Raw genomic sequence first — 57,671 nt, 5'->3', positions numbered from 1 at the left:
CTGCCGGCGCTGCGGGGCCTTCGCCGTCTGCGAACTGCAGCTCGCGGATCTCGAGCTCGTCGCCGGCCACGAACTCGAGGCTGCCGATGCGGCCGACAGCCGCGAGGTCACCCGAGGCCTGCTCGATGCGCGAGAGCACCTCGCCGGGGCCAGCGATCGTCACCGACTGCACCTGCGTCTTCTGCGACACCTTGGCGTCGGTCTTCGCGCGGCGCACCATGATGAGCGCCTGGCCAACAGCCGAGAGGATGCCGCGCGACTCAGCCGACGAGGGCAGGTTGTGCACGGTGGGCCACTTGGCCAGGTGCACCGAGTCGTCGTGCGTCCAGCTCCAGACCTCTTCTGTCGCGAAGGGCAGGTACGGCGCGAGCAGGCGCAGCAGCACTTCCATGGCGCTGCGCAGCGCGCGGATCGCCGAGCCCTGGCCGACGGGGTCGCCCGAGTAGGCGCGCTCCTTCACCAGCTCGAGGTAGTCGTCGCAGAACGTCCAGAAGAACGTTTCGATCGTGTCGAGCGCCTTCGCGTGGTCGTATGCCTTCAGCGATGCCGTCGACTTCTCGATCACGTTGCGAAGCTCGCCGATCATGTCGATGTCGATGGGGTTGGCGATGTCGCCCGCCTCGCCCTCCATCTGGTAGACGAACTTCGCGGCGTTCAGCACCTTCATCGCGAGGCGGCGGCCGATCTTGATCATCTTGGGGTTCTGCGGATCGAGCGTTGCGTCCATGCCGAGCTTGCTCGACGCGGCCCAGTAGCGCACGCCGTCTGAGCCGTGGGCTTCGAGCATCCCCTGCGGGGTGACCACGTTGCCCTTCGACTTCGACATCTTCTTGCGGTCGGGGTCGAGGATCCAGCCCGAGAGCGCCGCGTTCTTCCAGGGCGCCTTGCCGTTCTCGAAGTTCGAGCGCACGACGGTCGAGAACAGCCAGGTGCGGATGATGTCCTGGCCCTGAGGGCGCAGGTCGAACGGGAACAGCAGGTCCCAGAGCTCCTGATCGCGGCCGCCCCAGCCGCCGACGAGCTGCGGTGTGAGCGACGAGGTCGCCCAAGTGTCCATGACGTCGACCTCGCCGACGAAGCCGCCGGGCACGCCGCGCTGGTCTGCCGTGTAGCCGGAGGGCAGGTCGGTCGACGGGTCGAGCGGCAGCTGGTCGGGCGTGGGCAGCAGCACCTTGTCGTAGTCGGTGTTGCCGTCGGCGTCGAGCGCGTACCAGACGGGCACCGGAACACCGAAGAAGCGCTGGCGCGAGATGAGCCAGTCGCCGGTGAGGCCGTTCACCCAGTTCTCGTAGCGCACGCGCATGTGGTCGGGGTGCCAGTCGATCGAGCGGCCGAGCTCGATGAGGCGCTCGCGCAGGTCGGCGTCACGACCGCCGTTCTTGATGTACCACTGGCGGGTCGAGACGATCTCGAGCGGCTTGTCGCCCTTCTCGAAGAACTTGACCGGGTGGGTGATGTTCTTGGGCTCGCCGATCATGCGACCTGCGGCCTGCAGCGCGTCGACGAGCGCCTTGCGGCCCGAGAACACCGTCTTGCCGGCCATCTCTGCGTACACAGCGCGACCGGACTCGCTGGTGATCGCCTCCGGGGCTTCGCTCACGAAGCGACCGTCGAAGCCGAGCACCGAGCGGTTCGGCAGCTGCAGGTCGCGCCACCAGGTGACGTCAGTCGTGTCGCCGAAGGTGCAGATCATGGCGACGCCGGTGCCCTTGTCGGGCTGTGCGAGCTCGTGCGCGACGAACGGAACCTTGACGCCGAACACGGGGGTCTCGACCTCGGTGCCGAAGAGGTGCTTGTAGCGTTCGTCAGTCGGATGCGCGACAACAGCCACACAGGCCGGCAGCAGTTCGGGCCGGGTCGTGTCGATGCGGAGGTCGCCGTCCTGTGACGTGAAGAGCAGCGTGTGGTACGCGCCAGGCTGGTCTCGGTCTTCAAGCTCTGCCTGGGCCACTGCGGTGCGGAACGTGACGTCCCACAGGGTCGGCGCATCCGACTGGTATGCCTCGCCGCGCTCGAGGTTGCGCAGGAACGCGAGCTGGCTCGTGCGACGGGTGTCGTCGCTGATGGTGCGGTAGGTCTGCTTCCAGTCGACCGAGATGCCGAGGGTGCGCCACAGCTCTTCGAACTTCTGCTCGTCTTCTTCAGTCAGGCGCTCGCAGAGCTCGATGAAGTTGCGGCGTGAGATCGGCTGCTGGTCGGCGGCCTTGATGCTCTTGCCGTCGCCGCCCTCGTGCGGGGGAGTGAAGTCGGGGTCGTACGGCAGCGTCGGGTCGACGCGCACGCCGTAGTAGTTCTGCACGCGGCGCTCGGTGGGCAGACCGTTGTCGTCCCAGCCCATGGGGTAGAAGACCTGCTTGCCGAGCATGCGCTGGAAGCGGGCGACGATGTCGGTGTGCGTGTAGCTGAACACGTGGCCGATGTGCAGTGATCCCGACGCCGTGGGCGGGGGAGTGTCGATCGAGTAGACGGTCTCGCGCGTCGCCTCATCGCGACGGAAGGCGTAGACGCCAGCCTGTTCCCACTGTGCGTCCCATTTGGTCTCGAGTCCTTCGAGTGCGGGCTTGTCGGGCATGCTCATGGCTGTCACCTCTGCTGATCGATCTGCACGGCATCGCGTCTTATGCCAGCTTCATGGGCCGACAGTGATGCCTGGTTGTCGCATCGAGTGTACCTGCAAGTCGCAGGAGTGCGCCGGGTCAGCGGTCGTTCGAGTCGCGCTCCCGCTGTTCGCGGCTGCGAAGCACCCACTGCAGCAGCGCATTGATGAGGAAGAGCACGCCGGCGATGATCATGACCGTGGAGATCCAGCCCTCGTCGGGCCGGAGTGCGCCGGCAGCGATCATGCCGAGGCCTGCAATGAGAAACAGGATGGGCGTGATGGCTTTCTGGGGCGTCTTCCACATGGGTGCCAGTCTACGGGCGGGCGGAGGGTCGATGGGGGCCGAGCGCCGGTCTGAACTCCCTTTGGAGTGAAGCCTCGGTGCCAGGGCAGCCGCACGCCTCAGCACCGCGGCGAGACGACCTCGCGGAAGCCGCGCTCGCCGAACTGGTGCTCGACGCCGAGCGATGCCAGCTGATCGCGCACCGACGCGAGCCGGTCAGCGTCGACGTCGACCACGAGCGAGGCGTCGAGGCCGTACGTGACCTCGGGCTCGAGCCCCTGCACGCGCAGCGCGTGCTCGATCCTGCCCGCGTCTGCAATCGGCAGCGTCAGCAGCAGCTGCCGCGTCGCGACCCGGTGTCTGCGGCCTGCGGCGGCCAGCGCATCCGTCGCCGCCCCCGCGTATGCGCGGATCAGGCCGCCCGCACCCAGCTTGGTGCCGCCGAAGTAGCGCACCACGATCACGCCGACGTCGGTGAGCCGCTGCTGGAGGATGGCCTGCAGCATGGGGGCTCCGGCCGTGCCTGACGGTTCGCCGTCGTCGTTCGACCTGCTCGCCTCGCCGCCTGCTCCCACGACCGCTGCCGTGCAGACGTGTCGCGCATCCGGATGCGCCCTGCGCTGCAGTCGCACGTGCTCGGTGAACTGCTCGAGCGACGAGACGCGAACCGCGACTCCGATGAAGCGCGATCGCTGGATCTCGTTCTCGATCGACGCGTCGCGGGCGATCGACGCATAGTCGGTGATCGCGGGGTCGGGCATGGGACGAGTCTACGGACTGGCTCGAACCGGGCGAGGGCATCTCGACACGACGCGGTCGCACAGTAGGATTCGATAGCAGGCCACCGGCGGACAGCGAGTCTCGCCGGAACAAGAAGGAGTGTGCGGCACATGGAGAAACGCGGACGCGGACGCCCGAAGGTCTCTTCTGTCGGAACCATGTCAGAGGCAGCCGTCGAGCTGTTTCTCGAAGTCGGATTCGAAGAGGCATCCATCGATGACATCGCTGCGCGCGCAGGAGTGTCTCGCGGGTCGTTCTTCACCTACCTTCCTGGCGGCAAGGCCGATGCGCTGTGGCACTACCTCGAGCCCACGATTGAAGCGGTTGAGCCGAAGGCGGCAGAGTCCGGTGCTCGCAAGCCCGTGCGCGAATGCATCGAGGCTGTCGTGCAGGCCGTCGAGCCCTGGGGCGACAGCGTGCCGCAGATTCTGCGCGACGCCGAGCTCATGCACGTCGAAGAGGTGCTGCAGAACACAGGAGGCAAGCGCTTCGAAGAAGCCGCCGAGCGTCTCGCAGTGCACATCGCCCTCGCTGAGGACTCGCTGCCCGAATCGCCGCGTCCCGCAACGATCTCGAGGGCGATCGTCGGTGCCGCGCTCGGTTCGATTCGCGCCTGGATGCAGCACGCATCAGAGCCGGCTGCGGACGCAGTGCGCCGCGGACTCGAGCCGCTCGTCGCCTACGAGGCGAAGTAGCGCACAGGCAAACTGCAGCCGCCCCTACGACGTGCAGTAGGCGGTGACCGCTTCGATCTGCTGCTGCAGCGCAGCCAGCTCGGTCTGCATGTCCTGCAGCGACGCCAGCGGGTCTTCGGTGTCGATGTTCGAGAGCTTGCCGGTCAGCGCCTCTGCTGTCGCGCGCAGGTCTTCGAAGTGCGCCTGCAGCTCGGCGTCGCCCTCGATGCCCTGGCCGAGATCGCTCAGCTGCGTCTTCGCCTGGTCGATGAGCCCGATCAGCTGAAAGACGTCGCCCTTGTCGAGGCTCTCCTTGAGCTGTGCCATCGTCTTCGAGAGGCCGTTGAGCTGGTCGACCGCTGCGCGGCACTGCTCGGAGGTGACCTCGTCAGAGCTGATGGTCGGGTATGACTCACTCGGCTCGGGGGCTGACGGCGTGGGCAGCGAGAGGCCAGCGCACCCGACGAGCGAGAGCGCAAGCAGGGCGGCCGTCGGCAGAGCAAGTCTTCTCATGAGCGACAGAGTAGCGGCCGGTGGAATGCGCCGCCTGTGAGCGCCGTCGCCGCGGGTCGTGTCGCGCGCGATGCGTTGGTACCATTGGCAGCAAGGCATTGATCCGGCCATCACCGGGGAGCATTCGGAAGAACAGCCTGCGAGTGATCGCGGGCCCAGTAGAACCGAACGGGGCAGGCCCGTCACAGCCGCAGTGAGAGCGGCGCATCGAGCAGATGCGCAATTCGGGTGGTACCGCGCGAAAGCGTCCCGAGACACGCACTGCGAGCAAAGGAAGCCAGTTGTACCCCAAGAACCGCGACGAGCAGACGCCGGCATCGCCCTCGTTCCCCCAGATCGAAGAGGGCATCCTCGCGTTCTGGAAGGGCGACGACACCTTCCGCGCATCGATTGCACAGCGTGACGAGGCACCCGAGTGGGTCTTCTACGACGGCCCGCCGTTCGCAAACGGCCTGCCGCACTTCGGCCACCTGCTGACCGGCTACGTCAAAGACGTCTTCCCGCGATTCCAGACCATGCGCGGCAAGAAGGTCGAGCGCCGCTTCGGCTGGGACACCCACGGCCTGCCGGCTGAGCTCGAGACCATGAAGCAGCTCGGCATCACGACCACGCGCGAGATCGAGCAGATGGGCATCGACACCTTCAACGCGAAGGCCAAGGAGTCCGTGCTGCAGTACACGCGCGAGTGGGAAGAGTACGTCACCCGCCAGGCGCGCTGGGTCGACTTCGAGAACGACTACAAGACCCTGAACCCCGAGTTCATGGAGTCGGCGATCTGGGCGTTCAAGACGCTGCACGACAAGGGCCTCGCATTCGAGGGCTACCGCGTGCTGCCGTACTGCTGGCGCGACGAGACGCCGCTGTCGAACCACGAGCTGCGCATGGACGACGACGTCTACAAGGACCGCCAGGATCAGACCCTCACGGTCACCTTCCCGCTGCGCGGCGAGAGGGCGGATGCGCTGGCACTGTCGGGCGTCGCAGCGCTCGCCTGGACGACGACTCCATGGACGCTGCCGACCAACCTCTCGATCGCCGTCGGGCCCGCCATCGAGTACGCCGTGCTTCCCGTCGGCCCGAACGGAACCGAAGCCGGCGCGACCGCCGTGCTGCTCGCATCCGACACCATCGGCGCCTACGCGAAGGACCTCGGCTACGAGTCGGAGGAGGACGCCCGCGCAGCAGTAACGAAGACCGTCATGGGCTCTGAGCTGGCAGACGTCGAGTACGAGCCGCTGTTCGACTACTACACAGACGCCGAGCAGTTCGGCACCGGCAGCGCCTTCAGGATCCTCGTCGACGACTACGTCGCAACGGGGGAGGGCACCGGCCTCGTGCACCAGGCGCCCGCATTCGGTGAAGACGACCAGCGCGTCTCGAACGCGGCGGGCATCCCGACGATCGTGTCGCTCGACTCGGCCGGGCTGTTCCTGCCCGAGGTGAGCGATGTCGCCGGGCAGCTCTGGCAGGACGCCAACAAGCCCCTCACGCGCCTGCTGAAGGACGCAGGCCGCGTCGTGCGCCAGGCTTCGTACGTGCACTCGTACCCGCACTGCTGGCGCTGTGGCAACCCGCTGATCTACAAGGCGGTCTCGAGCTGGTTCGTGCGCGTCACCGACTTCAAAGACGACCTGCTGCAGGCCAACGAGCAGATCAACTGGGTGCCCGAGAACGTCAAGCACGGCCAGTTCGGCAAGTGGCTCGAGGGCGCTCGCGACTGGTCGATCTCGCGCAACCGCTACTTCGGCACGCCGATCCCGGTCTGGAAGAGCGACAGCGACGAGTACCCGCGCGTCGACGTCTACGGATCATTCGAAGAGCTCGAGCGCGACTTCGGCCGCCTGCCGCTTGACGAGGAGGGCAAGCCGAACCTGCACCGCCCGTACATCGACGACCTGACGCGTCCGAACCCCGACGACCCCACCGGCCAGTCGACCATGCGCCGCATCGAAGACGTGCTCGACGTCTGGTTCGACTCGGGCTCGATGCCGTTCGCGCAGGTGCACTACCCGTTCGAGAACGCCGAGTGGTTCGACACGCACAGCCCCGCTGACTTCATCGTCGAGTACATCGGCCAGACGCGCGGCTGGTTCTACGTCATGCATGTGCTCTCGGTCGCGCTGTTCGGGCGCCCCGCATTCACGAACGTGATCGCGCACGGCATCGTGCTGGGCTCCGACGGCCAGAAGGCGTCGAAGAAGCTGCGCAACTACCCAGACGTCAACGAGTCGTTCGACAAGTACGGCTCAGACGCCATCCGCTGGATGCTCGTCTCGAGCAGCATCCTGCGCGGCGGCAACCTGTCGGTCTCAGAGGCAGGCATCAGAGAGGCGCTGCGGCAGTTCCACCTGCCGCTGTGGTCGACCTGGTACTTCTTCTCGACCTACGCCAACAGGGCGGTCGACGGCAAGCCCTATGAGGCCAAGCGCCGCACCGACTCGAAGAACGTGCTCGACCGGTACATCCTGGCGAAGCTGCGCGAGACGGTCGAGACCGTGCGCGCGTCGCTCGACGCCCTCGAGATGACTGGTGCGACCGGTGCCCTCCGCGACTTCGTCGACGTGCTGACGAACTGGTACGTGCGCCGCTCGCGCGACCGGTTCTGGACTGGCGTGAACGAAGACCCCGCATCGACCGAGGCCTTCGACACGCTGTACACCGTGCTCGAGACGCTCACACAGATCGCGGCCCCCATCGCACCGCTGACGACCGAAGAGATCTGGCAGGGGCTCACCGGCGGCCGATCGGTGCATCTGACCGACTGGCCGGAGGCCGCAGAGCTGCCCGACAACCCGGCGCTCGTGCAGACCATGGACCACGTGCGCCAGGTCGCCAGCGCCGGCAACGCGCTGCGCAAGACCACGCAGAAGCGCGTGCGCCTGCCGCTGCCGTCGCTCACGGTCGTCAGTGACATCGACGCGGCAGACTTCGCCTCGGTGATCCGCGACGAGCTGAACGTGCGCGAGGTCGTGCTCGAGCAGCAGCACGAGGACTCGCTGGCGCAGTTCGGCATCGGCCGCACGCTGCAGGTCAACGCCCGAGCAGCCGGCCCGCGCATCGGCAAGGACGTGCAGCAGGCGATCAAGGGATCGAAGACCGGCGACTGGTCGATCGACGGCGACACCGTCGTGTCAGGCGGGATCGAGCTCGTCGAGGGCGAGTACGAGCTGAAGCTCGAGGTGCAGGACGACCAGGCCGCTGTCGGATTCATCCCCTCCGGCGGATTCGTCGTGCTCGACACGACGACCACCGCCGAGCTCGAGGCAGAGGGCGCGGCCCGCGATGTGATCCGCGCCGTGCAGGACGCGCGCAAGCAGGCGGGCCTCGACGTCTCAGACCGCATCTCGCTGCGCCTGGCCGCACCCAACGCAGAAGAGCTGCAGGCAAACGAGTCGCTCATCGCAGAAGAGACCCTGGCGACCAGCATCTCCATCGTCTCCGGTGGCGAGCTCACGATCGAAGTGGAGAAGGCATGACCGACGTGACCCCGGGCGATCAGCCCGTCGACGAGGCCATCCTCGACACGCTCGAGGACCGCGAGGCCGCAGAGGCCGCGTACCAGCAGCTGTTGGAGCGCGCAGGAGAGCAGGCGGTCGAGCCGAGGCTTGCCGCCACAGCACGAGCAGTCGAGCTGCTGGGCGATCCGCAGCACGCGGCGCGCGTCATCCACGTGACTGGCACCAACGGCAAGGGGTCGACCGCACGCCTGATCGAGACGCTGCTGCGCTCGCACGGCCTGCGCACGGGCCTGCTCACGAGCCCCCACGTCGACCGCGTCAACGAGCGCATCATGATCGACGGCGAGCCCGTCAGCGACGAGGCGTTCGCGCGCAACTGGGCCGACGTCAGCCCGTTCCTCGAGCTGGTCGACGCCGAGCTCGAGGCCGACGGGCAGCGACGGCTCACGTTCTTCGAGGCGATCACCGTGCTCGCATTCGCGATCTTCGCCGACGCGCCCGTCGACGTGCAGGTGCTCGAAGTCGGCATGGGCGGCCGCTGGGACTCGACGAACGTCGCCGACGCCGACGTCGCCGTGTTCACGCCGATCGCGCTCGACCACACGAACAGGCTCGGCGCCACGATCGAGGCGATCGCAGGCGAGAAGGCCGGCATCATCAAGACAGGCTCGCGCGTCGTGAGCGCCGAGCAGTCCGACGAGGCCAGACACGTCATCCAGTCGGCGGCAGTCGAACTCGGATGCCCGGTGCAGTGGGAGGGCGAATCCTTCAGAGTCGACGACGCAATGGTCGCTGTCGGCGGCCTCATGGTCACCCTCAGCACTGCCGCAGGCCACAAGGATCCGACACCGCTGCCGCTCATGGGCAGACACCAGGCGAACAACGCCGCGCTCGCGGTCGCCGCGGTCGAAGCGCTGCTGGGCTCCGACGACCAGGGGATCGCGGCTGACGTGCTCGCCGACGGCTTTGCACTGGCGACCTCCCCCGGAAGACTCGAAGTCATCGGCAACGACCCCGTCGTCATCGTCGATGCCGCGCACAACCCGCATGCAGCGCATGCGCTTGCCGAGGGCATCCGCGAATGGTTCCAGCCCGAGGGCGTGCAGATCGTGCTCGGCCTGCTGCAGGGCAAGGACGCACGCGGCGTGATCGAGCAGCTGCAGGGGCTCGTCGACACGGTGGTTGTCACAGAGTCAGACACCGAGCGCGCCATGCCCGCCGATGAGCTCGCAGCGATCGCCACAGACGTGCTGGGCGACGAGGCGGTCATCGTCGAGCCGCACCTGCTTGAGGCTGTCGAGATCGCACGCGAGCGCGCATCCGACAAGGACCAGCCCGTGCTCGTCACCGGGTCGATCACGCTGCTGGGCTCCGTGATCCGCCACGCAAAGGAAGAGATGTGGATTCGCCGATGAGTGCCGACGAGAAGAATGCCGCAGCCGCGAAGGCGCCGCGTCGCAAGCGGGGCGTGCTCGAGCAGCTGCTGACGATCGTGCACTGGCTCGAAGTGCTCGCGCTGGTGTTCGCCGCCATGGCGATGTGGGGTGTGTCGCGCGACTGGCCGCAGCCGCTCACGGTCTTCGGAGTGATGATGGTCCTGGTCGTCGTCACGCGACTGCTTCGATTCTCGTGGGGCTGGGCGGCATCGCTCGTCTCGCAGGCGCTGGTGCTGTCGCTCGGCTTCATGGACTTCATGCTGATCGTCGTGGGGCTCATCTTCTTCGCCATGTGGGTGTTCTGCTTCATCAAGGGGCGACAGATCGAACGACAGCAGAGAGCCGGGTAGGATTCTGCACATGGAGAACACCCTCGTACTGCTCAAGCCCGACGCCGTGAAGCGACAGCTCATCGGCGAGATCATCGCCCGCATCGAGGCGAAGGGCTACGTCATCGAAGACATCGACATGCTCGTGCCCGAGCGTGACACGCTCGCCGCCCACTACGAAGAGCACGAAGGCAAGCCCTTCTACGAGCCGCTCCTCGAGTTCATGTCGTCTGGCCCCGTCGTCGCGCTGAAGGTCTCGGGCCACCGCGTCATCGAGGGCTTCCGTTCGCTGGCCGGCACCACCGACCCCACGGTCGCTGCTCCCGGAACCATCCGCGGTGACCTCGGTCGCGACTGGGGCAAGAAGGTCGTCGAGAACCTCGTGCACGGCTCAGACTCGTCGCTGTCGGCAGAGCGAGAGCTCGGCATCTGGTTCAGCTGATTCTGCTTTGAGCAGGGCCCGCGTCGCTTGTGCGATGCGGGCCCTTCACTGTTGCATCAGATGAACACTGTTGCGTCAGATGAACATCAGCCTGATCAGGTTGGGCAGGCGCACGGCCACCGTCAGCACCACGGCGATCAGCAGCGCGAGCGACAGCAGCCACGAGAGGGCGCGGTTCTTCTTCGCGAAGGCCGACACGCGGCTGCCGAGCGGAATCGCGCCTTCTGCGACCGAGTGGGTCAGCAGCGGGAAGACCATCGTGTAGACGACGACCCACACGAGGAAGCACCAGGGGCACACGACGCCGAGGAAGAAGATCGAGTTCCAGGCGAGCCAGAGCACGAAGCCGAGAGCGCCGATGACGCCGACCGTGAACGCGGCCCAGAACCACCGGGCGAACTTCGCGCCGGCCAGCAGCGAGACGCCGACCGCGATGGGGGCGACGAATCCCATCAGGCCGATGAGCGAGTTCGGAAATCCGAAGACCTCGCCCTGCCACGCATTCATCGTCGTCGAACACGTCAGGAACGGGCTGATGTCGCAGGCGAGTTCGTGATCGGGATTCTTGAGCACCTCGAACCCCTCGGCGGCGAGCTGGAACGAGCCCAGAAGCCCGAGAGCGCCCGTCACGATCAGCAACCACGCGAGCCAGTTGGGGGCGCCGATGAGCGCGCGTTCTTCAGAAGCGGGTTTGGTCATGGCTCCTCCTACACATCCATTCAACCAGCCTGCGGTAGTGTGGACTGGTCGGACTGCGAAGAGTCCCCCAGAAGTTTTAGCACCCGCAGCGAACCTGCGCGGGTCACCAGACAGCAGCCGCGAGACGCGGCCCTTGAGGAGTACGCCAGGAATGGTGAAAAACAGGATCACAAAGAAGTCGAACAAAGCAGCAGCCGAGCTGGCAGACCAGCAGGCTGAGATCGCTGAAGAGCAGGCCCCCGAGGCCGCCGAAGCCGAGTCTCAGACTGTCGAGCCAATCGTCGCTGAAGATGTTCCGACCGTGCCCGGCAGCGACGAGCAGCCTGCGGCTGAAGCGGCATCGACCGATGCAGCAGGGCCCTCAGAGGCAGCCGAGTCGGCAGAGTCTTCAGAGTCTTCAGACGAGACGGATGCGGCGGCTGTGGTCGCCGAGTCGGCGCCAGAAGAGCCCGCCGCACCGGTGAGCCCGTTCGCGCTCGTGTTCAAGGCCCCGGATCTCGCTTCGCTTCCGCCGCTGCCTGCGGTCGACAGCTACAGCGATGACGATGACGATGACGATGATGACGACCGCGACCACCGGGGTGGCCGCAAGTCGCGTCGAGGACGCTCGCGCACCCGCCGCGGGCGCGGCCAGTCAGATGACGATCGCGAGCCGATCATCGAGCCCCAGAAGGTCCAGGGCTCGACTCGCCTCGAGGCAAAGCGCCAGCGCCGTCGCGACGGCCGTGACGCAGGACGCCGCCGCACCGTCGTGACCGAGAGCGAGTTCCTCGCACGCCGCGAGTCGGTCGAGCGCAGCATGATCGTTCGCAGCATGCACGACCGCGTGCAGCTCGGCGTGCTCGAAGACGGCGTGCTCGTCGAGCACTACGTCGCGAAGTCGAGCGAGTCGAGCATGATCGGCGACGTGTTCCTCGGTCGTGTGCAGAACGTGCTTCCGAGCATGGAGGCCGCGTTCGTCGACATCGGCCGCGGCCGCAACGCCGTGCTCTACTCGGGCGAGGTCGACTGGGCAGCCGCCGAGCTCGACGGCCAGCCGCGTCGCATCGAGAACGCGCTGAAGCCCGGCGACACCGTGCTCGTGCAGGTCACGAAAGACCCGGTGGGCCACAAGGGCGCCCGACTGACGAGCCAGGTCTCGCTTCCCGGCCGCTACCTCGTGTCGGTTCCCGGCGGTGCCATGAACGGCATCTCGCGCAAGCTGCCCGACACCGAGCGCGCACGCCTCAAGAAGATCCTCAAGCAGGTGCTCCCGCAGGATGTGGGCGTCATCGTGCGCACCGCCGCCGAGGGCGCAACAGAAGACCAGCTGCGTCGCGACGTCGAGCGCCTCACCAAGCAGTGGACGCGCATCCAGGAGCAGGCCAAGTCGGGCAAGTCGCCGCAGCGCCTGCACGGAGAGCCCGATCTGCTCGTGAAGATCATCCGCGACGTCTTCAATGAAGACTTCACGAAGCTCGTGATTCAGGGCGCTCACGCGCACACGACGATCACCGAGTACCTCGAGGCGATCGCGCCCGAGCTGCTCGAGCGTGTCGAGGCCTACGAGGGCACCGACGACCCGTTCGACCACTTCCGCATCAAGGAGCAGATCCAGAAGGCGCTCGACCGCAAGGTCTGGCTGCCGTCGGGCGGCTCGCTCGTCATCGACCGCACCGAGGCGATGACCGTCGTCGACGTCAACACCGGTCGATTCGTCGGCCAGGGCGGAAACCTCGAAGAGACCGTCACGAAGAACAACCTCGAGGCTGCAGAAGAGATCGTGCGCCAGCTGCGCCTGCGCGACATCGGCGGCATCATCGTGATCGACTTCATCGACATGGTGCTCGAGTCGAACCGCGACCTCGTGCTGCGTCGTCTCGTCGAGTGCCTCGGCCGCGACCGCACGAAGCACCAGGTCGCAGAGGTCACCTCGCTCGGCCTCGTGCAGATGACTCGCAAGAAGCTCGGCCTCGGCCTGCTCGAAGCGTACTCAGAGCCCTGTGAGGCCTGTGCCACACGCGGCATCATCGTGCACGCAGAGCCGATCGGCAAGGGCTCGAAGTCTGACGGCGGTCGCAGCAAGCGCGGTCGCGGCGGTCGTCGAGACCAGCAGGAGCAGAAGCAGAGCGCGCCGACGCCCAAGCACGAGATCACCGATGACGCTCGCAAGGGCCTCTCGCAGATCGCCAGCGCGGGCCGCAAGCCCGAAGACGGCGACGGCTCCGAGAGCGACGCCTCAGCAGACGAGGCCCCGAAGCAGCCCGCCAAGAGCGAGCAGTCGAACGGTCGTGAGCGTCAGCAGAAAGAGCAGCCCGCAGCACGCGAGTCCCGCGGCCGCCGCAGCTCGTCGCGTCGCGCATCCACGTCGGGTGTTGTCGCCGCACCGGCCGCAGACAGCGAACCGAATGCTCAGCAGTCAGAGCCGGCTGCAAAGAGCGGCTCTGAAAGTGCAGACGACGTGCGCATTCTCGACATTCCCGTTGCCTCGGCTCAGAAGCCCGAGCGCGAGCCGCAGAAGAGCCTCGAAGACATCGACGGACTCCTGTCGGGCGCTCTCGACAAGCTGCAGCAGCCCGAGCCCGGAACCGGTCGTGTCGCACGTCGTTCGCGCCGTGCTTCGAGCGGTGTCATTCGCACGAACGACGCTGAGTAGACGAGCATGACAGAGGCTCGCGACGGTCATCACGCGGGTCCGCAGTGGGAGTCGCTGGTGCGAACCGGCGCTCTCATTACTGTCGCGCTGGTCATGCTGTGGCTTGCCTTCAACGTTCGGCTGCCGTCGATCTCGACGCTGCAGGAGTGGATTCTCGACCTCGGCTGGGCTGGCGGACTCGCGTTCATCGGCCTGTACGCGGTCGTCGCGATGACGCCGATTCCGGTCACGATCATGGCTGTCGCCGGCGGCCTGCTCTTCGGGGCAGGCAATGGCAGCATCCTGTCGGTCATCGGCGCGCTGCTCGGCAGCTGGGCGGCGTACTGGCTGGCTCGGATGCTCGGCCGCGACACCGTGATGAAGATCCTCGGCAGCCATGCCTCCAAGGTGCAGCATCACCTGCAGGACGCCGGCTTCCAGGCCGTGTGCGTGCTGCGGCTGATGCCAGGCTTTCCGTACTGGCCCGTCAACTACGGCAGCGGAGCATTCGGCGTCTCGCAGCGAGACTTCCTGGCGGCCAGTGCGCTTGCGACGATCCCGGGCCAGGTCTCGCTCGTGGCAATCGGCGCCTTCGTGGCGAATGCCACGGTCGCGAACGGCGTCGTCATCGGGGTCGCATGGGCGGTCGTCATAGCGATGACCATCTGGGCGTACCGAGAGTGGCGCAAGGCGCGCAAGCAGGCTGACGACCCCAGCTGATCCCTGTCAGCGGCGGTGGCGGTCTTTCGGCCGCACGCGCAGGCCGCTGGCGAGCAGCCGTCGCACCAGATCGCGCGACGACACACGTTCGGCTCCGAGGCTCACGAGCGCGTCGATGCGGTCGATGGGCACGTCGTAGTGGTCGGCGTCGAATGCACGGCGGGGGATGCCCGCCTGAGCCGCGAACGCGTGCAGCTCGTCGAGGTCGGTGTCACTGACCAGGTGCGCCCAGAGCGTGCCGTGATTGGCCCAGAGCGGGTCGTCGACGAGGATGGCCATGGGGGCAATCCTAGTTCGCCGCCTCGTCTGCATGTCGCAGAGAGGATGCGGCGCCTGTAGAGTGGATGCGGTGCAGGCAGTGACACGCCCGGCTGTCGGCTTGACCGGCAATAGGGGCTGGCTGTAGTGTTGATCCCTGGCGCGGAATGTCGTAGGCATGCGCCCATCAGCTTTCATCTCAATTTCAGTAGTGAGGATTCACGTGGTTTACGCAGTTGTGCGCGCCGGAGGGCGTCAGGAAAAGGTCGAGGTCGGCACTGTCCTCATCGTCGACCGCGTTGCCGCAGACGACAAGGGCACGGTTGAGCTTGCTCCCGTCATGCTCGTCGACGGCGACACCATCACCACCGAGGCCGACAAGCTCTCGAAGGTCAAGGTCACGGCTGAGTTCGTCGAAGACCTTCGCGGTCCCAAGATCGTGATCCAGAAGTACAAGAACAAGACCGGATACCGCAAGCGCATCGGACACCGCCAGGAGCTCACGCGCCTCAAGGTCACCGAGATCAAGTAGGAGGCGACAAGAACAATGGCATCAAAGAAGGGTGCATCCAGCACCAAGAACGGTCGCGACTCGAACGCCCAGTACCTCGGCGTCAAGCGTTTCGGCGGCCAGGTAGTCAAGGCTGGCGAGATCCTCGTCCGCCAGCGTGGCACGAAGTTCCACCCCGGCGCAGGCGTCGGTCGTGGCAAAGACGACACACTGTTCGCGCTTCAGGCCGGCTCGGTCGAGTTCGGTGCGAAGAGCGGTCGCAAGGTTGTCAACATCGTTGCAGCCGCTGCTGAATAATTGAGCATGCGAGAGGGGCGGGCTTCGGCTCGCCCCTTTTCGCCTATCTGAGACAGAAACCGGGAGACACCATGGCAACGTTCGTTGATCAGGTCACGCTGCACCTGCAGGCGGGCGACGGCGGCGACGGGTGCGTCTCGGTTCGTCGCGAGAAGTTCAAGCCGCTGGCGGGGCCAGACGGCGGCGACGGCGGCGACGGCGGCGACATCATCCTGGTCGCCTCGACGCAGGCGACCACGCTGCTGAACTACCACCGCTCACCGCACCGCAGCTCCGACAAGGGTCGCGCAGGCATGGGCGACCACCGCAACGGAGCCCGCGGAGAAGACCTCGAGCTGCTGGTGCCGGTCGGAACCGTCGTGTCGTCAGCCGACGGCGAGGTCATCGTCGACTTCGAGCACGAGGGCATGCGCTACGTGATCGCGGAGGGCGGCATGGGTGGCTTCGGCAACGCACGCCTCGCCAGCACCAAGCGCAAGGCTCCCGGCTTCGCGCTGCTCGGAACCGAAGGCTGGTCCGGCGATGTGCGGCTCGAGCTCAAGACAGTGGCCGACGTCGCACTCGTGGGGTACCCGAGCGCCGGCAAGTCGAGTCTGATCGCCGCGATGTCGGCTGCTCGCCCGAAGATCGCCGACTACCCGTTCACGACCCTGCACCCGAATCTCGGTGTCGTCGCGTCCGGCCAGTCGCGCTACACGATCGCCGACGTTCCCGGGCTCATCGAAGGCGCATCCGAAGGCCGTGGCCTCGGCCTCGAGTTCCTGCGCCACATCGAGCGCAGCAGCGCTCTGCTGCATGTGATCGACTGCGCGACCCTCGAGACGGCTCGCGACCCGCTGACCGACCTCGAGCGGCTCAAGTCCGAGCTTGCGGCGTATCCCGTTCCCGCAGGCCAGACACCGCTGCTCGAGCGCCAGCAGATCGTCGCGCTCAACAAGATCGACGTGCCAGAGGCCCGCGAGCTGGCTGAGTTCGTGAAGCCAGACCTCGAAGAGATGGGCTACCGCGTCTTCCTGATCTCGACAGTCAGTCACGAGGGGCTCCGACAGCTGAACTTCGCGCTGGCCGAGGTGGTCGAGCGCGACCGCGCGGCCCGCGAGTCCGAACCGGCCCCCGAGCGCATCGTCATCAAGCCGCGCTCGGTCGACCGTCGTGAGTTCGAGGTCAAGGTCGAGGGCGGCAGCTACGGCGACACCTATCGCATCCTCGGAGCAAAGCCCGAGCGGTGGCTGCAGCAGACCGACTTCAGCAACGACGAAGCCGTCGGCTACTTCGCCGACCGCCTGCAGAAGCTGGGCATCGACGAGGCGCTCATCGCCAAGGGCGCGAAGGCAGGCGCCTCGGTCACGATCGGGCAGAGCGGTCGCGTGTTCGACTGGGAGCCCACCATGACGAGCGCCGCTGAGGTGCAGGTCGGCAACCGCGGAACAGATCCGCGCTTCGATGAGGCCGACCGCGCCACTCGCGCCGAGCGCAAGCGCCAGTACCACGCGCGTATGGACGCCAAGGCCGCAGCACGCGACGAGCTGCTCGAAGAGCGAGAGCTCGGCAAATGGACCGATGACGAAGGGTTCGAGATTCGCAATGGTGAAGAGTGACGGGCAGCGCGCACGACGCGTCGTAGTCAAGGTCGGCTCGAGCTCGATCTCGGGCGACAACAGCAAGCAGATCAAGCCGCTTGTCGACGTGCTGTCACAGCTTCACCGCGATGTGCAGGTCGTGCTCGTCACCTCGGGTGCGATCGCGACTGGTCTTCCGTTTCTCGGTCTCGGCGAGCGTCCGTCAGACCTCGCGCTGCAGCAGGCGGTGGCGGCGGTGGGCCAGCACGCGCTCATCGTGCGCTATCAGCAGGCGCTCGATGCCCACGGCATCACCGCCGGCCAGGTGCTCCTGACGTCGTACGACATGGATGACCCCGTGAGTCGCAAGAACGCGCAGCGGGCGCTCGACATGCTCATGGACCTCGACGTGCTGCCGATCGTAAACGAGAACGACACGGTCGCGACACAGGAGATCCACTTCGGCGACAACGACCACCTCGCTGCACTCGTCGCGCGTCTCATCAATGCCGAGCAGCTCATCCTGCTGAGCGACATCGAGTCGCTGCGCACGGCACCGCCGGACCAGCCGGGCAGCGAGCCCATCTCGTTCGTCGGATTCGGCGAGTCGCTGTCGGGCGTCGAGTTCGGCGCATCGTCGTCGAAGATCGGCTCGGGCGGGGCGCGCACGAAGGTCGAGGCGGCGAGACTCGCTGCCGAAGCCGGTGTCGAGGTCGTCGTGACGGCGACCCCGAAGTTCGCCGCGCTCATGGCGGGGGAGCAGGTCGGCACGCGCTTCGCACCCAACCCGTCGCCGCACATCCGCTAGTCCCGCGCATCCGCTGGCTCCCGACTGCTGGTGAGCCTAGGATTGGGGAATGGCTGACGCATTCCTCGATCTCCTCTCGGCAAGCCGCGATGCCGCGGCAGACCTCGGGTCTGCGCCGTCCGAACTGCGCAAGCAGGGCATCCGCGCCATCGCCGACGCGATCGAATCGGCGAGCGATGAGATTGTCGCTGCGAATGCCGACGACGTGCGCCGCGGCCGCGACTCGGGCATGGCGGCCGGGCTGCTCGACCGGCTGCATCTCGACGCAGAGCGAGTGCAGGCTCTGGCCGATGCGGCTCGTGCGCTGGCCGAGCTTCCGGATCCCGTGGGCGAAGTGCTCAGGGAGCGCACGCTCGACAACGGCCTGCTGCTGACCCAGGTTCGTGTTCCGTTCGGTGTGATCGGTGCCATCTACGAGGCCCGGCCCAACGTCACCGTTGACATCGCCTGCATCTGCATCGGCACGGGCAACGCCATCGTGACGCGCGGAGGCAGCGCAGCAGAGTCGACGAACCGGGTGCTGGTGCGCGTGATGCAGTCGGCGCTCGTCGGTGTCGGCCTTCCTGAGAAGTCGGTGCAGACCATCGACGAGTTCGGGCGCGAAGGGGCCGGAAGGCTCATGACGGCTCGCGGCTATGTCGACCTGCTTGTTCCCCGCGGCTCCGCTGCGCTGATCGAGCGTGTGGTGACGGAGTCGACGGTTCCTGTCATCGAGACGGGTGCGGGAATCGTGCATGTCTATGTCGACGGCAGCGCCGATCTCGAGATGGCGCGCGACATCGTCGTGAACTCCAAGGTGCACCGGCCGAGCGTGTGCAATGCGCTCGAGACCGTGCTGGTCGACCGCGCCATCGCCGACGAAGCGGTGCCGCTGCTGGTGCAGGCGCTGCGCGACGCGTCTGTCACCGTGCACTCGGAGGGCGGGGGCATCGCCGACACCGTCGAGCTCGCCGACACGGGCTGGGCGACCGAGCACCTCGCGCTCGATGCGGCGATTCGCATCGTCGACGGCGTCGATGCGGCGATCGAGCACGTCAACGCCTACGGAACGCATCACACCGACAGCATTGTCGCGACGGATGCGGCGGCAGTCTCGAGGTTTCTGCAGCGAGTCGACAGCGCAGTGGTGATGCACAACGCGTCCACGCGCTTCACCGACGGAGGCGAGTTCGGCTTCGGGGCCGAAGTCGGCATCTCGACGCAGAAGTCGCACGCGCGCGGCCCCATGGGCCTGCCCGAGCTGACGAGCACCAAATGGATCGTCAGGGGAGAGGGCCAGACCCGCAGCTAGCGCTGGTTCGGCCGTGACAGCGGTCAGCAGGTAGGATTGACGAGGTTAGGAGCAGCATGCACATTCTTCTTGAGGGGGCCGCAGAGGCCTCACACACGATTCCCCCGTACGCCTGGGTCGCAGCCGGCGTTGCCGCCGCGGTCTTCCTTGGCTCATTCGCCGTCACCCGTGCTTTCCGCGATGTTGCCAACAGGCACGCGGTCGTCCCTGAAGGCGCAGAGGAACAGCAGCACTAGAAGTGCCGCACACGCGCCGCCGCCTCGGCATCATGGGCGGCACCTTCGACCCCATTCACCACGGCCACCTGGTCGCGGCGAGTGAGGTCGCGAAGCATTTCGACCTCGACGAGGTCGTCTTCGTGCCGACTGGAGAGCCGTACCAGAAGCGCAATGTGACTCCGGCCGAGCACCGCTATCTGATGAGTGTCGTCGCGACCGCATCGAACCCGAGGTTCTGGGTCTCACGAGTCGACATCGACCGTGACGGGCCGACGTACACGATCGACACCCTGCGCGACATCAAGGCGCGCGAACCCGACGCCGACCTCTTCTTCATCACAGGAGCCGACGCATTCACCGACATCGTCGGCTGGAAAGACGTCGATCAGCTCTGGGAGCTCGCACACTTCATCTCGGTGACGAGGCCAGGGCACAAGCTCGAAGTTTCGGGATATCCTGAGGAACGCGTATCCTTGCTTGAGATTCCCGCGCTTGCCATATCCTCAACTGACTGTCGAGCGCGAGTAAAAGCGGGATACCCGGTGTGGTACCTGGTTCCCGACGGTGTTGTGCAATACATTTCAAAACACCACCTATACCGAGAGATACCGAAGCAATGACTGACACTGGCAACGAAGAGCGTCCGCTCACACGGCGTGAGCTTCGCGCGCGTGAGCGAGCTGCTGCCGCTGCCGCGGTGGCTTCCACTCCCGAGGCTGACGAGACTGCTCAGTCTGCATCTGAGCCCGCAGCCGAACAGCCGGCGGCAGCTGAAGAAGCGCCTCGCGTCGAAGAGCCCGCCCAGGCCGAAGACTCTGCCCAGGCCGAAGACCCTGCCCAAGGCGCTGCTGTCATCGAAGAGCAGCCCGACTACACGGCCCTGCAGCCTGACCAGCCCGAAGAGGCTCCTGTCGACGAGGCAGTCGAAGCCGAAGCGCAGGAGACACAGGCCTACACGATCGACGATCTCCGCGAGACGGGGCTCGTCGCAGAAGAAGAGGTCGCAGCAGAGCCGGTTGAGGCAGATGTTGCTCCTGAGCCCGCAGTCGAGGCTCCAGAAGAGACACCCGCTGCTCCCGCTGCAGAAGCAGCAGAGGCCACGAGCGGCAAGCGCGGAATCGGCCGTTTCTTCGGTCGCCGCAGCCGCCCCGAGACCGCTGAAGAGCCCGCAGCCGACTTTGACTCGCTGATCGCCGCAGACTCGGCGCCTTCGAGCGACGACGCTGCCGAAGAGCCTGCTGAAGGCGGCATCGAAGACCTCGAGTTCGCCGATGCCGACCAGGCTGCAGACGACGCCGCAGCCGATGCAGCTCCAGAGGCACCGGTCGCTGAAGAGCCGGTTGCAGCAGAGCCCGTCGAAGCAGAGATCGTGAGCGAGCCTGAGGCTGCTCCTTCGGTCGACCCCGCTGCCGAGACGCAGGAAGTGGCAGGTCCTGCTCGTGCAGCAGGCTCACGCAATGTTCCGCTTGACCAGGCTCAGAACCTCGATGCAGTGCGCGACGAAGACGTCGACAGCGTCGAGATCGATGAGGTCCAGGTGGATGAGCGTCGCATCTCGGCGCGCACCGTCTCAGACAGCACTCCTCCGCAGATGGACGACACGCGAGGCGCTTCGTTCGAGAACGACACCGACCTGCCGAGCGGTCCGAGCCGCGGACGCGGCGGACGCCTGCCGTTCGTCGTGAACGTCGTCGAAGACACATCAGAGCACCACATCTCCGACCTGCACCGCGGTCGCGAGAACGTCGAGGGCAATAATGTCGGCACCGGATCCTCGAGCATCACGGCCAACGCGCTCGTGCTGCCCGCGACCAGCCAGGAAGACCAGATTCAGTTCGAGTCCGAGGACGGCGTGCTCGTCACGGGATCGATCGACCTTCCCGACGGCTTTGCCTCGTCGGGTCGTGCGCGCGGAGCATTCGACAGCGCCGACATCGACTCGTCGAGTGACAGCAGCGAGGTCACGAACCCTGAGACGCAGCCCGTTCGAGCCAGCCGTGCGGTTTCGAGCTATGCGAACGCGCGCGTGAGCATCGCTCCCAAGCGTCAGTCGCGCAGTGCGCTGCCGTGGGCTCTCGGCATCGGAGGCGGTGTCGTCTTCGGCGCCATCGTCGTTGTGGCAGTCGGCTTCGTGGCGGGATGGTTCTGATTCGTGACAGCTACTGATCGAGCGATTGAGCTCGCACGAGCCGCGGCAGTCGCGGCTGACGACACTCTCGCAACTGATCTGCTGGGCATCGATGTCACTGACCTGACGCCGATCTCAGACGTGTTCGTTCTGGCGACAGGCCGCACGGAGCGTCAGGTGACGGCGATCGCACGAGAGATCCAGGATGCCCTGCACGAGCTGGGTGCAAAGCCCATCAGTCGTGAGGGGCTTGAAGAAGGTCGTTGGGTGCTGCTCGACTTCAATGAGATCGTTGTGCACGTCTTCCATGAAGAAGAGCGAACATACTATTCGCTCGAGCGACTCTGGCATGACTGCCCGGTCGTCGACCTGCAGCTGCCGGCTGCCGAGTCATCTGCTGGTGGCACTTCGCAGTAGTGCGGTTGTGTATACTGTTCTAGTTGCCTGACGGCAATATGGGCCTGTGGCGCAGCTGGTAGCGCACCTGCATGGCATGCAGGGGGTCAGGGGTTCGAGTCCCCTCAGGTCCACAAATTCGAGAGGCTCCCTTGCGGGGGCCTTTCGTCGTCTTCGGGGTCAGTCAGCGCCTTCACGAGACGGTTGCCGCAGGTCAGGCACGCTCTCGAGGCACTCGATGCCGAGAGTCGCGGCTACGCGGATGCGCGGTTGGTCAGTCGCATCGGCAGCACGACCTGTTCGGTCTGGCGCGTGCGATCTGCAAGCCTTGCGACGGTGAGCTCAGCGGCACGCCGGCCCATCACGTCGGTCTCGCCGGCCACGACCGTGATGCCGAGCACGCGTGCCCACTCCACGTCATCGAAGGCCACGATGGCCGGTCGATCGGCGACGGGAACGGGGGAGAGCTCCTCGAGGATTCCGAGCAGGATGCGGTTGTTTCCGGCGACGAGTGCGGTCGGGGGCTCGCGCATCGCCAGGAGTTCTCCTACCCGAGCCCGTGCATCCGTGATGCTGTGCGCATCCGGTCTCACAAGCGACTGCCACTCTGCCGAGCTCTCGTCGAGCACCGACGCCATGCCCTCGATGCGCGATCTGTAGGTCGGCAGCCACGCGTAGTCGCCCACGAAAGCGATGCGGCGGTGCTGTGCCGCGAGCAGGTGGGCGGCAGCGAGGCGGCCGCCCTCCTGGTTGTCGAAGACGACCGAGTCTGCTTCGAGATTCACTGCGGGGCGGTCGACGAACAGCACCGGAACCCCGCGCGCCTGCAGCTGCCGGTACTCGGCGTGGTCGGTCATCGACGAGACCACGATGAGCGCTTTGGTCTGGCGGTCGGCGAGGTCGTGCGTGACCAGTCGCTCCTTCTCGGGCGACTCGTCGGAGTTTGCGACCGACAGGTGCATGCCCTGATTGCGCACGCCGTCTTCGACAGCCTGGGCGAGGGCCGAGTAGAACGGGTTGGTGAATCCGCCGCTCACGAGTCCGATCGAGTCGGCGAGCCTGCCGCTGGCGAGCAGGCTTGCGGCCGAGTTGCGCTGATAGTCGAGGTCGCTGGCCGCCTGCAGCACTTTCGAGCGGGTCTCGTCGGTGACGTAGGCCTCGCCGCTCAGTGCGCGGGATGCGGTCTTGAGGCTGACTCCGGCTCGCTCTGCCACTTTGGCGAGCGTGGCTCGACCGCCGGGGGCGCTGATGGGATCGGCCATGACTCTCCTGAAGTGATGAACGGTATGGACAGAGTCTCACGAAACATCGTGTGTCTGCACGCGAATCTGCTCTTCTGCAAGCGAAAGCCCTGTGCTACGCTCGTGCCAGTATGACAGCGATGTCATACATCGAGACACAACGCAGTGCAATCGAAAGAGTCCCCATGACGCAGCAGCGCAAGGCCCAGGTCAGAACTACTCGCCGCATCGGCGGTCCTCTGGGCGTGATCGTCGCCGCAGCCGCTGCATTCTCGATGCTTGCGCCGCTTCCGGCCAATGCCGAGCCGCTGAACAGCAGCTTCCACTCCTCGTTCGAGGCCGACGACAGCGCACCCGTGCTCGAGCCGACGGGCGAAGCCGTCAACGTCTCGGGCGATCAGTTCGCGCCGGGCAGCGCGCTCGGGCACGTCGCCGCTGTCACGACATCGGGCGAGAACTCGCCGAACGAAGTGGCAGCGAACCTGGCAGACGGCATGGCGGGGTCGAAGTGGCTCGTGTTCGAATCGACCGGATGGGTCGAGTACGAGTTCGACGAGGCGCAGCCCATCGTGCGATACACGCTGACCTCGGCCAATGACGCGGAGGAGCGCGACCCCAGCAGCTTCCGCGTGCTCGGCTCGCAGGACGGCGAAGAGTGGACGCTGCTCGACTCGCGCTCGGGCGAGACCTTCGACGACCGCGCTGCGACCAATGTCTACGAGGTCGAGGCCACCGGCGAGACCTACAAGCACCTGCGCCTCGAGGTCACCGAGAACCAGTCGGGCAGCATCGTGCAGCTGGCCGGCTGGGAGCCGATCGCAGTCGCAGACGCAGTGGCCGAGCCGGCCCCGCTGACAGCAGAGGTCAGCACCGGCCCGACGATGTCGTACACGGCGAAGACGAATGTCGGCTTCACCGGCGTGCAGTCGCTCAAGTACTCCGGCCACCACCTCGACACGGGCGCCGCTGCATCCAGCACGCTGCTCTACAGCGACGTCGACGTCGCGATCGAGGCAGACAGCGAGCTCTCGTACAAGCTCTTCCCGCAGCTCGACAGCGGGCAGTCGTATGCCTCGACGTTCGCCGCGGTCGACCTCATTCTCGACGACGGCACGAAGCTCTCTGAGACAGACGCTGTCGATGCCTACGGCTACGGCGCCAACGCAGTCGACCAGGGCCTCTCGAACGCGCTGTTCCCCGACCAGTGGAACAGCGTCACGATCGACCTGAGCGCGTTCGCCGGGCGCACCGTCACAGACATCGTGCTCTCTTACGAGCACCCGGGCGAGGGCGTCAATGCCGTCGAGCTTCCGGATGCAGACACAGTGGTCGCAGGCTGGCTCGACGATGTCGTCATCGGGGCGGCAGAGCAGCGTGACACCTCCGATGGCCTCGTGTCGTACGTCGACACTCGTCGCGGCACGAACTCGACCGGCGGATTCTCGCGCGGCAACAACCTTCCGGCGGCGGCATGGCCGAACGGATTCAACTTCGTCACACCGATGACTGACGCCGACAACGTCGGCACGCTGTACCACTACCAGCAGTCGAACACCGCGCAGAACCGCCCCGCCCTTGAGGGCATCGGCATCTCGCACGAGCCGAGCATCTGGATGGGCGACCGCAACCAGCTGGCGGTGCTGCCGGCTGCCAATGCAGACCCGACATCGTCACTCGACGACCGCAAGCTCACCTTCTCGCACGACAACGAGACTGCCCGCCCTGACATCTACCAGGTCGAATTCGACAACGGCATCACGGCAGAGGTCACGGCGACCGATCACGGCGTGATCTACCGCTTCTCGTTCGTCGACGACGCGAGCTCGGTGCTCGTCGACCAGCTTGTCGACGACTCGAAGCTCAGCGTCGACGGCAGCGTCGTCAGCGGCTGGGTTGACGGCGGCTCGGGATGGCCCGGCCGCACCCGCATGTTCGTCTACGGCGAGTTCGACAGCCAGCCCATCGCGGCAGGTGCCACGAACAACGGAGACCGCAACGACAGCGCACGCTACGCAGCGTTCGACACCTCGTCTGACAAGACCGTCGAGCTGCGCATCGCGACCTCGTTCATCTCACAGGACCAGGCGGCTGCCAACTACGGCTTCGAGCTCGACGGAGTGTCGTTCGACCAGGCGCACACCGCAGTGCAGGACGCCTGGAACGACCGCCTCGGCGTCATCACCGACGTGCAGGGCGCGAGCGACGCTGAGCTCGTGAACCTCTACTCGGGGCTCTACCGTCTGAACCTCTACCCGAACTCGCAGTTCGAGAACGTCGGCACCGCAGACGCACCCGAGTATGCATACGCCTCGCCTGTCAGTCCGACAGAGGGAGAGGCGACCGACACTGAGACCAATGCCCCGATCGTCGAGGGCAAGATCTACGTCAACAACGGTTTCTGGGACACCTATCGCACGGCCTGGCCGCTGTACTCGCTGCTGTACCCGGATGTGGCTGAAGAGCTCGTCGACGGCTTCGTGCAGCAGTACCGCGACGGCGGCTGGATCGCTCGCTGGTCGTCACCGGGCTACGCAGACCTCATGACGGGCACCAGCTCGGATGTGGCATTCGCCGAGGCGTACCTCGCCGGAGCGCTGAGCAATGCGACCGCGCTCGAGGCATACGACGCAGCAGTCAAGAACGCGACGGTGCTGCCCGAGTCGAACGCGGTCGGGCGCAAGGGCCTGGCCGAGTCGATCTTCCTCGGATTCACCGAATCCGACACGCACGAGAGCGCGTCGTGGGGCCTCGAGGGCTTCATCAACGACTTCGGCATCGCCAACATGGCGACCGCCCTGGCAGAAGACCCCGAGACGCCCGCAGACCAAGTCGACCGCCTGCTCGAAGAGGCCGACTACTTCACGGCCCGCGCATCCCACTATGTCGAGATGTACAACGAGGAGGCCGGAACCTTCACCGCTCGCAACCGCGACGGCAGCTGGCCCGAAGGCGCCGAGTTCGACAAGAAGGCATGGGGAGGAGCGTTCACCGAGGCGAGCGCCTGGACCTTCGCCTTCCACGCGCCGCATGATGTCGACGGACTCGCTGCGCTCTACGGAGGCCGCGAGGGCCTGCTGGCAGAGTTCGACGAGTTCCTGACGACGCGCGAGGACGCGAGCTACTCCGGCATTCACGAAGCACGGGAGGCGCGGGATGTGCGGCTCGGCATGCTGGGCATGTCGAACCAGATCTCGCACCACATTCCGTATGTGCTGGCAGAGGCGGGCGACCCCGCTCGCGCTCAGGCGCTGATCAGCGACATCCAGCAGCGGCTCTTCGTCGGCTCCGACATCGGCCAGGGATACCCCGGCGATGAGGACAACGGCGAGTTCTCGGCCTGGTACGTGTTCTCAGCCCTCGGCTTCTACCCTCTCGAGGTCGGATCCGGCGACTACACCATCGGCTCGCCGCTGTTCGACAGCGCAACCGTGCACCTCGCCGGCGGCGACCTGACGATCCAGGCGCCCGGCGCATCCGACGGCCTCGACTATGTCGCGGGCGTGAACGTGAACGGCCAGGACATCTCGACCACGACCTTCGACGGCGACCTGCTGCGAGAGGGCGGAACGATGACGTTCGCCATGACCGACGAGCCCAGCGACTGGGGTGCGAAAGACCTCGGCGAGGAGCTCGAGGTGCCCGAGACGATGGTCGACGCGACCGATCCCGAGCTCGGTGCGCTGGCGGCGGCAGACGGCACTCCCGTCGACTCGCTGGTCGACGACACGATGCTCTCGTCGACGACGTTCGACAGCGGCAGCGCTGAGCTGACCTGGACCACGGCATCCGTGCCCGTCCGCCTCGGCCAGTACACGCTGACCAGCACTGACCCTGAGACAGCGCCTGTTTCATGGACGCTCGAGGGCTCTGTGGACGGCGAAGTCTGGGTCGAGCTCGATGCTCGAGAAGACCAGGAGTTCGTCTGGGACACCCAGACGCGTCCGTTCGGCATCGATGACGACGGTGCGTTCACGAGCTTCAGGCTGCAGGTCGATGCAGCCGACGGCAGTGCGCTGCAGCTTGCCGAGCTCGAGCTGTTCGCAGCTCCGGCCGATGCAGGCGATCTCTCGGTCACGGCGGCTGCGCAGCAGAGCGTCGAGGTCGATGAGCTCTTCGACGGCACGCTGGCAACCGTGGTCGGCAGCGAAGCCGATGCATCGGGCTACGAGGTGACTGTCGACTACGGTGACGGCACAGATGCACAGACCGCAGAGCTCACCCGCGATGCACTGGGCGGCTGGAAGGTCACGGCCGAGCACACCTTCACGGCACCGGGCCTCTACACGGCGGCCATCACGGCTCGTGATTCGGCCGGTGCGGTTGCGACGGCACAGGCGAGCGTTCGGGTCACCCGCGACGCGACGTTCGAAGGCGCACTGAACAACGTGTGCATCGGCGACCTCGGCGCCACCGCAGCAGACTGCGACGGCCTCGGCTACGGCTACGACCGCGCGAAGCTGCTCGACGAGGGATTCGTGCAGGGCGAGACCGTCGCGATCGAAGGCACCGAGCTGACCTACGACCTGCCCGGTGTCGAGCCCGGCGAGCCCGACAACCTGACTGGCGAGGGCCAGACGGTGAGCATCGACCTCGGTGACGGCGCCACGCAGCTTGCGTTCGTCGGCACCGCGAATGAGACGCCGCGCGAGCCCGAGGCTGTGCTGCACTTCACCGACGGCAGCGAGCAGATCGTGAAGATCTCGTTCGGTGACTGGGTCGGCAGCGTGAGCAGCCCCGCCTTCGACAACACGGTGGTCGCGATCTCGGAGGGCCGACTGCGCGGAACAGCCGCTGAGTCCGGCACGCCCAAGAACACGGCGATCTATGCGACTGCGGCGATCGACCTCGATGTCGACGAGCAGGGTGCTCCGAAGGTCGTCGAGTCGCTGACGATGCCTGATGAGCCCGGCTCGCTGCGCGACGGACGCGTGCACGTGTTCGCCATCGCATCCGACGGTGCGCGCGAGAGCACGCCGCTGGTCGTCGAGCCGGCCGAGGTTGCCGTGCAGACTGCCGGCGAGGAGTTCGAGTCGACGCTGGCGACCGTCAGCGGAGGAGCGGATGCGCAGACCGCCACAGTCAACTGGGGTGACGGCAGCGACGTGGTCGCCACGGACGTCTCCGACGGCCAGGTCAGCGCGAGCCACACCTATGCCGCTGAGGGCGACTACGCAGTCACGGTGACGGTCGACGACGGCATGAAGTCGGCTGAGGCCGAGCTGCAGATCACGGTTGAAGCAGCCGCGGTCGAGTACGAGCCCGAGATCGCCGTCAGCCCCGAAGCGGTGCGACCCGGCGACTCGGTCGACGTGACCGGCAGCGGGTTCGCCCCTGACGAGCAGGTCGCGGTGCAGCTGGGCAACGAGGAGGCAGTGACGGTGCAGTCGGATTCCGACGGTGCGGTCGCGGCTTCGCTCGACGTGCCTGACGACATGGTCGACGGCACCGTGCCGGTGACAGCAGTGGGCGAGGTCTCGATGACCGAGGCTCGTGCTGAGGTTCGGGTGCAGGCAGACCTGCCGCAGCCGGTCGAGACTGCCGTCACGCTGGCTGCACAGCCCGAGGACCTCGCGGCCGGTGACCTGCTCACCCTCACCGCGAAAGTGACGCCGGAAGACGCCGTGGGCCAGATCGAGTTCCGCGAGGGCGATGAGCTCGTGGCGACTGCCATGGTCTCGGGCGGTGTCGGCGAGGCCGAGATTCCGGTCGAGACGTCGGGGGAGCACACCTACGTGGCGCACTTCATCCCCGAAGACGACGCTGCCTTCGGTGCCTCGGTCTCTGACCCGGTCACGGTGACCGTACGCGACACCCCCGTGCTCGAGGCAGAGCTGACGATCTCGCAGAGCGAAGTCGTTCAGGGCGGCACCGTCGAGGCAGTCGGACGCGGCTTCGGCTCGGCAGAGACCGTGTCGATTGCGCTGCACTCCGACCCGATGCACCTCACCGAGGTGACGGCCGACGACAACGGCGCGTTCCGCATCCAGCTCACGATTCCCGCTGACGCCCCTGTCGGCGATCACACGATCGTGGCGGAGGGAGCCGACTCGGGACTGCAGGCCGAAGCACCCATCACGGTGACGGATGCGGCGACCACCGATCCGGACGACGACCTGCCCGAGACGGGCGGCACGGTGTCTGCCCTGCTGATCCTGCTGGTGCTCGCACTCGTGGGAGCCGGACTCGTGCTGACGATGCGGATGAGAAGGGCCGAGTGATCGCGGAGAGCAAGTAGACTCATGGCCATGCGAATTGGCTGCCACGGTTTCGTCTTCTCAGGCAAGTTCGATGAGGCGGGCATCCGCACCGCCATCGAGGGGGTGCAGGAGGCCGGCTTCGACTTCATCGAGATGCCGCTCATGGATCCCTTCTCGTTCGACGAGGAGGCCGCGAAGCGGGTGCTCGAAGAGACGGGCATCGAGATGACGGCGTCACTCGGGCTGAATGCCGACACCGACGTCTCGAGCGAAGACCCCGCCGTCGTCGAGCGAGGCGAGGCGCTGCTGCGCAGAGCAGTCGACATCGTGGCGCACGTGGGCGGTACCGACCTCTGCGGCGTCATCTACTCGGCGCTGCAGAAGTACTCGCAGCCGGCCTCTGACCTCAGCCGTCAGCACTCGGCGGAGGCGATCCGTCGGATCGGCGCCTACGCTGCCGAGCGCGGTGTCGTCGTCTCGCTCGAGATCGTCAACCGCTACGAGACGAACATCATGAACACCGGCCGCGAGGGCCTCGCGTTCCGTGAGCTGGTCGGCCACGACAACGTGCACCTGCACCTCGACACGTACCACATGAACATCGAGGAGTCGGGGATGCTTGAGCCGATCCTCGACCTCGGCGACACGCTGCGCTACGTGCACATCGGCGAGAGCCACCGCGGTTACCTGGGCTCTGGATCGGTCGACTTCGACGCGCTCTTCAGGGCACTGGTTCGCACGGGCTTCGACGGGCCGGTCGTGTTCGAGTCGTTCTCGAGCACGGTCGTCGACGAGTCGCTCACCAAGTCGCTCGGCATCTGGCGCAACCTCTGGGACGACTCCGACGATCTCGCCGCGCATGCGAACCGCTTCATCAGAGACGGCCTTCGCGCGGTCGATTCGATCAGGATGCACTAGTCACACTGCATGATCAGGTGAGCCGCCGTACACTGGCGCCATGAGCGATTACTACAGCACCGGTCAGCCGCAGCAGCAGCCCGACTACGGCTACGGGCAGCAGCAGCCTGACTACGGCTACGCACAGCCCGCGCCCTACGGCGAGCCTGCCCCTGCGCGGCCGAAGTCGAAGGCGCTCGGCCTCTGGTCGCTCATCCTGGCAGCAGTTGCGCTCGTCGTGGGCGTCGGCGCGGGAATCTGGATGGGCGCGGCAGTCGCTCCATACGGGGTGGCGTCTGGCGTGAGCTATGAGTTCTCGACAGACACCATGCCGCCCGAGGCTGCGGGCGCCGTGCTGGTCTCGTTCGTGGCGTGGGGATTCGCTTCGCTGCTCGGCATCGTCGCGATCGTGCTCTCGATCATCGGCATGGTCAAGAACGCCGGCCGAGGGCTTGCGATCGCGGCTCTGGTCATCGCGCTCATCGCACCCGTTGCCTCGTTCTTCGCGATCGGCGTGGCTGCGACCACCCTGATGTAGGGACTACGCTCGCCTGACGGTGAGCACGAACGCACTGTCGTCGAGTGCGTGCACACTGTGCCGCTCCTGCGGTATCGACATCAGGTCGCCGGTCTCGAGCGTCCAGGACTTCAGGGCTGTGACGAGCTCGACGCGTCCGCTGATCACCTGCAGCGTCGCCTCTGGCGGAGCATCGTGTGGCGCAAGGTCAGCGTCAGCCAGCAGCACGATCAGCGTCTGGCGCAGCACCGTCTCACGGCCGCCGTAGAGCGTGTCCGACGCTCGTCGCGCAGCGCTCGATGATGCCTTTTCGTGCAGGCGAGCGATCTCGCGGTGCAGGTTGACGGCGTGCGGGTCGGTCTGGTTCGGCATGTTCTGCTCGGTCATGGCGGCTCCTTCGCTTGCATCCAGTCTGGCACGCCGGAGCATCGCGCTGCCGCCTGCGCCGCCCTTCTTTGCTACTGTTTTCGGTACGCCGAAATATGGGCTTCAGTGAACCGAAATACCGGTGTGCAGACTCGTGAAGGGGGAGTGCATGAGAAGAGCCGCGATTGCGGCCGCCGCCGCTGTGGCGCTGCTCGCGAACGGATGCACCGCATCCGCCCCCGCTGCCGAGCCCGAAGCCTCGACCGGCCTGCCGCAGGTGCTGACGACATTCTCGGTGCTCGCAGACATGGCGCAGAATGTCGGGGGAGCACACGTCGAGGTGACGTCGATCGTCAAGCCCGGTGCTGAGATCCACGGCTACGAGCCCACACCGAGCGACATCGCGACGGCGTCAGAGGCCGACCTCGTGCTCGAGAACGGCATGGGGCTCGAAGCCTGGTTCGCACAGTTCATCGAGCAGGCGGATGTTCCGCACGCCGTGGTCTCCGAGGGCGTCGAGACGATCGACATCACAGCAGACGCTGAAGCAGGCACGGCCAACCCACACGCGTGGATGAGCCCGATCGAGGCGCAGGTCTACATCGACGGCATCGCCGAGGCGCTGAGCGACCTCCTGCCCGAGCACGCCGCCGAGTTCGAGGCCAACGCGGCCGAATACCAAGAGCAGGTGCAGCAGGTGCACGACGAGATGCTCACAGCACTCGACGGCGTGCCCGAGTCGCATCGCGCCCTCGTCACCTGCGAAGGCGCCTTCTCGTATCTCGCACGAGACGCCGGCCTCACCGAGAAGTTCATCTGGGCGGTCAACGCAGAGCAGCAGGCGACTCCCCGGCAGATCACCTCGGCGATCGACTTCGTGCGCGACAACGAGGTGCCGGCGGTCTTCTGCGAGTCGACGGTGTCGGATGCGCCCATGCAGCAGGTGGTCGAGAGCACCGATGCGCAGTTCGGGGGCGTGCTGTTCGTCGATTCGCTCTCCGGCCCTGACGGGCCTGTGCCGACCTACCTCGACCTCCTTCGGTACGACGCCGAGCTGATTGTGAGCGGGCTGACAGGGGGAGTGGCATGAGCGAGAGTCCAGACGGCATCCGCGTTGAGGGCCTCACGGTGCGGTACGGCCAGACCGCTGCACTCGAGAATGCGACCGTGACCATTCGGCCGAGCAGAGTCACCGGGCTGATCGGCACGAACGGATCCGGCAAGTCGACCCTGCTCAACTCGATTGTGGGGCGCATCCGCCCGTCCTCCGGAACCGTGCGCATCGACGGCCGCTCGCCGTCCTCTGCACGCCAGCGCAACCTGATCGGCTACGTGCCCCAGACCGAGGCGGTCGACCGCGAGTTTCCGGTCTCGGTCCGCGACGTCGTGATGATGGGGAGGTACGGCCATCAGTGGTTCACCCGTCGCGTGCGGCCGGCTGACCGCGAGGCTGTCGACCGGGCCCTCGAGCGCGTCGATCTGACTGCGCTCGCCGAGCGGCAGATCGGGGCGCTCTCGGGCGGCCAGCTCAAGCGCACGTTCGTGGCGCGCTGCCTGGCGCAGGAGGCGGTGCACCTGCTGCTCGACGAGCCCTTCGCCGGCGTCGACAAGGCGTCGGAGCGCACGATCACCCGCGTGCTGCGCGACCTTGCCGACGACGGGCACACGATCGTGGTCTCGTCGCACGACCTCGGCGCGCTGCCCGAGCTTGCCGACGACGGCATCCTGCTGCAGCGCCGCGTGCTCTTCCAGGGGCAGATCGCCGAGGTGCTGCAGTCTGATCGGCTGGCGCTGGCCTTCGGCATCGACATCGCCGGGGGCGCCTCGTGAACCCGCTCGACATCCTGCTCGAGCCGCTGCAGTACGAGTTCATGGTGCGCGCGCTGCTGGCCACCGGCATCGCGGCGATCGTCTGCGGCCTCCTCTCGTGCTGGCTGGTGCTGATCGGCTGGTCGCTCATGGGCGATGCCGTCTCGCACGCGGTGCTTCCCGGAGTCGTCATAGCCTACGTGCTCGGGGTGCCGTTCGCCCTCGGTGCCCTCGTCTTCGGCGTGCTTGCCGTGGCGCTCATCGGGGCGATTCGCGACACCTCGCGCATCAAGGAGGACGCCGCGATCGGCATCGTCTTCACCACCCTGTTCGCACTGGGGCTCGTGCTGATCTCGGTCACGCCCAGTCAGACCGACCTGGGGCACATCGTGTTCGGCAGCGTCCTCGGCGTCTCGCGGGCCGACTTCGCGCAGATCGCGGTGCTCGCGGTGATCGTGTTCGCGCTCGTGCTGCTCAAGCGCCGCGACCTCACGCTGTATGCATTCGACCCGGCCCATGCGCACAGCATCGGCCTGAATCCGCGCATGCTCGGGGCGCTGCTGCTCGGGATGCTCGCCTGCACCGCCGTCGTCGCGCTGCAGATCGTGGGCGTGATCCTGGTGGTCGCCATGCTGATCATCCCCGGCGCGACCGCGCATCTGCTCACCGACCGATTCAGCCGCATGCTCTGGATCGCTCCCATTCTCGCCGCTGTGTGCGCGATCGTCGGCATCTACCTGAGCTACTGGCTCGACATCGCCTCGGGCGGATCCGTCGTGCTCGTGCAGGGCGTCGCGTTCGCATTCGTCTATCTGCTGTCGCCGCGACACGGCGTGCTGGCGCGGATGCGCGGGCGACGGCGGCGAGCCCTGGCCAGTGTCAGTGCGGGGGAGTAGTCTGGTGGGAAGAATCACAGGGGTGTAACACGACCGCGACACTCCGCGTGTCGTCCGCCTCAGCGGTTGAATGCTTCGTACAGTGGTCACGAACTTCAACCACTACTTGAAGGTTCGGAAGGAATGAACGTGGACGAGTCACGCAACGACATCGCCGAGGGCACGCGCATCGACGTAGGCATGCTGTTCACCGACGGCCTGCCCGACCAAGACGATGCAACCGGCTATCGAGGCGCCGTCGCCGCTGACGCCGCTGGCATCACCTACCGACAGCTCGACTACTGGGCGCGCACCGACCTCGTGCAGCCGAGCATCCGCACGGCTCACGGCTCGGGCTCGCAGCGCCTCTACTCGTTCCGCGACATCCTCGTGCTCAAGCTGGTCAAGCGACTGCTCGACACCGGCATCACGCTGCAGCAGATCCGCGTCGCGATCGAGCAGCTGCACGAGTCCGGCATCCACGACCTGGCGCAGATCACCCTCATGTCCGACGGCGCAAGCGTCTACCTCTGCACGTCGAGCGACGAGGTCATCGACCTTCTGGGCCGCGGCCAGGGCGTCTTCGGCATCGCAGTCGGCACCGTGCTTCGCGAGGTGCAGACGCAGCTGGTCGAGCTCGACACGACCGCGGCCGGCGAGTCGCCCGTCGACGAGATCGCGCAGATGCGGGCGCGCAAGTCGCGAGCATCCTGACGCTTCAACAACTTGACTTGAGGGAGGCACCGAATACGGTGCCTCCCTCTACATGCATCACAGAATAGGATTGACGTCTGTACTGACGTGACACGAGAGGCCCCCATGACCGCGCGCAGAACTCCATCACTGGCTGTGGCAGCCATGGCGACCGTTGCGGTCGTCGGGCTCGCAGGATGCACGCCCGGCTCTGACGCGCCGGTGCAGTCCGAGCAGCCCCAGGGCGAGGTCTCGACCGACGTCGCCTCGATGGGCGACGTGACGCTGAGCGTCTGGGACCAAGAGGTCCGCGGCGGCCAGAACGCGCAGATCGAAGCACTCAATGCCGCGTTCGAAGACGAGTACCCGAACGTCACGATCGAACGCAACTCGCAGTCGTTCGACGACCTCGTGACCACCCTCAGGCTTGCCATCTCGAGCGACGATGCTCCCGATGTGGTGCAGGTCAACAATGCACGAGGCACGATGGGGCAGTTCGTCTCCGGCGGCCAGATCCTCGACCTCTCGGCGTATGCAGAGGCATACGGATGGGCTGACCGGTTCGACGAGAGCGTGCTTGCCTACTCGAGTTACACCGACGACGCGACCGGCTTCGGCGAAGGCAGCGTCTACGGGCTGCCGCAGGTCGGCGAGATCGTCGGCGTCTTCTACAGCAAGGAGCACCTGGCTGACCTCGGCATCGAGGTGCCGACTGACCTCGACTCGTTCGAGGCTGCGATGCAGGCCTCGCTGGAGGCCGACGTCACGCCGCTGCTGCTCGGCAACGTCGAGCAGTGGCCCGCGGCGCATGTGTTCGGCCCCATCCAGGGTGCGCTCGCCGCACCCGAGGACGTCCGCCTTCTCGGCTTCGGCAATGATGGCGCGACGTGGCAGACGCCCGAGAACCTCGAGGCGGCAGAGACTATGGCCGACTGGGGTGAGCGCGATCTCATCGACCCCGGAGCCAACGGCACCGACTACGACGCAGCGTGGCATGCGCTTGTCGAAGGCGAGGGCACATTCCTGATGGGCGGCTCGTGGCTCGCCGCCGACCTGGCCGACGCCATGGGGGACGACGCGGGCTTCTTCACGCTCACTGAGACGACCACGGGCGGAACAGGGGTGCCGTTCTCGGTGACCAGCGCATCCGATGCTCCCGATGCCGCCGCCGCCTACGTCGACTTCATCACGAGCGAGAAGGCCATGCAGGTCATCGCCGAGAACGGCGGGCTTCCGGCCTTCGGCTCGAGCGCCCTCGCCCCTGAACAGGCGCTGCTGCAGGATGTCTATGCCGCCTACGAGACGACCACGCAGAGCGGCCAGCTGCTGCCGTACCTCGACTACGCGACGCCCACGTTCGGTGACACGATCGGGGCGGCTCTGCAGGAGCTCATCGACGGGCGCATCAGCGCAGAAGAGTTTCTCGAGCGCCTGGAAAGCGATTACGCAGACTTCACCTCCTAGATGAATCGAGCCTGGCTGTACCTTGCACCTGCGCTGGTGCTGTATGCGGCATTCCTGCTGTATCCGATCGGGCGCACGGTGCAGCTGTCGCTCTACGACTGGGACGGATCGACGCTCGCGACGTTCGTGGGCTTCGACAACTACGCTGCGGTCTTCGCCGATGCGGGGCTTCGGGCATCGTTCGGCCATGCCTTCGTGCTGGTGTTCTTCTTCGCCGTGCTGCCGACCCTCCTGGGGCTGGTCGCTGCCGCCGTGCTCTCGCGTGCGAAGGTCTGGGGCCTCGGCATCGCCCGAGTCATCATCTTCCTGCCGCAGGTCATCGCGATGGTGGTCGTGGCAGTCGCCTGGCGGCAGATCTACGCGCCCGACGGATACCTGAACCGAGCGCTGGAGGCCGTCGGCCTCGGCAGCCTCGCTCGCCCGTGGCTCGGCGACTACGACTTCGCCCTGATCGCCGTGGGTCTCGTGGGCACGTGGATCAGTACGGGCCTTGTCACGGTGCTGCTGATGTCGGGCATCTCGCGCATTCCGCAGGAGCGCTTCGAGGCGGCACGGCTCGACGGCGCCGGGCCGGTGCGAGAGTTCACCTCGATCATCGTGCCCGCAGTTCGCGCTGAGATCACCGTCGCGCTCACGCTGACGATCATCGCGTCGCTGAAGACCTTCGACCTGGTCTACGTCATGACCAGCGGCGGCCCGGGGACACAGACGACGGTGCCCAGCTACGAAGTTTTCAAGCTGGCGTTCGAGCAGGGTGCGGTCGGGGCCGGAGCCGCGGTCGGCGTCACGCTCACTGCCATCATCTTCGTCATCGCGATGATCGTGAATCGCATCGGCGACCGCGCTGAGGTCGAGCAGTGAGGGTCGGGCGACTCGAGGTCGCTGCAAACTACGCCCTGCTCGCAGTCTTCGGGCTAGCGGTGCTGGGTCCGATTGCGATCATCCTCATCACGGCCGTCAGTCCTGCCAACTTCGCCGACGCCCAGGCAGGCTGGTTCCATCCCGAGAACTTCGCGACGGCCTGGGTCGAGGGTCGATTCGGGCAGTACCTGGCCGCGTCGATCTCTGTCAGTCTCACGGTCGTGGTGATCTCGTCGGTCGCATCGGTGCTGGCGGGGTATGCGTTCGGCACGATGCGCTTCAAGGCGTCGGGCGTGCTGTTCTATGTCTTCCTCGCGGGCATCATGGTGCCGAGCGAGGCGATCATCATTCCGCTGCACTACGACCTGCGCACCTTCGGCCTGACCGACACGCTCTGGGGCGTCGCCCTGCCGCAGATCGCTCAGTCCATCGCGTTCGGAACGTACTGGATGCGCGCGTACTTCAGGGCCGCGCCCCGCGAGCTCATCGACGCGGCGCGCATCGACGGGGCCGGCAGCTGGCGCACGCTGTGGCAGGTGCTGCTGCCGCTCGCCAGGCCAGCGATCACGACCATGGTCGTGCTCACCTTCATGTGGACCTGGAACGAGTTCCTGATTCCGCTGGCGATGTCGCCGACCGGCGCGTATCGCACGGCACCCTTCGGCCTCGCGCTGTTCCAGGGGCAGTACACCGAGGGAACAGCGCTGCTGGCCGCCGGAGCAGTGTTCGTGGCGCTGCCGGTCGTCGTGGTCTACGCGATCCTGCAGCGGCACTTCATCCGCGGCATGCTCGAAGGAGCAGTGAAGGGCTAGCGTCCCTCGGTCTCGTCGGCGTCTTCTGTCAGCTCGTCGATCTGCGCGGCGGCGGATGCGTCGGCTGCGGCTGTCGGCGTCATGCCGCGGCCGCCGGCCGGGGCAGTGGGCGACTTGCCGAAGTGGTCGTCGAGGTGCTGCAGCAGCTCGTCGAACTGCGCAGCCATCTCCTGTGCGCCCTCGCCGGGCCACACGTGCAGCGGTCGTGCTGCTCCCTGGGCCTGCTGCATCGAGGTGCGCTCTGGCAGCACGATGTCGAGCACGAGGGGGCCGAACATGTCTTTCAGCTCCTGGATGCGGTACTGGTGCTCGAGCGACTGCGGACGCGCGCGGTTGACCACGATGCCAGCGGGCTGCAGACGCTGCGAGAGTCCGCGGCGGATCTCTTCGATCGCGCGCAGGGCACGGTCGGCAGCTGCAACGGAGAAGAGGCCGGGCTCAGTGACGACGAGCACACGGTCGGATGCGGCCCACGCGGTGCGCGTGAGTGCATTCAGGCTGGGCGCGCAGTCGATCAGCACGAGGTCGTACTGTGACTCGACAGTCGCCAGCGCGGTCTCGAGACGCCAGATCTCTTTCAGCGTCGGGTGAGGGCCGTCGAAGTTGATGGCAGACGGGCTACCGATCATCACATCGATCTTGCCACCGTGCCCGGCTGTCCAGCCGGAGGGGACAATGGCCTGCTCGACGATCTTGTCTTTGGGATTCGACAGAACGTCAGCGACGTTGAGTCGCCCTGTCACGTCGATGTCCATGCCCGTCGAGGCGTCAGACTGCGGGTCGAGGTCGACGACAAGGGTTCTGAGACCCTTCGCGAACGCCGCGGACGCAAGGCCCAGCGTGACGGTCGTCTTGCCGACGCCACCTTTCAATGAACTCACTGATACTACGTGCACGGGTGCAACTCTACCGCGACTAGGGTGGAACGCAGCACAGGCCGTGCCGATGCGGGCTATGCGGAACCCTCCCAGTCCTAATACACCGAGGAGCACCGTGTTTCAGAAACTTCTGGTCGCCAATCGCGGAGAAATCGCGATTCGTGCCTTCCGAGCAGCCAACGAGCTGGGCATTCGAACAGTGGCGGTGTTTCCTCATGAAGACCGAAACTCCCTCCACATCCAGAAGGCCGATGAAGCCTATGAGATAGGCGAGGAGGGGCACCCCGTCCGCGCGTACCTCGACATCGACGAGATCATCCGGGTCGCCAAGCACGCAGGCGCTGACGCGATCTACCCGGGGTACGGATTCCTCTCGGAGAACCCCGATCTCGCCCGCAAGGCAGCCGAGGCGGGCATCGCGTTCGTCGGCCCCCGCGCCGAGGTGCTCTCGATGGCCGGCAACAAGGTCACCGCGAAGGATCACGCACGCAGCGCCGGCGTGCCCGTGCTGCGGTCGACGGTCGCCACGACCGATCTCGACGAGCTGATCAGCGGCGCCGACGAGATCGGCTTCCCGGTCTTCTGCAAGGCGGTCGCCGGAGGAGGCGGCCGCGGCATGCGCCTTGTCGAGAAGCGCGAAGACCTTCGCGATGCCCTCGAAGCGGCCATGCGCGAAGCAGACAGCGCATTCGGCGACGCCACCATGTTCATCGAGCAGGCGGTGCAGCGGCCAAGGCACATCGAGGTGCAGATCCTCGCCGACGGCACGGGCGAGACCGTGCACCTGTTCGAGCGCGACTGCTCTGTGCAGCGCCGTCACCAGAAGGTGGTCGAGCTGGCTCCCGCGCCGCACCTCGACGAAGACGTGCGCCAGGCCCTCTACCGGGACGCCGTCGCATTCGCGAAGTCGATCCAGTACGAGAACGCAGGCACGGTCGAGTTTCTGCTCGACACCGAGGGGGAGCGCGCGGGCGAGCACGTGTTCATCGAGATGAACCCGCGCATCCAGGTCGAGCACACCGTGACCGAGGAGATCACCGACGTCGACCTCGTGCAGTCTCAGATCCGCATCGCAGCCGGCGCGACGCTGGCAGAGCTCGGGCTCGAGCAGGACCAGATCCAGATGCACGGTGCGGCTCTGCAGTGCCGCGTCACGACCGAGAATCCCGCCGACGGGTTCCGCCCCGACATCGGGCGCATCACGGCATACCGGTCGCCGGGCGGCGCAGGCGTGCGACTCGACGGCGGAACGATCAACCCGGGTGCCGAGATCAGCCCGCACTTCGACTCGATGCTCGCCAAGGTCACGTGCCGCGGCCGCGACCTCGAGACGGCGATCGGCCGCGCCCACCGCGCTGTGAGCGAGTTCCGCATCCGCGGCGTCGCGACCAACATCCCCTTCCTGCTGAACCTGCTCGAGAACGACGACTTCGTCGCAGGCGACGTCTCGACGCACTTCATCGAGGACCACCCCGACCTGACGAGCATCCAGGCTCCCCGTGACCGCGCATCCAAAGTGCTCTCCTGGCTCGCTGACGTCACCGTGAACCAGCCGCACGGGCCCGCTGACGGCGTGATCAACCCGGTGACGAAGCTGCCCGACAGCAGCGTGCTCGAGCAGCCTGTGCAGCCCGGTGCCCGGCAGCGTCTGCTCGAAGTGGGCCCGGCGGAGTTCGCGGCCGAGCTTCGCAGGCAGGATGCCCTCGCGGTCACAGAGACGACGTTCCGAGATGCGCACCAGTCGCTGCTGGCGACGCGCGTTCGCACGAAAGACCTCGTCGAGGTGGCTCCCTATGTTTCGCGCATGACGCCGCAGCTGCTCAGCGTCGAGGCCTGGGGAGGGGCGACCTACGACGTCGCGCTGCGCTTCCTCGGCGAAGACCCGTGGGAGCGACTGGCGAAGCTGCGCGAGGCGGCTCCGAACCTGAACCTGCAGATGCTGCTTCGCGGTCGCAACACGGTCGGCTACACGCCGTACCCGACCGAGGTGACGAGTGCATTCGTGCATGAGGCCGCCGCGACGGGAATCGACGTGTTCCGGGTGTTCGACGCGCTCAACGACGTCTCGCAGATGCGGCCGGCGATCGACGCCGTGCTCGAGACTGAGACCACGGTCGCCGAGGTCGCGCTCTGCTACTCGGGCAATCTGCTCGACCCGGCAGAAGACCTCTACACGCTCGACTACTACCTGCGCCTTGCCGACGAGATCGTCGAGGCCGGCGCACACGTGCTCGCCATCAAAGACATGGCGGGACTCCTGCGTGCAGGCGCTGCCAGCAAGCTCGTGAAGGCGCTGCGCGATCGGTTCGATCTGCCCGTGCATCTGCACACGCATGACACAGCGGGCGGCCAGCTCGCGACGCTGTTCGCGGCCGCAGAAGCCGGTGTCGACGCAGTCGATGTCGCATCCGCCCCCATGTCGGGCACCACGAGCCAGCCGTCGATGAGCGCGCTCGTCGCAGCCCTCGCCGACACCCCTCGCGACACCGGCATCGACCTCGCCGCAGTGGGCGACCTCGAGCCGTACTGGGAGGCCGTGCGCCGTCTGTACAAGCCGTTCGAGTCGGGGCTGCCGGCTCCGACCGGGCGCGTCTACCACCACGAGATTCCGGGCGGGCAGCTGTCGAACCTGCGGCAGCAGGCGATCGCACTCGGCCTTGCCGACCGCTTCGAGGACATCGAGAACTGGTATGCCGAGGCGTCTCGCATCCTGGGACGCCCGACCAAGGTGACGCCGTCGTCGAAGGTCGTCGGAGACCTGGCGCTGCAGCTGGTTGCGAAGGGCGCAGACCCAAAGGACTTCGAAGAGAACCCCCAGAAGTACGACATCCCCGACTCGGTGGTCTCGTTCATGGCCGGCGAGCTGGGCGATCTTCCAGGCGGATGGCCGGAGCCGTTCCGCACGAAGGTGCTGGAGGGTCGTGAGGTCAAGCTGTCAGAGACCGAGCTGACTGGTGAGCAGCGCACGCGCCTCGCCGAGCCCGGACGCGACCGCCAGGACGCGCTCAACGAGCTGCTCTTTCCGGCGCCGACGAAGGACTACGCGTCGACGATCGCGCAGTACGGCGATCTGTCGGTCGTCGACACGATCGACTACCTCTACGGCATCAAGCAGGGCGAGGAGCACTCGGTCGGCATCGGCAAGGGCGTGCTGCTGCGCGTCGGCCTCGAGGCGATGGGCAAGCCCGACGAACAGGGCATGGTGACTGTCATGACCGTGCTGAACGGCCAGCTGCGCCCCGTCTACGTTCGCGACCGCTCGGTCACGGTCGTCGAAGAGACCGCCGAGCGTGCCGACGCGGCCAACCCGAATCACATCGCAGCCCCGTTCGCCGGCGCCGTCACGGTGCAGGTCGAAGAGGGTGCAGAGGTCGAGGTCGGCGGCACCGTCGCGACGATCGAGGCCATGAAGATGGAGGCCGGCATCACCAGTCAGGTCGCAGGCGCCGTCACGCGCTTGGCGTTCACCGGCACCAGACAGGTCGAGGCGGGCGATCTGATCGCCGTCATCACAGGAGGAGACAAGCAGTGACGCATTTCGAGCTGGCCGTCATCGGCGCAGGCAGCGGCAACACCGTGCCGGGCCAGAGGTGGAAGGGGCGCGATGTCGTGCTCTTCGACGACGGCGAGTGGTTCGGCGGCACCTGCCTGAACCACGGCTGCATTCCGACGAAGATGTTCGTGCGCGTTGCCGACATCGTGCACGAGGCGCAGCAGCATGGCCTCGGGCTGCTCGGCTCGGCGCCGAAGGCCGACTGGGGTGCCGTGCAGTCGCGGGTCTTCGACCGCACGAATGCGATCTCGCTCTCGGGCGAGGCATGGCGCGACCGCACGACCAGGCTCGTGCGCGAGACGTCAGCGCTCGTCGACGACCACACGATCGTGACGGCCTCTGGAGAGACCTTCACGGCAGACAAGGTGGTCATCGCCGCCGGTTCTCGAACGCGATCGCTCGACTGCGAGCACGACCCCCGCGATGTGCTCACGAGCGACTCGGTGATGCGCGTCGACCAGCTTCCCTCATCGCTGGTGATCATCGGATCCGGAGCCGTCGCTGCCGAATTCGCTCACATCTTCGACGGATTCGGCACACAGGTCACGGTAGCCGCTCGCCGCGGCCGGATGCTACGCCGTGAAGACGAGCTGGTGTCGCAGCGCTTCACCGAGCTTGCCGAGCAGCGCTACCGGCTGCTCAAGGACGTCAGCCCCGTCTCGATCGAACGCGCCGACGGCGGCCTGCGCACGACCTTCGACGACGGCACCGTCGTCGAGAGCGACGCCGTGCTGAACGCGACCGGCCGCATCCCGAACACCGACCGCGTCGGAGCCGGGATCTTCGACACGCACGACGACGGCCGCCTCGTGACCGACGATGCGCTGCGAGTGCAGCGAGACGGCAAGCCCGTCGAGCACGTCTACGCGCTGGGCGATGTGACCAGCGGATTCGGGCTCAAGCACGTCGCGAACCACCAGGCGCGCGTCATCGAGGCTCGCCTGGCAGGCGAAGACGCCCGTGACACGCTCAGCCCGGTGCCTGCCGCGACTTTCGCGGGGCCAGAGGTCGCGAGCTTCGGCATGCGCAGCCAGGACGCACCCGACGATGCGGTCGTGGTCACGCGCGACTACGGATCGACGGCCTACGGATGGGCGCTCGAGGACTCGTCGTCGTTCCTGCGGCTGGTCGTGTCGTCGGCAGGTGAGCTGCTCGGCGCCCACATCATCGGTCCGCACGCCAGCATGCTGCTCCAGCCGCTGGTGCAGGCGGCATCCGTAGGAGCGCGCATCCAGGGGCTCGCACGCGGCCAGTACTGGCCGCACCCGGCGCTCACCGAGGTGATCGAGAACGCGCTGCTTGAAGCAGAAGACCTGCTGCAGGGAGAGGGCTGACCGTGGCGGTGCGAGAGATCCGAGTGTTCGGCGACCCCGTGCTGAGAACAGCCGGTGAGCTCGTCGACCCTGCCGCCCCCAGCACAAAAGCCCTCGTCCAAGACCTGCTCGACACCGTGCAGCTGCCGGGCCGGGCAGGAGTCGCCGCGCACCAGATCGGTGTTGCGGCGCGGGCGTTCAGCTACCTCGTCGACGACCGGCTGGGCTACGTGCTCAACCCCGAGCTGGTCGAGACCAGGGGAGAGGTGCAGGAGATCGACGAAGGCTGCCTCTCGGTGCCCGACCTCGGCTTTCCGACCCCGCGCTTCCCGTGGGCGCGAGTCGTCGGAGTCGATGCTGACGGCAATCGAGTCGAGCTCGTCGGCGAGGGCCTGATGGCGCAGATGCTGCAGCACGAGTGCGCGCACCTCGACGGCCGCCTCTACATCTCGGCCCTCGAGAAGCAGAACAGGGTGCGTGCGATGGAAGCCATCCGCAACGCACCCTGGTTCTGAGCGCTTCCCCGATCGGGGCCCGGCTACAGCGAGATGCCGCCCGGGTTCTCCTTGTTGTAGAGCGAGTCGATCTCGGCCGAGAAATCCTTGACGATGTTGGCTCGCTTGATCGACATCTTCGGCGTCAGGTGGCCTGAGGCCTCTGTGAAGCTCACGGGCAGCACGATGAACCTGCGGATCGACTCTGCTCGAGACACTGCTTCGTTGCCCTTCGCGACGGCAGCCTTGAGCTCTTCGACGACCTTCGGGTGCACCATGGCGTCTTCGACCCGCATGTTCTCGTCGAGGCCGTTGTTGGCGAGCCACTTCGGCATCATCTCGGTGTCGAGCGTGACGATGGCGCCGATGAAGGGCTTCTGGTCGCCCACGACGACGACCTGCTCGACCAGGAGGTTCGAGCGGATGGGGTCCTCGAGCTGCGTCGGCGAGATGTTCTTGCCGCCCGCCGTGATGATCAGCTCCTTCTTGCGGCCCGTGATCGTCAGGTAGTCCTCTGCATCGAGCTGGCCGATGTCGCCGGTTCTGAACCAGCCGTCTTCGGTGAACGCCTCAGCGGTCGCCTCGGGGTTGTTGTGGTACTCCTTGAACACCGGAATGCCTGACACCTCGATCTCGCCGTCCTCGGCGATGCGGAGACCGCCGCCGGGCAGCGACGGGCCGACGGTGCCGATCTTGAACTTGCTGGGAAGGTTCACGGTGATGGGCGCTGTCGTCTCAGTCAGGCCGTAGCCCTCCAGGATGCGCAGGCCGAGCGAGCGATAGAAGTGTCCGAGGAAGAGGCCGAGGGGAGCTGAGCCCGAGACCGCGTACTGGGCACGGCCGCCCAGCGCCTTCTTGAGCTTGCCGTACACGAGCACGTCGTAGAGCTTGAAGGCGAGTGCAAGGCGAAGCGGCACCTTGCCTGCGTCGAGCGCCTTGGAGTGCTCGACTGCGACCTCGACGGCGCGGCGGAAGATCTTGCCCTTGCCGCCGCCTTCTGCCTTCTGCTCTGAGACGTTGTAGACCTTCTCGAGCACGCGCGGCACCACGAGGAGGAAGGTCGGCTTGAAGGATCCCAGCGACGGCACGAGCTGTGTCGTGTCGGGCTGGTGGCCGACCTTGACGCCGCCCTCGATCGCGAGCACGGAGATGAAGCGAGCGAACACGTGCGCGAGGGTGACGAACAGCAGGGTCGAGGCGCCGGGTGAGACGACTTCCTTCATGACATTGGCGGCGTTGCGCGACAGGTCAGCGAAGTTCGAGTGGGTCAGCACGACGCCCTTGGGCTTGGCTGTCGACCCGGAGGTGTAGATGATGGTCGCGACGTCGGAGCCGCCTGCAAGACCGCGGCGACGCTCGATCTCGGCATCGTCGACGTCGGCACCGAGTGCGGTGAGCTCTTCGACGGCGCCATTGCCGATGACCCAGGGCTCGTGGCGCAGCTGGCTGCGCGTGCTCTCGGATGTGCCGTCGAAACGCTCCTTGAGCTCGTCGGACTCGACCAGGAGGAATGTCGATCCGCCGTCAGAGAGGATCCATTCCATCTGCGACGACGAACTTGTCTCGTACACCGGAACCATGATCGCTCCGGCGTAGTGCAGCGCGAAGTCGATCAGCGACCACTCGTAGCGCACGCGGCTCATCAGGCTGACGTGCTCGCCGGGCTCGACGCCGGCCGCGACGAAGCCCTTGGCGACGGCGATCACCTGCTCTTCGAACTCGCGGGCGGTGATGTCGCTCCACTCGTCGCCGTTCGGAACGGCGAACAGCGGCGAATCGGGTGTCTTCTGCACGCGCTCTCGCAACAGATCGGCGATGTTGCCTTCAGGTCTGACGTCTACGACGGTCGGACGGATTCCTGCAGCTGACACTTCGGCTCCTTTGCGCTGGGACATTCGTCCCGATTCTACTCACGAATGGAGTGCGCTGTACGCTTTGGGCTGGAGGTTCACCATGTTCTACTGGCTGATGAAGCACGTCTTCATAGGACCGTACTTCGACACAGTCTTTCGACCGTGGGTCCTCGGCGACGAGAATATCCCGAAGCAGGGCGGCGTCATCATCGCGGGCAATCACCTCAGCGTGATCGACTCGTTCGTTGCGCCGCTGGCCATCGACCGACGCGTATACTACCTCGCGAAGTCCGACTACTTCACGGGCCGCGGGCTGCAGGGTCGGCTCATCAGCTGGTTCATGCAGGCCGTCGGCCAGCTGCCGATCGATCGCTCCGGCGGCAAGGCGAGCGAGGCATCCCTCAACACTGCGCTGAAGGTGCTCGGCCGCGGCGACGTGCTCGGCATCTACCCCGAGGGCACCCGCAGCCCTGACGGCAAGCTCTACCGCGGCCGCACGGGCGTTGCGCGCATGGTGCTCGAGGGCAGAGTGCCCGTCGTGCCGTGCGTCGTGATCGACACCGAGCGCGTCATGCCTCCGGGCAAGGCGATTCCCCGCGCCGCGCGCATGGGCATCATCTACGGCAAGCCGCTCGACTTCTCGCGCTACTACGGCATGACCGGCGACCGCTGGATCCTGCGCTCGATCACCGACGAGATCATGTACGAGATCAACCGACTCGGCGAGCAGGAGTACCTCGACGTGTACGCCACGAGCGTGAAGTCGCAGATCGAGGCTGAGCGCAAGGCCGAACTGGAACAACGCAAGGCCAAGCGGCGTTAGGCTAGGAGGATTGACGAATCTCGTCAGCCTTCTCACACCTAGGAGCTGTCAGTGAACGACTTCACGCCTGCCACGCACACGTCTGACACGATTGCTGGCCTCGACGCGTATCGTTCGATGCCGATCAAGCAGCAGCCTGCGTGGTCGGACGAAGCCGAGATCTCGGCCGTCCGCGACGAGATCGCCGGCCAGCCCCCGCTCGTGTTCGCGGGCGAGGTCGACAGGCTCCGCCGTCGCATCGCCGAGGCGGCCGACGGCAACGCCTTCGTGCTGCAGGGCGGCGACTGCGCAGAGACCTTCGCAGGCGCGAACGCCGACAACATCCGCAACCGCGTCAAGACGATCCTGCAGATGGCCGTCGTGCTCACGTACGGCGCATCTGTGCCGGTCGTCAAGATGGGCCGCATGGCCGGTCAGTTCGCCAAGCCGCGCTCGAAAGACACCGAGACTCGTGGCGACGTGACGCTGCCGGCATACCGCGGCGACGTCGTCAACGGCTTCGAATTCACGGAGGAGTCGCGTCGAAACGACCCGCAGCGCATCCTCCGCGGCTACCACATGGCTGCTTCGACCCTGAACCTCGTGCGTGCATTCACGACCGGTGGATTCGCCGACATCCGAGAGATCCACTCCTGGAACAACGGATTCGCGGCCACGCCGGCCATGCGTCGTTACGAGAACGTCGCGAAGGAGATCGACCGTGCGCTGCGCTTCATGGCGGCCACGGGAACCGACTTCGACAGCATGAAGACGGTCGAGTTCTTCACGGGCCACGAGGGCCTGCTGATGGACTACGAGCGTCCGATGACCCGCATCGACTCGCGCACCGGCCAGGCGTACAACACGTCGAGCCACTTCCAGTGGATCGGCGAGCGCACACGCGACCTCGACGGCGCGCACGTCGACTTCTTCTCGCGCATCCGCAACCCCATCGGCGTCAAGCTCGGACCCACGACGACGCCCGAGACGATGAAGGCGCTGGTCGAGAAGCTCGACCCCGAGCGCGAGCCCGGTCGTCTGACCTTCATCACGCGCATGGGCGCCGGCAAGATCCGCGAGGCGCTGCCGCCGCTGCTCGAGGCTGCGAAAGAGCTCGAGTCGAAGCCCCTCTGGATCACCGACCCGATGCACGGCAACGGCATCACGACGGCGAACGGCTACAAGTCGCGCCGCTTCGATGACGTCGTCGACGAGGTGCGCGGCTTCTTCGAGGCGCACCGTGCAGCCGGCACCTACCCGGGCGGCATCCACGTCGAGCTCACCGGCGACGACGTGACCGAGTGCCTCGGAGGCTCCGAGCACATCGACGAGACCGACCTCGAGAGCCGCTACGAGTCGCTGTGCGACCCGCGACTCAACCACATGCAGTCGCTCGAGCTTGCGTTCCTCGTCGCAGAGGAGCTGCGCGCGCTCTAGCGTGAGGCGACTCTGACCGGGCGAGCCCAGGCTTGCTCGGTCAGAGCTGCTCGCTCGGTCAGAACTCGCCCTTGATGGTGACTTCAGAGCCCTCTTCGAGCTCGGTTCCGGGCTCGGGCGTCTGCTCTTCGACGTTGAACGCGCTCCACAGCCGCTCGACCGAGATGTTCGTGTCGGTGACGACGGTGAAGCCGAGAGCCTCGAGGGTCTCGATCGCCTCGTCGAAGCGCATGCCCACGACATCCGGCATCGTGACCATCGGCGGGCCGGTCGAGACGATGAGCGTGATGGTCGAGCCTTCGCGAATGGCGCCGTCAGGGCGCTGCACCTCGATGATGGTGCCCTCTGCGACGTCACGCGACTCGCGCTCTTCGACGTTCACGTCGAGGCCGACCGCTGAGAGCGCGCCGCGTGCCTCGTCGGCGTCTTGACCTGCCTGGGCGGGGATGCCGCCGAGCGAGACGATGTATCCCATCTTTGTGCGCTCTTCGAGCTCGTCTCCGGGTGCGAAGGGTGTGCGGTCTTCGAGCAGTCCGAGATAGACGCCACCGCGCTCGACGTCGCCGTTGAAGCGCCTGTCGACGAACTCTGACTCGAAGACGAACCCGGCCTCTTCTATTGCTGCCTGTGCCTCTGTCTCTGACATGCCGGCGGTGAGATCCGGGGCCTCCAGCTGCTGACGTCCGGACGACACCGTGATCGTCACGACCGTGTCGGTTGCGACCGATGCGCCGGGACCGGGATCTGTCGAGAGGATCTCGCCCGGTGGCGTGTCGTAGTCCGGCTGCTCGACGCGTTCAGGCGCAGCCTCGAATCCGGCGGCAGCCAGCTCAGACACCGCCTGTTCGTAGGTCTTGCCGGCGAGATGGGGCATGTCGACTCGAACGCCGGGCCCGATGGCGAACCACCAGCCGGTCGTGCCGAGCAGCGCCGCGACCAGCAGCGCAGCGATGAGCCAGAGCGGCCCTCGGCGGCGCCGTGCGTCTGATTTGCGCGTCATGGCGGCGACCGCACCGGGCACGACCTCGGCGGTTGTCGTCGGGTGCGAGGCGTGGGCCACCGGTCCGGCGACGGGCTGGTGGGCGATCGTCTGCGCCTGGGTGTCGGCGGCGCGCAGCACGAGCGTGTGAGACTGCGCGTCGACACCCCGCCCCGCGCGGACCTGCTGCACCTGTGCGAGCATCTCGCCCGCATCCGATGGTCGGTTGTCGGGCTCGCGCTGCGTCGCCCACTCGACGAGCAGATCGAGGCTGAGCGGGATGCCCGGCTCCATCGAGGAGGGCGCCGGCACCTGGTCGTTCGCGTGCTGGTAGGCGATCTGCATGGGCTGCTCGCCCGTGAAGGGCTGCTTGCCGGTGAGCATCTCGAAGAGCATGATGCCGACCGCGTAGATGTCGCTGCGCTTGTCGGCCTGCCCGCGCGTGACGAGCTCGGGGGAGAGGTACGCGATCGTGCCGAGCAGGGCCTTGCCGGTTGCGGTGTTCGCGCTGGCCGCGCGGGCCAGGCCGAAGTCGCCGATCTTGATGCGGCCGTCGTTGGCCAGCAGGATGTTCTCGGGCTTGATGTCGCGGTGCACGAGCTCGGCGCGGTGTGCGGCCGAGAGGCCCGCGAGCACGGCTTCGGTCACCTGCAGCGACTGCTCGGGGGTCATGGCGCCGTGCTTCAGGAGGTGGTCTCGAAGCGTGATCGACGGGACGTTCTCCATGATGAGATAGGCGACTTCGCCACGGTTTCCCTGGTCGTACACGTTGACGACGTTCGGATGCGAGATGCGTGCGGTGGCCTTGGCCTCCTGGATGAACCGCTCGCGGAACTCCTGGTCGTCGGCGAGGTGCGGGTGCATCACCTTGATGGCGACCGTGCGATCGAGACGTTGGTCTTCAGCCTCGTACACTGTGGCCATTCCGCCGCGGGCGATGCGTCTGCCGACGGCGTATCTGCCGTCGACCACGCGCCCGATCAGCGGGTCGGTCATGTCATTGCTCACGTGAAGAGTGTAGGAACAAGGTCTGGGAGTGTGCCACAGGCGCACCGTGGCACAATGAGAATGTGCATTCTTACACTACGTGGCTCACACTGAGCGAACTCATCGAACGAACCGGCCTCTCGCACAATCAGGTGCGCAGGCTCATCGAAGACGACGTGCTTCCGGCGGTCAAAGACGGCAGCGAGCTGCGTGTTCCGGGCGCGTTCCTCGACGGCGACAGCCCTCGCAACGACGTTCGCGGCACAGTCACGCTGCTGCTCGACATCGGATTCAGTCGTGCTGAGGCGATCGACTGGATGCTGACAGCAGAGGACTCCCTGGGCACATCGCCCATCGAAGCCCTTCAGCAGGGGCGCAAGGCAGAGGTGCGCCGCGTGGCTCAGGCCCTCGCCTGACGACCTGCTTCGCGCATCCGCCTACGACGTGCGGGTGGTGACGCTCGACGCAAGCCGCTCGAGCTCGAGCACGCTGGACCGAGAGAAGTCGCCGTCGTGCAGCGACTCGAGACCCTGCCCGACGGCACGCTCGATCATGTGCTCGACGCGGTCGACTGCACCCGATGAGCGCACTGCGTCTTGCAGCATGCCCACCTGACGCCCGTCGAGCTCGGGGTCGCCCAGCAGCTCGTCGACCAGAACGCGCACGTTCGTCGGCAGCTTCTGGCGTGCGAGCTCGATGAGCACGGTTCGCTTGCCCTCGCGAAGGTCGTCGCCGGCCGGCTTGCCCGTCTGCTCGGGGTCGCCGAAGACGCCGAGCAGGTCGTCGCGCATCTGGAACGCGACTCCGATCGGCAGGCCGTACCCGCCGAGCGCCTCGAGCTGGGCATCCGCTGCCCCTGCGATCGTCGCGCCGAGCAGCAGCGGCTCCTGCACCGAGTACTTCGCCGACTTGTGGATCGCGACGGTCTGCGCGCGCTGCAGCAGCAGCTCGGGATCCTGTCGGATCCAGGCGGCCTCTTCGAGCACGTCGAGGTACTGGCCGAGCGTCACCTCTTCGCGCATGCGACGGTAGGCGTCCATCATCGCGCTGCCGTGCTCGATCTCGCGCGATGCGTCGAGCATGAGGCCGTCAGCCCAGTTGAGCAGCAGGTCGCCGAGCAGGATCGCCGCCGATCGCGACCACCGTGCCGGATCGCCTGCCCATTCTGCGTCGCGGTGCATGCCCTCGAAGCTCTTGTGGGCGGATGCGCGGCCGCGGCGGGTGTCGGAGTCATCGATGATGTCGTCGTGCACCAGGGCGGCGGCGTGGAAGAGCTCGATTGCAGCGGCGGCCTTGACGACAGGAGGGAACCCGGGGTCGATCTCGCTGCCGGTGGTGTGGTGGGCGCCTGGCTTGGCCGCGACTACCGACTGCCAGCCCCAGTAGACGAAGCCGGCGCGAACCCGCTTGCCGCCTGCGAGGAGGGCTGCGGCCTCGTCGCTGAGGGCGCTCAGCTCGGGCGCGATCTGCGTCATCTGAGTCTTTCGCTCGGCGACGAACGCCTTCAGGACCTCATTGACGCGCATGGCAAAGCGATTCGAACTGGACACCTTTTCAGTCTAGTGAAGGTGTGGCGTAGAATTGACGTCACGCCCGCCTAGTGATTGGAAGCTGCATGCCACTGTCTGAAGAGGAACAGCGCCTGCTCGACGAGATGGAGCGCAACCTCTACAAGCGCGAAGCCGACACTGTCTCGGTCTCGACGGGGCCGCGCACGGTCAACTACACACGTGTGGCCATCGGCCTGCTCATCGTGCTCGTGGGCCTCGGCATCGTGCTGGCCGGCGTCGCCACCAAGCTGATCGTCATCGGCGCCGTCGGATTCGTGGCAGCCGTCGCCGGGCTCGTCGTGGCATTCAGTGCTTCGAAGCCCGCAGCCGAGTCTGACGCCGAGAGCGGCGGCAAGGCCGGCGCATCGGGCAGCTCAGGCGGCAAGGCGAAGACTGGCTCCTCGTTCATGGACCGCATGAGCGACGAATGGGACAAGCGCCAAGAGCGCGACTGACGCCCACAACTGGCTGAAGCGCCCAGCGAGCATCTGCTCGCTGGGCGCTTTTCTGTGCCCGAAAGTGTCGCGGATCGCCAGTTCTGCTCCAAACTCCTCCACCAGGCGAATACTGGGCGGAACACGCCCATTCTCAGAATTTGTGTAGGTCTGTGGCGCAAAGTGGAGTAAAGTGGCGCACACGTAGACGGCTGTGAGCAGAAGGGAGGCCGACATGCTGCTCGGCACGCACTCCCCGAAGCTCGACGAGAAGGGCCGAGTCATCCTCCCGGCGAAGTTCCGCAGCGAGCTCGACTCGGGCATCGTCCTCACTCGCGGGCAGGAGCGCTGCATCTACGTGTTCAGCGCTGTCGAGTTCGAACGAGTGCACGAGCGCATCCGCCAGGCGCCGATGACGAGCCCTGCCGCCCGTGACTTCCTGCGCCTCTTCCTCTCGGGCGCATCGAACGAGCAGCCCGACAGCCAGCACCGCATCCCGGTGCCTGCCAACCTGCGCGACTACGCGGGGCTGAAGAAAGACCTCACGGTCATCGGCGTGGGCGACCGCGCTGAGATCTGGGACACCGAGACCTGGAACGACTACTACACCGAGCGTGAGAGCGCCTTCGCATCGCAGACCGAGGAGGTGATTCCCGGCATCTTCTGATCTCGGACTGTGACCCTCAGCTGCAACGCGAAGCACCTTCCCCGGCGGCGCGCTGCGGATGAGGATCAGGGTTCGAGAAGCCGGTTCACATGAAAGCCGCAGACCTGCACACACCTGTTCTCCTCGACCGATGCATCGAGCTGCTCGAGCCTGCCGTCTCGGTGCCCGGCGCCGCCGTCATCGACGCGACACTCGGCATGGGCGGCCACTCAGAAGCCCTGCTCGAGCGCTTTCCCGACCTGCACGTGATCGGCATCGACCGCGACCCCGACGCCATCCGGCTGGCGGGGGAGCGGCTGGCCCGATTCTCCGATCGCGTCACGTTCGTGCACGAGACCTATGACGGCATCGACGCTGCGCTCGAGGCTGCCGGGCGAAAGCGAGTGCAGGGCGTGCTGTTCGATCTCGGCGTCTCGAGCCTGCAGCTCGACGCGGCCGAGCGCGGATTCGCATATTCGCGAGACGCACCCCTCGACATGCGCATGGACCAGACCGGCGACGTGACTGCAGCGAGCATCCTGGCTGCTCAGTCGGCGAGCGAGCTGGCCCGCATGTTCCGCGACTACGGCGACGAGAAGCTGGCCAAGCGCTACGCAGACGCGATCGTGTCGGCGCGGGCGGTCGAGCCGCTCGAGACCAGTGCGCAGCTCGTCCAGGTGCTGCAGGATGCGACACCGGCCAAGCTGAAGAACGCCGGCCACCCGGCGAAGCGCGTCTTCCAGGCGCTGCGCATCGCGGTCAATCAAGAGCTCGATGTGCTCGCGGCGGCGCTGCCGGCAGCGCTCTCGGCGCTCGACCAGGGCGGGCGCATCGTCGTGATGGCCTACCAGTCGCATGAGGACCGCATGGTCAAGCGCGTGCTGCGAGACGCGTCCACGTCGACCGCTCCTGTGGACCTGCCCGTCGACCTTCCGCAGTTCGCGCCCGACTTCTACCTGCTGACGCGGGGAGCCGAAGTCGCCGACGAGCAGGAGCAGCAGCGAAACCCCAGATCGATTCCGGCCCGACTCCGGGCCGCAGAACGAGTGCGAGACGAGAGGAGCCACGCATGAGCACAGCAGCCCTCCGGCAGCGTGATGCAGAACGCGACGTCGAAACAGGCTCCGAGCGAGCCGAAAAGCCCGGTCTGCGGGCCCTGCCGCGCTGGCGACCCCGCAGCGGCCCGAAGCTCATCCACGGCGCCGTGGCACTGGCAGGGCTTGCCGGCATCGTCATTGCCCAGCTCGGCGTCTCGGTCGCACTCGCAGACGGCGCCATGGAGGTCAAGGACATCCAGACGCAGACGTCAGAGGCGAAGCTGCACCAGCAGGCGATGAGCGAGCAGCTCGCAACGCTCGAGTCACCGCAGCAGCTTGCCAGCACGGCTCAGGGGCTCGGCATGGTCTCGAGCGAGCAGCAGCACTTCATCTCGATGGCCACCGGCGAAGTCACGGTGGGGGCGGATGCGCCGAAGCAGACCGCGCAGGCACTCAACTCGGGCGGCCTCCTTTATGTGCCGAATGAGCTTGTGCAGTCGCAGGTGCAGCTCGATGACGCCACCGGCAAAGCAGCCCTGGCAGCTCAGCAGGAGCGCGAGGAGCAGGGGTACCCCGGCATGCTGGAGCCTGTTGAGGGCGTGGCAGCCGATGACTAGCGCCGACTGCAGATAACGTTGCCGCATGGCTCGGCGAGGGACTTGGAACATTCGTCGATCGACTCGTCTTCGGACGACGCTGGTCGGCGTGCTCATCGTCGCGCTCGTGAGCGTGTTCATCGTGCGGCTGGCCGACATCCAGGTGGTGAATGCGGCGCAGCTCAACGAGCAGTCTGATGAGCGCAGGACGAGCACGCAGGTGCTCCACGGCGCACGCGGCGACATCGTCGATGCCAACGGAACCGTGATGGCGACCTCGGTCGACCGCTGGGCCGTGACGATCTCGCCGATGCACACGCGTGACATCGAACTCGAAGACGGCACCACGATCACGGTCGGACAGATGCTCAAGCAGCTCGGCGAGATCACCGGCCAGGACCCGAATGCGCTGGCGGCAGCGCTGCAGGCCGAGACCGACAAGGACGCCGAGTCGAACTACCTCGTGCTCGCGACCGGGCTAGACGTCGAGCAGTACGAGCAGGTGCGGCAGATGCGCACCGACTGGCAGCTGCCGTACATCGACCTCGAATCGAGGCCGGAGCGCACGTATCCGCTCGGGTCTGTGGGCGGCAACGTCATCGGCTTCGAAGGCACGTACGGCGAGTCTCTCGCAGGGCTCGAGCTCATGCAGGATGCATGCCTCGCGCCCACAGACGGATCGCGCTTGGCTGAGGTCTCGCCCGACGGCACCGAGATCCCAGGCACTGTCCGCGTCGACCAGCCGGCCGTCAACGGCGGCACGCTGCAGCTGACGATCGACTCCGACCTGCAGTTCTCGACGCAGCAGATCCTCGCGCAGTATCAAGAGGACTTCGGCGCCAGGTCTGCCACAGCCATCGTCCTGCGCAAGGACGGCACAGTCGCGGCCATCGCGGAGACGCCGACAGTCGACCCCAACAATCCGCAGGCCATCGATCCGCAGTTCAGAGGTGCACGCACCTTCACGAACGCCTACGAACCCGGTTCCACGCTCAAATCTGTGACGCTCGCCGCCATGATCGATCAGGGGCATGTCGACGTCGAAGACGAGTGGACGGTTCCCTGGCAGTACCAGCAGGGCCCCGTCGTGCTGAACGACTCGTTCGTGCACGGCGACATGCCGTGGACCACGACCGGGATCCTCGCGAACTCCTCCAACGTCGGCATGGTCACGATGGCAGAGGGCTTCGACCGCAGCATCCTCTATGACTACTTCGCAGACTTCGGCTTCGGCGAGACGAGCGCTATCGAGTTCCTCGGCGAGCAGCCAGTCCAGCTTCGCGACCCCGCGACACTCGACGACCAGACCACGGCGAATCAGATGTTCGGCCAGGGCATCGCGGTGACGCCCATACAGATGGCCAGCTCCTACCTGCCGTTCGCGAACGAGGGCAAGCGTCCTCCCGTGCAGCTGGTGTCGGGATGCACGAACCAGGAGGGCGAGACCGCTTCGCCCAAGGTCGGTGACCCGGTGCAAGTGCTGAAGCCCGAGACCGCGTCTGACATGAACGAGATGATGGAGGTCATGGTCAACGAGTCGAGCCAGGACTTCGGCATCGACGGCTACCGGATCTCCGCCAAGACTGGCACTGCCGAAGTGGCTTACCCCGATGGCAGCGGGTACGATCCCAACGCGTGGATCATCTCGACGACGGGTGTGTTTCCGACTGACGAGCCCGAGTACGTCGTGCACGTCATGATCGAGTACCCCATCCCCAGCATGCGCACGACCGGAGCGGTCGGTGCCTTCCACGATATTGTGAACCTACTCATTCGACACGACAGCATCCCTCCCAGCACCACTGAGCCGAGCGACCTCGACGTCGAATGGTGAAGACCGAAAGGATTTCCATCTTGGAGAGCGCAGCTCCCTCTTCGCTGAGGCCCGAGCATCAGCCCAGCCGTTCGCTCGCGACACTCGTCGACGACTTCGATCTCGACGTGCACGGCGACCCCGACGGCGTTGAGGTCAGCGGCATCACGGTCGCCTCGAACCAGGTGCAGCCGGGCGACATCTTCGTCGCACTGCCGGGTGCTCGCACGCACGGCGCCAAGTACGCACCCCAGGCCGCCGAGGCAGGAGCAGTGGCGATCGTCACTGACGAGGCCGGGGCCGCCCAGCTCGACCTCAGGATTCCCGTCATCACACTCGACGAGCCCCGAGCAGCCCTCGGAGGACTCGCATCGTGGGTGTACCGCACAGCGGAGCGAGCGCCGAAGCTCTACGGCATCACCGGAACGAACGGCAAGACGTCGACCGCATTCATCCTCGAATCGCTGCTGCGCAACCTCGGCTTCGAGACCGGACTGTCGACGACTGCAGAGCGGCACATCGGCGACGAGGTCTACTCGAGCGCACTGACCACGCCCGAGGCCAGCGAGCTGCACGGCATGATCGCGCGCATGAGTGAAGAGGGGGCCCGTGCCGCGGTGCTCGAAGTCAGTGCCCAGGCGGTCGAGCGCCACCGCATCGAGGGCATCCGCTTCGAAGTGGTCGGCTTCACGAACCTCAGTCACGACCACCTTGACGACTACGGTTCGATGGAGGCGTATTTCGAGGTGAAGCTCGACCTGTTCACCCCTGACCGCGCTGAGCGCGGAGTTGTGTGCGTCGACACGGTCTGGGGCGAGCGCCTCGCAGAGGAGACGCGCATCCCCATCACGACGTACTCGCTGAATCGAGCCGAGCGCGCCGACTGGACCGTCGAGATCTGGGACCAGACCGCAGACTTCACATCGTTCACCCTGACGGGCCGCGACGACAGGTCGATCGAGGTCACGATTCCGTTCATCGGAACACACATGGCCGAGAACACGGCGCTCGCCATCCTGATGCTCGTCGAAGACGGCTTCGAGATCGATGCGATCACCGAGGCCATCGACCGCGGCATCCGCAACGCCATCCCGGGTCGCCTCGAGCGAGTCTCCGGCGACGAGGGGCCTCGTGTGTTCGTCGACTACGGCCACAGCCCCGACGCGTTCGAGCAGACACTGAAGGCGCTCAAGCACGTCTCCGAGGGCCGGGTCATCATGGTCTTCGGCGCCGACGGCGACCGCGACAAGACCAAGCGTGCCGACATGGGCCGCATCGCCGGCCGCCTCGCCGACTTCACGGTCGTGACCGACTACAACCCGAGATTCGAAGATCCCGTGGCGATCCGCCAGCAGATCCTCGAGGGCATCGCCGAGATCGACGGCGCCGAGTACATCGAGGTCGCACCAGAAGAAGACGCGATCCGAGCGGCCGTCGAGCGCGCCGAGCGCAGCGACACGATCGTGTGGTTCGGTCCCGGCGAGGTCGACTACCGCGAGGTCAAGGGCGTCGACGAGCCGTTCAGCGCACGAGAAGAAGCACGCCGCGCACTCA

At 66.4% G+C, this 57,671-nt stretch carries 50 protein-coding genes and 1 tRNA gene (2 of these 51 cut by a window edge); 39 read left to right on the top strand and 12 right to left on the bottom strand.

Going from position 1 to position 57,671, the window contains the following annotated elements:
- From valS to CZ674_RS09340, 3 genes are all read right to left on the bottom strand, one after another.
- On the bottom strand, positions 1-2,572 hold the 5' portion of the coding sequence (valS, locus tag CZ674_RS09350; RefSeq protein WP_086992336.1) for a valine--tRNA ligase. It extends 152 nt beyond the left edge of the window; only the first 2,572 of its 2,724 coding nucleotides appear in the window; it begins with the start codon at positions 2,570-2,572; its stop codon lies beyond the left edge, outside the window.
- Between the two features lie 124 nt (positions 2,573-2,696).
- Positions 2,697-2,903: a hypothetical protein gene (locus CZ674_RS09345; protein WP_086992251.1), complete on the bottom strand. Its 207-nt coding sequence runs from the start codon at positions 2,901-2,903 to the stop codon at positions 2,697-2,699.
- Positions 2,904-3,001: 98 nt separating this feature from the next.
- Positions 3,002-3,643 (bottom strand): IMPACT family protein, encoded by a 642-nt coding sequence (locus CZ674_RS09340; RefSeq protein ID WP_086992250.1) that lies wholly within the window; start codon positions 3,641-3,643, stop codon positions 3,002-3,004.
- A 129-nt stretch (positions 3,644-3,772) separates the two neighbouring features.
- Here CZ674_RS09340 and CZ674_RS09335 point away from each other — a divergent pair, with 129 nt between their 5' ends.
- Positions 3,773-4,357, top strand: coding sequence for a TetR/AcrR family transcriptional regulator (locus CZ674_RS09335; protein WP_086992249.1), 585 nt, complete (start codon positions 3,773-3,775; stop codon positions 4,355-4,357).
- Between the two features lie 24 nt (positions 4,358-4,381).
- Here the strand turns inward: CZ674_RS09335 and CZ674_RS09330 are convergent, their stop codons facing one another.
- Positions 4,382-4,849 (bottom strand): hypothetical protein, encoded by a 468-nt coding sequence (locus tag CZ674_RS09330; protein ID WP_086992248.1) that lies wholly within the window; start codon positions 4,847-4,849, stop codon positions 4,382-4,384.
- Positions 4,850-5,064: 215 nt separating this feature from the next.
- On the opposite strand from CZ674_RS09330, the gene ileS reads away from it, so the two are divergent.
- The 4 genes from ileS to ndk are packed head-to-tail and all read left to right on the top strand — an operon-like array spanning position 5,065 to position 10,514.
- Positions 5,065-8,325, top strand: coding sequence for an isoleucine--tRNA ligase (gene ileS, locus CZ674_RS09325; RefSeq protein WP_086992247.1), 3,261 nt, complete (start codon positions 5,065-5,067; stop codon positions 8,323-8,325).
- Positions 8,322-9,722, top strand: coding sequence for a bifunctional folylpolyglutamate synthase/dihydrofolate synthase (locus tag CZ674_RS09320; protein WP_200810078.1), 1,401 nt, complete (start codon positions 8,322-8,324; stop codon positions 9,720-9,722). The genes ileS and CZ674_RS09320 overlap by 4 nt, the downstream gene beginning before the upstream one ends.
- Positions 9,719-10,093 carry a DUF4233 domain-containing protein gene (locus CZ674_RS09315; RefSeq protein ID WP_143244704.1) on the top strand — a complete coding sequence of 125 codons (375 nt, stop codon included), beginning with the start codon at positions 9,719-9,721 and terminating at the stop codon, positions 10,091-10,093. Before CZ674_RS09320 ends, CZ674_RS09315 begins: the two co-directional genes overlap by 4 nt.
- Positions 10,094-10,097: 4 nt before the next feature.
- Positions 10,098-10,514: a nucleoside-diphosphate kinase gene (ndk, locus tag CZ674_RS09310; protein WP_086992245.1), complete on the top strand. Its 417-nt coding sequence runs from the start codon at positions 10,098-10,100 to the stop codon at positions 10,512-10,514.
- A 75-nt stretch (positions 10,515-10,589) separates the two neighbouring features.
- Here the strand turns inward: ndk and CZ674_RS09305 are convergent, their stop codons facing one another.
- The gene (locus CZ674_RS09305) at positions 10,590-11,213 is read right to left on the bottom strand and encodes a vitamin K epoxide reductase family protein (protein WP_086992244.1); all 624 of its coding nucleotides are present in this window, start codon (positions 11,211-11,213) and stop codon (positions 10,590-10,592) included.
- Positions 11,214-11,364: 151 nt separating this feature from the next.
- On the opposite strand from CZ674_RS09305, the gene CZ674_RS09300 reads away from it, so the two are divergent.
- The gene (locus CZ674_RS09300) at positions 11,365-13,848 is read left to right on the top strand and encodes an Rne/Rng family ribonuclease (RefSeq protein ID WP_086992243.1); all 2,484 of its coding nucleotides are present in this window, start codon (positions 11,365-11,367) and stop codon (positions 13,846-13,848) included.
- A 6-nt stretch (positions 13,849-13,854) separates the two neighbouring features.
- Entirely contained in the window at positions 13,855-14,547 is a 693-nt protein-coding gene (locus tag CZ674_RS09295; protein ID WP_234988531.1) for a TVP38/TMEM64 family protein, read from the top strand.
- Positions 14,548-14,553: 6 nt separating this feature from the next.
- Here the strand turns inward: CZ674_RS09295 and CZ674_RS09290 are convergent, their stop codons facing one another.
- Entirely contained in the window at positions 14,554-14,826 is a 273-nt protein-coding gene (locus tag CZ674_RS09290; protein WP_086992242.1) for a DUF4031 domain-containing protein, read from the bottom strand.
- A gap of 202 nt (positions 14,827-15,028) precedes the next feature.
- Here CZ674_RS09290 and rplU point away from each other — a divergent pair, with 202 nt between their 5' ends.
- From rplU to CZ674_RS09240, 10 genes are all read left to right on the top strand, one after another.
- Entirely contained in the window at positions 15,029-15,337 is a 309-nt protein-coding gene (rplU, locus tag CZ674_RS09285) for a 50S ribosomal protein L21 (RefSeq protein ID WP_086992241.1), read from the top strand.
- A gap of 15 nt (positions 15,338-15,352) precedes the next feature.
- Positions 15,353-15,613 (top strand): 50S ribosomal protein L27, encoded by a 261-nt coding sequence (gene rpmA / locus CZ674_RS09280; RefSeq protein ID WP_086992240.1) that lies wholly within the window; start codon positions 15,353-15,355, stop codon positions 15,611-15,613.
- 71 nt (positions 15,614-15,684) lie between these two features.
- On the top strand, positions 15,685-17,211 hold the full coding sequence (gene obgE, locus CZ674_RS09275) for a GTPase ObgE (RefSeq protein ID WP_086992239.1): 1,527 nt from the start codon (positions 15,685-15,687) through the stop codon (positions 17,209-17,211).
- Positions 17,198-17,980, top strand: coding sequence for a glutamate 5-kinase (proB, locus tag CZ674_RS09270; RefSeq protein ID WP_086992238.1), 783 nt, complete (start codon positions 17,198-17,200; stop codon positions 17,978-17,980). The genes obgE and proB overlap by 14 nt, the downstream gene beginning before the upstream one ends.
- A 49-nt stretch (positions 17,981-18,029) precedes the next feature.
- On the top strand, positions 18,030-19,271 hold the full coding sequence (locus tag CZ674_RS09265) for a glutamate-5-semialdehyde dehydrogenase (protein ID WP_086992237.1): 1,242 nt from the start codon (positions 18,030-18,032) through the stop codon (positions 19,269-19,271).
- Positions 19,272-19,327: 56 nt separating this feature from the next.
- Positions 19,328-19,507: a hypothetical protein gene (locus tag CZ674_RS09260; protein ID WP_086992236.1), complete on the top strand. Its 180-nt coding sequence runs from the start codon at positions 19,328-19,330 to the stop codon at positions 19,505-19,507.
- A 2-nt stretch (positions 19,508-19,509) separates the two neighbouring features.
- Positions 19,510-20,109 carry a nicotinate-nucleotide adenylyltransferase gene (nadD, locus tag CZ674_RS09255; protein WP_268802395.1) on the top strand — a complete coding sequence of 200 codons (600 nt, stop codon included), beginning with the start codon at positions 19,510-19,512 and terminating at the stop codon, positions 20,107-20,109.
- Positions 20,106-21,638: a hypothetical protein gene (locus CZ674_RS09250; RefSeq protein WP_086992235.1), complete on the top strand. Its 1,533-nt coding sequence runs from the start codon at positions 20,106-20,108 to the stop codon at positions 21,636-21,638. The genes nadD and CZ674_RS09250 overlap by 4 nt, the downstream gene beginning before the upstream one ends.
- A 3-nt stretch (positions 21,639-21,641) precedes the next feature.
- Entirely contained in the window at positions 21,642-22,034 is a 393-nt protein-coding gene (gene rsfS, locus CZ674_RS09245; protein WP_086992234.1) for a ribosome silencing factor, read from the top strand.
- A gap of 40 nt (positions 22,035-22,074) precedes the next feature.
- Positions 22,075-22,147: transfer RNA gene (locus CZ674_RS09240), tRNA-Ala, on the top strand.
- Between the two features lie 120 nt (positions 22,148-22,267).
- Here CZ674_RS09240 and CZ674_RS09235 read toward each other — a convergent pair.
- On the bottom strand, positions 22,268-23,275 hold the full coding sequence (locus tag CZ674_RS09235) for a LacI family DNA-binding transcriptional regulator (protein ID WP_086992233.1): 1,008 nt from the start codon (positions 23,273-23,275) through the stop codon (positions 22,268-22,270).
- Between the two features lie 164 nt (positions 23,276-23,439).
- Between CZ674_RS09235 and CZ674_RS09230 the strand changes: the two genes are divergently transcribed.
- The 3 genes from CZ674_RS09230 to CZ674_RS09220 are packed head-to-tail and all read left to right on the top strand — an operon-like array spanning position 23,440 to position 30,886.
- The gene (locus CZ674_RS09230) at positions 23,440-29,472 is read left to right on the top strand and encodes a GH92 family glycosyl hydrolase (RefSeq protein WP_159456952.1); all 6,033 of its coding nucleotides are present in this window, start codon (positions 23,440-23,442) and stop codon (positions 29,470-29,472) included.
- A gap of 27 nt (positions 29,473-29,499) precedes the next feature.
- Complete coding sequence (locus CZ674_RS09225; protein WP_086992332.1) at positions 29,500-30,369, top strand: sugar phosphate isomerase/epimerase family protein; 870 nt, start codon at positions 29,500-29,502, stop codon at positions 30,367-30,369.
- Positions 30,370-30,409: 40 nt separating this feature from the next.
- Positions 30,410-30,886, top strand: a complete 477-nt coding sequence (locus tag CZ674_RS09220) for a hypothetical protein (RefSeq protein ID WP_086992231.1) — start codon at positions 30,410-30,412, stop codon at positions 30,884-30,886.
- Positions 30,887-30,889: 3 nt separating this feature from the next.
- On the opposite strand, the gene CZ674_RS09215 is transcribed toward CZ674_RS09220, so the two are convergent.
- The gene (locus CZ674_RS09215) at positions 30,890-31,252 is read right to left on the bottom strand and encodes a cupin domain-containing protein (protein WP_234988530.1); all 363 of its coding nucleotides are present in this window, start codon (positions 31,250-31,252) and stop codon (positions 30,890-30,892) included.
- 148 nt (positions 31,253-31,400) lie between these two features.
- Between CZ674_RS09215 and CZ674_RS09210 the strand changes: the two genes are divergently transcribed.
- From CZ674_RS09210 to CZ674_RS09180, 7 genes are all read left to right on the top strand, one after another.
- Positions 31,401-32,321, top strand: coding sequence for a metal ABC transporter solute-binding protein, Zn/Mn family (locus CZ674_RS09210; RefSeq protein WP_086992230.1), 921 nt, complete (start codon positions 31,401-31,403; stop codon positions 32,319-32,321).
- Positions 32,318-33,061, top strand: coding sequence for a metal ABC transporter ATP-binding protein (locus CZ674_RS09205; protein ID WP_086992229.1), 744 nt, complete (start codon positions 32,318-32,320; stop codon positions 33,059-33,061). Before CZ674_RS09210 ends, CZ674_RS09205 begins: the two co-directional genes overlap by 4 nt.
- Entirely contained in the window at positions 33,058-33,936 is an 879-nt protein-coding gene (locus CZ674_RS09200; protein ID WP_086992228.1) for a metal ABC transporter permease, read from the top strand. The genes CZ674_RS09205 and CZ674_RS09200 overlap by 4 nt, the downstream gene beginning before the upstream one ends.
- Positions 33,937-34,059: 123 nt before the next feature.
- Positions 34,060-34,629 carry a MerR family transcriptional regulator gene (locus tag CZ674_RS09195; protein ID WP_086992227.1) on the top strand — a complete coding sequence of 190 codons (570 nt, stop codon included), beginning with the start codon at positions 34,060-34,062 and terminating at the stop codon, positions 34,627-34,629.
- Between the two features lie 105 nt (positions 34,630-34,734).
- A complete protein-coding gene (locus CZ674_RS09190) occupies positions 34,735-36,072 on the top strand; it encodes an ABC transporter substrate-binding protein (protein WP_086992226.1) in 1,338 nt (445 codons plus the stop codon).
- Positions 36,073-36,933, top strand: coding sequence for a carbohydrate ABC transporter permease (locus tag CZ674_RS09185; RefSeq protein ID WP_086992225.1), 861 nt, complete (start codon positions 36,073-36,075; stop codon positions 36,931-36,933).
- Positions 36,930-37,745: a carbohydrate ABC transporter permease gene (locus CZ674_RS09180; protein WP_086992224.1), complete on the top strand. Its 816-nt coding sequence runs from the start codon at positions 36,930-36,932 to the stop codon at positions 37,743-37,745. The genes CZ674_RS09185 and CZ674_RS09180 overlap by 4 nt, the downstream gene beginning before the upstream one ends.
- Here CZ674_RS09180 and CZ674_RS09175 read toward each other — a convergent pair.
- Positions 37,742-38,641: a ParA family protein gene (locus CZ674_RS09175; RefSeq protein ID WP_086992223.1), complete on the bottom strand. Its 900-nt coding sequence runs from the start codon at positions 38,639-38,641 to the stop codon at positions 37,742-37,744. The genes CZ674_RS09180 and CZ674_RS09175 overlap by 4 nt on opposite strands.
- A 97-nt stretch (positions 38,642-38,738) precedes the next feature.
- Between CZ674_RS09175 and CZ674_RS09170 the strand changes: the two genes are divergently transcribed.
- From CZ674_RS09170 to CZ674_RS09160, 3 genes are read left to right on the top strand one after another with little or no spacing between them, the layout of a single operon-like run.
- Positions 38,739-42,155, top strand: coding sequence for a pyruvate carboxylase (locus tag CZ674_RS09170; RefSeq protein ID WP_086992222.1), 3,417 nt, complete (start codon positions 38,739-38,741; stop codon positions 42,153-42,155).
- A complete protein-coding gene (locus tag CZ674_RS09165) occupies positions 42,152-43,510 on the top strand; it encodes an FAD-dependent oxidoreductase (RefSeq protein WP_086992221.1) in 1,359 nt (452 codons plus the stop codon). The genes CZ674_RS09170 and CZ674_RS09165 overlap by 4 nt, the downstream gene beginning before the upstream one ends.
- Before the next feature lie 2 nt (positions 43,511-43,512).
- Positions 43,513-44,004: a peptide deformylase gene (locus CZ674_RS09160; protein WP_086992220.1), complete on the top strand. Its 492-nt coding sequence runs from the start codon at positions 43,513-43,515 to the stop codon at positions 44,002-44,004.
- A gap of 23 nt (positions 44,005-44,027) precedes the next feature.
- Here CZ674_RS09160 and CZ674_RS09155 read toward each other — a convergent pair whose 3' ends face one another.
- On the bottom strand, positions 44,028-45,878 hold the full coding sequence (locus CZ674_RS09155) for an AMP-dependent synthetase/ligase (RefSeq protein WP_086992219.1): 1,851 nt from the start codon (positions 45,876-45,878) through the stop codon (positions 44,028-44,030).
- A gap of 58 nt (positions 45,879-45,936) precedes the next feature.
- On the opposite strand from CZ674_RS09155, the gene CZ674_RS09150 reads away from it, so the two are divergent.
- Positions 45,937-46,659, top strand: a complete 723-nt coding sequence (locus CZ674_RS09150) for a lysophospholipid acyltransferase family protein (protein ID WP_086992218.1) — start codon at positions 45,937-45,939, stop codon at positions 46,657-46,659.
- Positions 46,660-46,710: 51 nt separating this feature from the next.
- Entirely contained in the window at positions 46,711-48,075 is a 1,365-nt protein-coding gene (locus CZ674_RS09145; RefSeq protein ID WP_268802394.1) for a class II 3-deoxy-7-phosphoheptulonate synthase, read from the top strand.
- Positions 48,076-48,133: 58 nt separating this feature from the next.
- Here CZ674_RS09145 and pknB read toward each other — a convergent pair whose 3' ends face one another.
- Positions 48,134-50,062 carry a Stk1 family PASTA domain-containing Ser/Thr kinase gene (gene pknB / locus CZ674_RS09140; protein WP_143244703.1) on the bottom strand — a complete coding sequence of 643 codons (1,929 nt, stop codon included), beginning with the start codon at positions 50,060-50,062 and terminating at the stop codon, positions 48,134-48,136.
- A 62-nt stretch (positions 50,063-50,124) separates the two neighbouring features.
- Here pknB and CZ674_RS09135 point away from each other — a divergent pair, with 62 nt between their 5' ends.
- Entirely contained in the window at positions 50,125-50,457 is a 333-nt protein-coding gene (locus CZ674_RS09135) for an Rv2175c family DNA-binding protein (RefSeq protein ID WP_086992216.1), read from the top strand.
- A gap of 21 nt (positions 50,458-50,478) precedes the next feature.
- Here CZ674_RS09135 and CZ674_RS09130 read toward each other — a convergent pair whose 3' ends face one another.
- The gene (locus CZ674_RS09130; protein WP_234988529.1) at positions 50,479-51,591 is read right to left on the bottom strand and encodes a polyprenyl synthetase family protein; all 1,113 of its coding nucleotides are present in this window, start codon (positions 51,589-51,591) and stop codon (positions 50,479-50,481) included.
- Between the two features lie 65 nt (positions 51,592-51,656).
- Here CZ674_RS09130 and CZ674_RS09125 point away from each other — a divergent pair, with 65 nt between their 5' ends.
- From CZ674_RS09125 to CZ674_RS09100, 6 genes are all read left to right on the top strand, one after another.
- Positions 51,657-52,046, top strand: coding sequence for a DUF3040 domain-containing protein (locus CZ674_RS09125; protein WP_086992214.1), 390 nt, complete (start codon positions 51,657-51,659; stop codon positions 52,044-52,046).
- 214 nt (positions 52,047-52,260) lie between these two features.
- On the top strand, positions 52,261-52,692 hold the full coding sequence (gene mraZ, locus CZ674_RS09120) for a division/cell wall cluster transcriptional repressor MraZ (RefSeq protein ID WP_086992213.1): 432 nt from the start codon (positions 52,261-52,263) through the stop codon (positions 52,690-52,692).
- An 89-nt stretch (positions 52,693-52,781) separates the two neighbouring features.
- On the top strand, positions 52,782-53,744 hold the full coding sequence (rsmH, locus tag CZ674_RS09115; RefSeq protein ID WP_086992212.1) for a 16S rRNA (cytosine(1402)-N(4))-methyltransferase RsmH: 963 nt from the start codon (positions 52,782-52,784) through the stop codon (positions 53,742-53,744).
- Complete coding sequence (locus tag CZ674_RS09110; RefSeq protein ID WP_086992211.1) at positions 53,741-54,325, top strand: hypothetical protein; 585 nt, start codon at positions 53,741-53,743, stop codon at positions 54,323-54,325. Before rsmH ends, CZ674_RS09110 begins: the two co-directional genes overlap by 4 nt.
- A gap of 25 nt (positions 54,326-54,350) precedes the next feature.
- The gene (locus CZ674_RS09105) at positions 54,351-56,138 is read left to right on the top strand and encodes a peptidoglycan D,D-transpeptidase FtsI family protein (protein ID WP_086992210.1); all 1,788 of its coding nucleotides are present in this window, start codon (positions 54,351-54,353) and stop codon (positions 56,136-56,138) included.
- A 20-nt stretch (positions 56,139-56,158) separates the two neighbouring features.
- A protein-coding gene (locus CZ674_RS09100; RefSeq protein WP_234988528.1) for a UDP-N-acetylmuramoyl-L-alanyl-D-glutamate--2,6-diaminopimelate ligase crosses the window boundary here: on the top strand, positions 56,159-57,671 show its 5' portion. Its footprint extends 23 nt past the window's final position; the window shows 1,513 of its 1,536 coding nt (coding positions 1-1,513); the start codon lies at positions 56,159-56,161; its stop codon lies off the right edge, out of view.

Origin of the sequence: Agrococcus casei LMG 22410 (genome assembly GCF_900163565.1) — a bacterium.
GTDB lineage: Bacteria > Actinomycetota > Actinomycetes > Actinomycetales > Microbacteriaceae > Agrococcus > Agrococcus casei.
This window is presented reverse-complemented; position numbering and strand designations above follow the sequence as displayed.

What these genes read in the sequence shown, in the direction of transcription:
- CZ674_RS09290 (WP_086992242.1), bottom strand. Translation starts at nt 14,826, where the DNA reads ATGGCCATCCTCGTCGACGACCCGCTCTGGGCCAATCACGGCACGCTC.
- CZ674_RS09335 (WP_086992249.1), top strand. Translation starts at nt 3,773, where the DNA reads ATGGAGAAACGCGGACGCGGACGCCCGAAGGTCTCTTCTGTCGGAACC.
- CZ674_RS09205 (WP_086992229.1), top strand. Translation starts at nt 32,318, where the DNA reads ATGAGCGAGAGTCCAGACGGCATCCGCGTTGAGGGCCTCACGGTGCGG.
- CZ674_RS09230 (WP_159456952.1), top strand. Translation starts at nt 23,440, where the DNA reads ATGACGCAGCAGCGCAAGGCCCAGGTCAGAACTACTCGCCGCATCGGC.
- CZ674_RS09155 (WP_086992219.1), bottom strand. Translation starts at nt 45,878, where the DNA reads ATGTCCCAGCGCAAAGGAGCCGAAGTGTCAGCTGCAGGAATCCGTCCG.
- CZ674_RS09225 (WP_086992332.1), top strand. Translation starts at nt 29,500, where the DNA reads ATGCGAATTGGCTGCCACGGTTTCGTCTTCTCAGGCAAGTTCGATGAG.
- proB (WP_086992238.1), top strand. Translation starts at nt 17,198, where the DNA reads ATGGTGAAGAGTGACGGGCAGCGCGCACGACGCGTCGTAGTCAAGGTC.
- rpmA (WP_086992240.1), top strand. Translation starts at nt 15,353, where the DNA reads ATGGCATCAAAGAAGGGTGCATCCAGCACCAAGAACGGTCGCGACTCG.
- CZ674_RS09220 (WP_086992231.1), top strand. Translation starts at nt 30,410, where the DNA reads ATGAGCGATTACTACAGCACCGGTCAGCCGCAGCAGCAGCCCGACTAC.
- CZ674_RS09105 (WP_086992210.1), top strand. Translation starts at nt 54,351, where the DNA reads ATGGCTCGGCGAGGGACTTGGAACATTCGTCGATCGACTCGTCTTCGG.
- CZ674_RS09185 (WP_086992225.1), top strand. Translation starts at nt 36,073, where the DNA reads ATGAATCGAGCCTGGCTGTACCTTGCACCTGCGCTGGTGCTGTATGCG.
- CZ674_RS09295 (WP_234988531.1), top strand. Translation starts at nt 13,855, where the DNA reads ATGACAGAGGCTCGCGACGGTCATCACGCGGGTCCGCAGTGGGAGTCG.
- CZ674_RS09315 (WP_143244704.1), top strand. Translation starts at nt 9,719, where the DNA reads ATGAGTGCCGACGAGAAGAATGCCGCAGCCGCGAAGGCGCCGCGTCGC.
- ileS (WP_086992247.1), top strand. Translation starts at nt 5,065, where the DNA reads ATGCGCAATTCGGGTGGTACCGCGCGAAAGCGTCCCGAGACACGCACT.
- CZ674_RS09305 (WP_086992244.1), bottom strand. Translation starts at nt 11,213, where the DNA reads ATGACCAAACCCGCTTCTGAAGAACGCGCGCTCATCGGCGCCCCCAAC.
- CZ674_RS09195 (WP_086992227.1), top strand. Translation starts at nt 34,060, where the DNA reads ATGAACGTGGACGAGTCACGCAACGACATCGCCGAGGGCACGCGCATC.
- CZ674_RS09125 (WP_086992214.1), top strand. Translation starts at nt 51,657, where the DNA reads ATGCCACTGTCTGAAGAGGAACAGCGCCTGCTCGACGAGATGGAGCGC.
- CZ674_RS09110 (WP_086992211.1), top strand. Translation starts at nt 53,741, where the DNA reads ATGAGCACAGCAGCCCTCCGGCAGCGTGATGCAGAACGCGACGTCGAA.
- CZ674_RS09345 (WP_086992251.1), bottom strand. Translation starts at nt 2,903, where the DNA reads ATGTGGAAGACGCCCCAGAAAGCCATCACGCCCATCCTGTTTCTCATT.
- rsmH (WP_086992212.1), top strand. Translation starts at nt 52,782, where the DNA reads ATGAAAGCCGCAGACCTGCACACACCTGTTCTCCTCGACCGATGCATC.
- CZ674_RS09150 (WP_086992218.1), top strand. Translation starts at nt 45,937, where the DNA reads ATGTTCTACTGGCTGATGAAGCACGTCTTCATAGGACCGTACTTCGAC.
- obgE (WP_086992239.1), top strand. Translation starts at nt 15,685, where the DNA reads ATGGCAACGTTCGTTGATCAGGTCACGCTGCACCTGCAGGCGGGCGAC.
- CZ674_RS09210 (WP_086992230.1), top strand. Translation starts at nt 31,401, where the DNA reads ATGAGAAGAGCCGCGATTGCGGCCGCCGCCGCTGTGGCGCTGCTCGCG.
- CZ674_RS09260 (WP_086992236.1), top strand. Translation starts at nt 19,328, where the DNA reads ATGCACATTCTTCTTGAGGGGGCCGCAGAGGCCTCACACACGATTCCC.
- CZ674_RS09320 (WP_200810078.1), top strand. Translation starts at nt 8,322, where the DNA reads ATGACCGACGTGACCCCGGGCGATCAGCCCGTCGACGAGGCCATCCTC.
- CZ674_RS09300 (WP_086992243.1), top strand. Translation starts at nt 11,365, where the DNA reads ATGGTGAAAAACAGGATCACAAAGAAGTCGAACAAAGCAGCAGCCGAG.
- CZ674_RS09215 (WP_234988530.1), bottom strand. Translation starts at nt 31,252, where the DNA reads ATGACCGAGCAGAACATGCCGAACCAGACCGACCCGCACGCCGTCAAC.
- mraZ (WP_086992213.1), top strand. Translation starts at nt 52,261, where the DNA reads ATGCTGCTCGGCACGCACTCCCCGAAGCTCGACGAGAAGGGCCGAGTC.
- CZ674_RS09330 (WP_086992248.1), bottom strand. Translation starts at nt 4,849, where the DNA reads ATGAGAAGACTTGCTCTGCCGACGGCCGCCCTGCTTGCGCTCTCGCTC.
- CZ674_RS09340 (WP_086992250.1), bottom strand. Translation starts at nt 3,643, where the DNA reads ATGCCCGACCCCGCGATCACCGACTATGCGTCGATCGCCCGCGACGCG.
- CZ674_RS09235 (WP_086992233.1), bottom strand. Translation starts at nt 23,275, where the DNA reads ATGGCCGATCCCATCAGCGCCCCCGGCGGTCGAGCCACGCTCGCCAAA.
- CZ674_RS09250 (WP_086992235.1), top strand. Translation starts at nt 20,106, where the DNA reads ATGACTGACACTGGCAACGAAGAGCGTCCGCTCACACGGCGTGAGCTT.
- CZ674_RS09265 (WP_086992237.1), top strand. Translation starts at nt 18,030, where the DNA reads ATGGCTGACGCATTCCTCGATCTCCTCTCGGCAAGCCGCGATGCCGCG.
- CZ674_RS09190 (WP_086992226.1), top strand. Translation starts at nt 34,735, where the DNA reads ATGACCGCGCGCAGAACTCCATCACTGGCTGTGGCAGCCATGGCGACC.